Source organism: Sphingomonas zeae (assembly GCF_014197135.1).
In the GTDB taxonomy this organism is placed as follows: domain Bacteria; phylum Pseudomonadota; class Alphaproteobacteria; order Sphingomonadales; family Sphingomonadaceae; genus Sphingomonas; species Sphingomonas zeae.
In genome coordinates this window covers 168507-223027 of sequence record NZ_JACIFA010000007.1, presented here as the reverse complement: position 1 = coordinate 223027, position 54521 = coordinate 168507, and the positions used below count along the sequence as shown (strand labels likewise).

The 54521-nt window shown below is 67.2% G+C and carries 58 protein-coding genes and 1 tRNA gene (2 of these 59 cut by a window edge); 27 read left to right on the top strand and 32 right to left on the bottom strand.

Going from position 1 to position 54521, the window contains the following annotated elements; translation table 11 throughout:
- Both GGR45_RS12340 and GGR45_RS12335 read left to right on the top strand, forming a co-directional pair.
- A protein-coding gene (locus GGR45_RS12340; RefSeq protein ID WP_246358196.1) for a glycosyl hydrolase 2 galactose-binding domain-containing protein crosses the window boundary here: on the top strand, positions 1-349 show its final stretch. Its footprint begins 3098 nt before the window's first position; the window shows 349 of its 3447 coding nt (coding positions 3099-3447); the start codon falls outside the window, past its left edge; it ends in the stop codon at positions 347-349.
- The gene (locus GGR45_RS12335; RefSeq protein ID WP_285138844.1) at positions 346-1104 is read left to right on the top strand and encodes an SGNH/GDSL hydrolase family protein; all 759 of its coding nucleotides are present in this window, start codon (positions 346-348) and stop codon (positions 1102-1104) included. The genes GGR45_RS12340 and GGR45_RS12335 overlap by 4 nt, the downstream gene beginning before the upstream one ends.
- Here the strand turns inward: GGR45_RS12335 and GGR45_RS12330 are convergent.
- Positions 1083-1499, bottom strand: coding sequence for a PaaI family thioesterase (locus GGR45_RS12330; protein WP_246358195.1), 417 nt, complete (start codon positions 1497-1499; stop codon positions 1083-1085). The two genes, GGR45_RS12335 and GGR45_RS12330, sit on opposite strands and share 22 nt — an antisense overlap.
- On the bottom strand, positions 1496-1906 hold the full coding sequence (locus GGR45_RS12325; RefSeq protein WP_246358194.1) for a PaaI family thioesterase: 411 nt from the start codon (positions 1904-1906) through the stop codon (positions 1496-1498). Before GGR45_RS12325 ends, GGR45_RS12330 begins: the two co-directional genes overlap by 4 nt.
- Positions 1907-1966: 60 nt before the next feature.
- Between GGR45_RS12325 and GGR45_RS12320 the strand changes: the two genes are divergently transcribed.
- The gene (locus GGR45_RS12320) at positions 1967-2749 is read left to right on the top strand and encodes a crotonase/enoyl-CoA hydratase family protein (RefSeq protein ID WP_175311838.1); all 783 of its coding nucleotides are present in this window, start codon (positions 1967-1969) and stop codon (positions 2747-2749) included.
- A 214-nt stretch (positions 2750-2963) separates the two neighbouring features.
- Here GGR45_RS12320 and GGR45_RS12315 read toward each other — a convergent pair whose 3' ends face one another.
- Positions 2964-3419, bottom strand: a complete 456-nt coding sequence (locus GGR45_RS12315; RefSeq protein WP_056436311.1) for a peptidylprolyl isomerase — start codon at positions 3417-3419, stop codon at positions 2964-2966.
- Between the two features lie 117 nt (positions 3420-3536).
- On the opposite strand from GGR45_RS12315, the gene mgtE reads away from it, so the two are divergent.
- Positions 3537-4964 (top strand): magnesium transporter, encoded by a 1428-nt coding sequence (gene mgtE, locus GGR45_RS12310; protein WP_175312026.1) that lies wholly within the window; start codon positions 3537-3539, stop codon positions 4962-4964.
- Positions 4965-5089: 125 nt separating this feature from the next.
- On the opposite strand, the gene GGR45_RS12305 is transcribed toward mgtE, so the two are convergent.
- The gene (locus tag GGR45_RS12305; RefSeq protein ID WP_175311839.1) at positions 5090-5914 is read right to left on the bottom strand and encodes an inositol monophosphatase family protein; all 825 of its coding nucleotides are present in this window, start codon (positions 5912-5914) and stop codon (positions 5090-5092) included.
- 95 nt (positions 5915-6009) lie between these two features.
- On the opposite strand from GGR45_RS12305, the gene GGR45_RS12300 reads away from it, so the two are divergent.
- Entirely contained in the window at positions 6010-6546 is a 537-nt protein-coding gene (locus GGR45_RS12300) for a peroxiredoxin (protein ID WP_175311840.1), read from the top strand.
- A gap of 66 nt (positions 6547-6612) precedes the next feature.
- Positions 6613-7656, top strand: a complete 1044-nt coding sequence (locus GGR45_RS12295; RefSeq protein WP_175311841.1) for a GGDEF domain-containing protein — start codon at positions 6613-6615, stop codon at positions 7654-7656.
- A 359-nt stretch (positions 7657-8015) separates the two neighbouring features.
- Here the strand turns inward: GGR45_RS12295 and GGR45_RS12290 are convergent, their stop codons facing one another.
- On the bottom strand, positions 8016-8636 hold the full coding sequence (locus GGR45_RS12290; RefSeq protein WP_175311842.1) for a YbhB/YbcL family Raf kinase inhibitor-like protein: 621 nt from the start codon (positions 8634-8636) through the stop codon (positions 8016-8018).
- 11 nt (positions 8637-8647) lie between these two features.
- Positions 8648-9667: a DUF1176 domain-containing protein gene (locus tag GGR45_RS12285; RefSeq protein WP_175311843.1), complete on the bottom strand. Its 1020-nt coding sequence runs from the start codon at positions 9665-9667 to the stop codon at positions 8648-8650.
- Positions 9668-9778: 111 nt separating this feature from the next.
- Here GGR45_RS12285 and GGR45_RS12280 point away from each other — a divergent pair, with 111 nt between their 5' ends.
- Positions 9779-10648, top strand: a complete 870-nt coding sequence (locus tag GGR45_RS12280; RefSeq protein ID WP_175311844.1) for a 3-hydroxybutyryl-CoA dehydrogenase — start codon at positions 9779-9781, stop codon at positions 10646-10648.
- A 138-nt stretch (positions 10649-10786) separates the two neighbouring features.
- On the opposite strand, the gene GGR45_RS12275 is transcribed toward GGR45_RS12280, so the two are convergent.
- From GGR45_RS12275 to GGR45_RS12260, 4 genes are all read right to left on the bottom strand, one after another.
- A complete protein-coding gene (locus GGR45_RS12275; protein ID WP_175311845.1) occupies positions 10787-12100 on the bottom strand; it encodes a carbohydrate porin in 1314 nt (437 codons plus the stop codon).
- Positions 12101-12115: 15 nt separating this feature from the next.
- On the bottom strand, positions 12116-12262 hold the full coding sequence (locus GGR45_RS12270) for a hypothetical protein (protein WP_175311846.1): 147 nt from the start codon (positions 12260-12262) through the stop codon (positions 12116-12118).
- A gap of 385 nt (positions 12263-12647) precedes the next feature.
- Positions 12648-13907, bottom strand: coding sequence for a NupC/NupG family nucleoside CNT transporter (locus GGR45_RS12265; protein ID WP_175311847.1), 1260 nt, complete (start codon positions 13905-13907; stop codon positions 12648-12650).
- Between the two features lie 147 nt (positions 13908-14054).
- The gene (locus tag GGR45_RS12260; protein ID WP_175311848.1) at positions 14055-16172 is read right to left on the bottom strand and encodes an AsmA family protein; all 2118 of its coding nucleotides are present in this window, start codon (positions 16170-16172) and stop codon (positions 14055-14057) included.
- Positions 16173-16338: 166 nt separating this feature from the next.
- Between GGR45_RS12260 and rpmI the strand changes: the two genes are divergently transcribed.
- From rpmI to GGR45_RS12240, 4 genes are all read left to right on the top strand, one after another.
- Positions 16339-16542: a 50S ribosomal protein L35 gene (rpmI, locus tag GGR45_RS12255; RefSeq protein ID WP_007406658.1), complete on the top strand. Its 204-nt coding sequence runs from the start codon at positions 16339-16341 to the stop codon at positions 16540-16542.
- Between the two features lie 21 nt (positions 16543-16563).
- A complete protein-coding gene (gene rplT / locus GGR45_RS12250) occupies positions 16564-16929 on the top strand; it encodes a 50S ribosomal protein L20 (RefSeq protein ID WP_175311849.1) in 366 nt (121 codons plus the stop codon).
- 170 nt (positions 16930-17099) lie between these two features.
- On the top strand, positions 17100-17927 hold the full coding sequence (locus tag GGR45_RS12245) for a hypothetical protein (RefSeq protein ID WP_175311850.1): 828 nt from the start codon (positions 17100-17102) through the stop codon (positions 17925-17927).
- A gap of 116 nt (positions 17928-18043) precedes the next feature.
- The gene (locus tag GGR45_RS12240) at positions 18044-18448 is read left to right on the top strand and encodes a DUF1489 family protein (protein WP_175311851.1); all 405 of its coding nucleotides are present in this window, start codon (positions 18044-18046) and stop codon (positions 18446-18448) included.
- A 92-nt stretch (positions 18449-18540) separates the two neighbouring features.
- Here GGR45_RS12240 and GGR45_RS12235 read toward each other — a convergent pair whose 3' ends face one another.
- Positions 18541-19140 carry an ankyrin repeat domain-containing protein gene (locus tag GGR45_RS12235; protein ID WP_175311852.1) on the bottom strand — a complete coding sequence of 200 codons (600 nt, stop codon included), beginning with the start codon at positions 19138-19140 and terminating at the stop codon, positions 18541-18543.
- A 69-nt stretch (positions 19141-19209) separates the two neighbouring features.
- On the opposite strand from GGR45_RS12235, the gene GGR45_RS12230 reads away from it, so the two are divergent.
- From GGR45_RS12230 to GGR45_RS12220, 3 genes are read left to right on the top strand one after another with little or no spacing between them, the layout of a single operon-like run.
- Complete coding sequence (locus tag GGR45_RS12230; protein WP_175311853.1) at positions 19210-19800, top strand: SCO family protein; 591 nt, start codon at positions 19210-19212, stop codon at positions 19798-19800.
- Complete coding sequence (locus GGR45_RS12225; RefSeq protein WP_042488223.1) at positions 19800-20228, top strand: YcgN family cysteine cluster protein; 429 nt, start codon at positions 19800-19802, stop codon at positions 20226-20228. Before GGR45_RS12230 ends, GGR45_RS12225 begins: the two co-directional genes overlap by 1 nt.
- Positions 20225-20893, top strand: coding sequence for a M48 family metallopeptidase (locus GGR45_RS12220; RefSeq protein WP_175311854.1), 669 nt, complete (start codon positions 20225-20227; stop codon positions 20891-20893). The genes GGR45_RS12225 and GGR45_RS12220 overlap by 4 nt, the downstream gene beginning before the upstream one ends.
- On the opposite strand, the gene GGR45_RS12215 is transcribed toward GGR45_RS12220, so the two are convergent.
- On the bottom strand, positions 20869-23073 hold the full coding sequence (locus tag GGR45_RS12215) for a transglycosylase domain-containing protein (protein ID WP_246358193.1): 2205 nt from the start codon (positions 23071-23073) through the stop codon (positions 20869-20871). The genes GGR45_RS12220 and GGR45_RS12215 overlap by 25 nt on opposite strands.
- Positions 23074-23270: 197 nt before the next feature.
- Between GGR45_RS12215 and GGR45_RS12210 the strand changes: the two genes are divergently transcribed.
- Positions 23271-23861 (top strand): PilZ domain-containing protein, encoded by a 591-nt coding sequence (locus GGR45_RS12210; protein ID WP_183988985.1) that lies wholly within the window; start codon positions 23271-23273, stop codon positions 23859-23861.
- A 61-nt stretch (positions 23862-23922) separates the two neighbouring features.
- Here GGR45_RS12210 and GGR45_RS12205 read toward each other — a convergent pair.
- Positions 23923-24009, bottom strand: a tRNA-Leu gene (locus GGR45_RS12205).
- Between the two features lie 151 nt (positions 24010-24160).
- On the opposite strand from GGR45_RS12205, the gene GGR45_RS12200 reads away from it, so the two are divergent.
- Positions 24161-25516, top strand: coding sequence for an MATE family efflux transporter (locus GGR45_RS12200; protein WP_175311856.1), 1356 nt, complete (start codon positions 24161-24163; stop codon positions 25514-25516).
- A 53-nt stretch (positions 25517-25569) separates the two neighbouring features.
- On the opposite strand, the gene GGR45_RS12195 is transcribed toward GGR45_RS12200, so the two are convergent.
- On the bottom strand, positions 25570-26298 hold the full coding sequence (locus GGR45_RS12195) for a zinc-ribbon domain-containing protein (RefSeq protein ID WP_175311857.1): 729 nt from the start codon (positions 26296-26298) through the stop codon (positions 25570-25572).
- Positions 26299-26459: 161 nt separating this feature from the next.
- On the opposite strand from GGR45_RS12195, the gene ftsE reads away from it, so the two are divergent.
- The 4 genes from ftsE to GGR45_RS12175 are packed head-to-tail and all read left to right on the top strand — an operon-like array spanning position 26460 to position 29329.
- Positions 26460-27188: a cell division ATP-binding protein FtsE gene (ftsE, locus tag GGR45_RS12190; protein ID WP_175311858.1), complete on the top strand. Its 729-nt coding sequence runs from the start codon at positions 26460-26462 to the stop codon at positions 27186-27188.
- Positions 27185-28084, top strand: coding sequence for a cell division protein FtsX (locus GGR45_RS12185; RefSeq protein WP_175311859.1), 900 nt, complete (start codon positions 27185-27187; stop codon positions 28082-28084). The genes ftsE and GGR45_RS12185 overlap by 4 nt, the downstream gene beginning before the upstream one ends.
- A 1-nt stretch (position 28085) precedes the next feature.
- Complete coding sequence (locus tag GGR45_RS12180) at positions 28086-28619, top strand: YdcF family protein (protein ID WP_175311860.1); 534 nt, start codon at positions 28086-28088, stop codon at positions 28617-28619.
- Positions 28616-29329 carry a lysophospholipid acyltransferase family protein gene (locus GGR45_RS12175; protein ID WP_175311861.1) on the top strand — a complete coding sequence of 238 codons (714 nt, stop codon included), beginning with the start codon at positions 28616-28618 and terminating at the stop codon, positions 29327-29329. The genes GGR45_RS12180 and GGR45_RS12175 overlap by 4 nt, the downstream gene beginning before the upstream one ends.
- Positions 29330-29405: 76 nt before the next feature.
- Here GGR45_RS12175 and GGR45_RS12170 read toward each other — a convergent pair whose 3' ends face one another.
- Together GGR45_RS12170 and hisC are read right to left on the bottom strand one after the other, a co-directional pair.
- Positions 29406-30317: a prephenate/arogenate dehydrogenase family protein gene (locus GGR45_RS12170; protein ID WP_175311862.1), complete on the bottom strand. Its 912-nt coding sequence runs from the start codon at positions 30315-30317 to the stop codon at positions 29406-29408.
- Positions 30317-31423: a histidinol-phosphate transaminase gene (gene hisC, locus GGR45_RS12165; protein ID WP_175311863.1), complete on the bottom strand. Its 1107-nt coding sequence runs from the start codon at positions 31421-31423 to the stop codon at positions 30317-30319. The genes GGR45_RS12170 and hisC overlap by 1 nt, the downstream gene beginning before the upstream one ends.
- A 64-nt stretch (positions 31424-31487) precedes the next feature.
- Between hisC and metX the strand changes: the two genes are divergently transcribed.
- The 3 genes from metX to GGR45_RS12150 all read left to right on the top strand — a co-directional run bounded on the left by metX (position 31488) and on the right by GGR45_RS12150 (position 33698).
- The gene (metX, locus tag GGR45_RS12160) at positions 31488-32648 is read left to right on the top strand and encodes a homoserine O-acetyltransferase MetX (protein ID WP_175311864.1); all 1161 of its coding nucleotides are present in this window, start codon (positions 31488-31490) and stop codon (positions 32646-32648) included.
- Entirely contained in the window at positions 32645-33238 is a 594-nt protein-coding gene (gene metW / locus GGR45_RS12155) for a methionine biosynthesis protein MetW (RefSeq protein ID WP_175311865.1), read from the top strand. The genes metX and metW overlap by 4 nt, the downstream gene beginning before the upstream one ends.
- Before the next feature lie 67 nt (positions 33239-33305).
- The gene (locus GGR45_RS12150) at positions 33306-33698 is read left to right on the top strand and encodes a response regulator (RefSeq protein WP_175311866.1); all 393 of its coding nucleotides are present in this window, start codon (positions 33306-33308) and stop codon (positions 33696-33698) included.
- 39 nt (positions 33699-33737) lie between these two features.
- Here the strand turns inward: GGR45_RS12150 and GGR45_RS12145 are convergent, their stop codons facing one another.
- The 6 genes from GGR45_RS12145 to GGR45_RS12120 all read right to left on the bottom strand — a co-directional run bounded on the left by GGR45_RS12145 (position 33738) and on the right by GGR45_RS12120 (position 39838).
- Positions 33738-35291, bottom strand: a complete 1554-nt coding sequence (locus GGR45_RS12145) for a sensor histidine kinase (RefSeq protein ID WP_175312028.1) — start codon at positions 35289-35291, stop codon at positions 33738-33740.
- 77 nt (positions 35292-35368) lie between these two features.
- The gene (ssb, locus tag GGR45_RS12140) at positions 35369-35941 is read right to left on the bottom strand and encodes a single-stranded DNA-binding protein (RefSeq protein ID WP_175311867.1); all 573 of its coding nucleotides are present in this window, start codon (positions 35939-35941) and stop codon (positions 35369-35371) included.
- A gap of 20 nt (positions 35942-35961) precedes the next feature.
- The gene (gene feoB, locus GGR45_RS12135; protein ID WP_175311868.1) at positions 35962-37821 is read right to left on the bottom strand and encodes a ferrous iron transporter B; all 1860 of its coding nucleotides are present in this window, start codon (positions 37819-37821) and stop codon (positions 35962-35964) included.
- A 16-nt stretch (positions 37822-37837) separates the two neighbouring features.
- The gene (locus tag GGR45_RS12130) at positions 37838-38089 is read right to left on the bottom strand and encodes a FeoA family protein (protein WP_175311869.1); all 252 of its coding nucleotides are present in this window, start codon (positions 38087-38089) and stop codon (positions 37838-37840) included.
- Between the two features lie 98 nt (positions 38090-38187).
- A complete protein-coding gene (locus tag GGR45_RS12125; RefSeq protein ID WP_415640700.1) occupies positions 38188-38847 on the bottom strand; it encodes a COQ9 family protein in 660 nt (219 codons plus the stop codon).
- A gap of 19 nt (positions 38848-38866) precedes the next feature.
- Positions 38867-39838, bottom strand: a complete 972-nt coding sequence (locus GGR45_RS12120; protein WP_175311871.1) for a DMT family transporter — start codon at positions 39836-39838, stop codon at positions 38867-38869.
- Between the two features lie 64 nt (positions 39839-39902).
- Between GGR45_RS12120 and GGR45_RS12115 the strand changes: the two genes are divergently transcribed.
- Positions 39903-40997, top strand: coding sequence for an alkene reductase (locus GGR45_RS12115; RefSeq protein ID WP_175311872.1), 1095 nt, complete (start codon positions 39903-39905; stop codon positions 40995-40997).
- A 268-nt stretch (positions 40998-41265) separates the two neighbouring features.
- Here the strand turns inward: GGR45_RS12115 and GGR45_RS12110 are convergent, their stop codons facing one another.
- The 9 genes from GGR45_RS12110 to GGR45_RS12070 all read right to left on the bottom strand — a co-directional run bounded on the left by GGR45_RS12110 (position 41266) and on the right by GGR45_RS12070 (position 48706).
- Complete coding sequence (locus tag GGR45_RS12110) at positions 41266-41688, bottom strand: SurA N-terminal domain-containing protein (RefSeq protein WP_175311873.1); 423 nt, start codon at positions 41686-41688, stop codon at positions 41266-41268.
- Positions 41685-42233 (bottom strand): GNAT family N-acetyltransferase, encoded by a 549-nt coding sequence (locus GGR45_RS12105; protein ID WP_175311874.1) that lies wholly within the window; start codon positions 42231-42233, stop codon positions 41685-41687. Before GGR45_RS12105 ends, GGR45_RS12110 begins: the two co-directional genes overlap by 4 nt.
- The gene (gene ribH / locus GGR45_RS12100) at positions 42230-42649 is read right to left on the bottom strand and encodes a 6,7-dimethyl-8-ribityllumazine synthase (RefSeq protein WP_175311875.1); all 420 of its coding nucleotides are present in this window, start codon (positions 42647-42649) and stop codon (positions 42230-42232) included. Before ribH ends, GGR45_RS12105 begins: the two co-directional genes overlap by 4 nt.
- Entirely contained in the window at positions 42649-43800 is a 1152-nt protein-coding gene (gene ribB, locus GGR45_RS12095; RefSeq protein ID WP_175311876.1) for a 3,4-dihydroxy-2-butanone-4-phosphate synthase, read from the bottom strand. The genes ribH and ribB overlap by 1 nt, the downstream gene beginning before the upstream one ends.
- A complete protein-coding gene (locus GGR45_RS12090) occupies positions 43790-44392 on the bottom strand; it encodes a riboflavin synthase (RefSeq protein WP_175311877.1) in 603 nt (200 codons plus the stop codon). The genes ribB and GGR45_RS12090 overlap by 11 nt, the downstream gene beginning before the upstream one ends.
- Position 44393: 1 nt before the next feature.
- On the bottom strand, positions 44394-45335 hold the full coding sequence (gene ribD / locus GGR45_RS12085; protein ID WP_175312029.1) for a bifunctional diaminohydroxyphosphoribosylaminopyrimidine deaminase/5-amino-6-(5-phosphoribosylamino)uracil reductase RibD: 942 nt from the start codon (positions 45333-45335) through the stop codon (positions 44394-44396).
- A 14-nt stretch (positions 45336-45349) separates the two neighbouring features.
- Positions 45350-45697: a hypothetical protein gene (locus GGR45_RS12080; protein WP_175311878.1), complete on the bottom strand. Its 348-nt coding sequence runs from the start codon at positions 45695-45697 to the stop codon at positions 45350-45352.
- A gap of 342 nt (positions 45698-46039) precedes the next feature.
- A complete protein-coding gene (locus GGR45_RS12075) occupies positions 46040-46912 on the bottom strand; it encodes a phasin family protein (RefSeq protein WP_415640697.1) in 873 nt (290 codons plus the stop codon).
- Positions 46913-46990: 78 nt separating this feature from the next.
- The gene (locus GGR45_RS12070) at positions 46991-48706 is read right to left on the bottom strand and encodes a PHA/PHB synthase family protein (protein ID WP_175311880.1); all 1716 of its coding nucleotides are present in this window, start codon (positions 48704-48706) and stop codon (positions 46991-46993) included.
- A 120-nt stretch (positions 48707-48826) separates the two neighbouring features.
- Here GGR45_RS12070 and GGR45_RS12065 point away from each other — a divergent pair, with 120 nt between their 5' ends.
- Positions 48827-50038, top strand: a complete 1212-nt coding sequence (locus tag GGR45_RS12065) for an LL-diaminopimelate aminotransferase (RefSeq protein ID WP_175311881.1) — start codon at positions 48827-48829, stop codon at positions 50036-50038.
- Positions 50039-50128: 90 nt separating this feature from the next.
- On the opposite strand, the gene GGR45_RS12060 is transcribed toward GGR45_RS12065, so the two are convergent.
- Positions 50129-51271, bottom strand: coding sequence for a GGDEF domain-containing protein (locus GGR45_RS12060; RefSeq protein WP_175311882.1), 1143 nt, complete (start codon positions 51269-51271; stop codon positions 50129-50131).
- A 267-nt stretch (positions 51272-51538) separates the two neighbouring features.
- Between GGR45_RS12060 and pheS the strand changes: the two genes are divergently transcribed.
- Positions 51539-52615 carry a phenylalanine--tRNA ligase subunit alpha gene (gene pheS / locus GGR45_RS12055; RefSeq protein ID WP_175312030.1) on the top strand — a complete coding sequence of 359 codons (1077 nt, stop codon included), beginning with the start codon at positions 51539-51541 and terminating at the stop codon, positions 52613-52615.
- Positions 52612-54521: the 5' portion of a phenylalanine--tRNA ligase subunit beta gene (gene pheT, locus GGR45_RS12050; protein WP_175311883.1), read on the top strand. 454 nt of this gene lie beyond the right edge of the window; only the first 1910 of its 2364 coding nucleotides appear in the window; it begins with the start codon at positions 52612-52614; the stop codon falls past the right edge of the window. Before pheS ends, pheT begins: the two co-directional genes overlap by 4 nt.

Genomic DNA, 54521 nt, shown 5'->3' with positions numbered 1-54521 from the left:
CAACAGCTATTGGGAAGCGCCGGACGATGCGGGCTATCGCGCGCTGACCGGCATGGCGGCGGCCCCCGTCACCGCGACCGCGACGACGCAAGCGCAGGGTGACGAGACGATCGCCAGCGTCACCCTGACCAATGGTGGATCGGTGCCCGCGATCGAAACCAAGCTGACCGTGATGAACGCCGATGGCACGCAGGTGCTGCCCGCCTATTTCAGCGACAATTACGTCACCCTGATGCCCGGAGAGACCCGCGTGATCGAGATTCGCTATCCCACGGCCAAGGCGGACAAGCCGATGGTCGCCTTGCGCGGCTGGAACGTCACCGCGACCGCCACGGACCTGCGCCCGTGAGCCGGGTCGTCCTCACCGCGCTGATGGCGCTGACCCTTGCCGCGCCCGCCGTTGCGCAAACCGCGCCGAAGGAAACCGATTCTCAGCGCTGGACCCGCGAATGGGAGGAGCGGTTGCACAACGACTTCGCTTATCTGGCGCGCTATCGCGACGACAATGCCAGGCTCGCCGCGCCTGTGCCGGGGCAGCCGCGCGTGGTCTTCATGGGCGATTCGATCACCGAGGGCTGGGTCGGCAAGATGCCGCAATTCTTTACCCCCGGCCGGATCGGGCGCGGGATCAGCGGGCAGACGACGGCGCAGATGCTGCTGCGCTTTCGGCAGGACGTGATCGACCTGCATCCGGCGGTGGTGCAGATCATGGCGGGCACCAACGACATTGCCGGCAATACCGGCCCCACGACCGATGCGCAGGTCGAAGGCAATATCATGTCGATGGTCGAGCTGGCGCAGGCCAATGGCATCCGCGTGATCCTGGCCTCAATCCCGCCCGCCGATCATTTCGAATGGAAGCCGGGGCTGAAACCCGCTCCCCGCATCGCCGCGATGAATGCATGGTTGAAGGGCTATGCCGGGAAGGTCGGCGCGACCTATGCCGATTACTGGTCGGTCCTGCATGTCGGCGACGCGCTGAACCCCGCCTTTGGCACCGACGGGGTGCATCCCAACGCGGCGGGCTATGCGGCGATGGCGCCGGTCGCCGATGCCGCGATCAAGCAGGCCCAGGCCAAGCCTCAGCCGCGCAGGATGCGGTAGTTCAGCCGGGCGGTCGCGATCGGTTGATCGCGATCCTCCTGCCAGGCGACCGCCTCGACATTGGCGGTCCGCTGGCCGAGGCGCAGGATGACGCCGACCGCGCGCGTCGGATGCTGGTCGCGCCCGGTGCGAAGATAATTGGTGGTGATCGTCACCGGCTTGATCCGGGCCGTGCCTTCGCCCGCCAGCCGGTGGGTGAGCGCGGCGATCCCCGCGACCTCGAGCAGCCCGGCGATCGCGCCACCCTGAAGCAGCCCCGGCCAGCCCATCACATGCTCCCCGAACGGCATGACGAGTTGCGGAGCGTCCTCGACCCAGTCGATCGAACAGCCGAGCCATTCGGCATAAGGCGGCAGTTCCATCGCCTGCCCGATCGCGGTGCGCGGCGCGCTCATGCGGCCATTCCGATGAAGGTCCCCGCGACATGCGCGACCGGATCGTCGGGGTCGCCGTCATGTGCGATCCCCCGGACAAAGGCGATGCTGCGCGTCAGCCGGTAACATTCGCCGCGCCCGATCACCGTCCGCTCGGGCACGGCGGGACGCAGATAATCGACCCGCAGGTCCAGCGTCACATGCGCCTCGAAAGCCCCGCGCTTCAGCCAGACCGCCACGCTGGTCGCCATGTCCATCATCGCGACGATCGGCCCGGAGGCGATCACCCCGCTCACCGGATCGCCGATCAGCCGCGCATCATAGGGCAGCGCCAGCTCGGCCCAATCCTCGCCATGCGCGCGATACGCGATGCCCAGCTGCTGACCATGCCCGCCACCCAGGCCGCCCATCGCGACGAAGCGTTCCATATCGAACCCCATAAGCTGATGGTCTACACGAGGTGGCGAGAAGCGCAAAAGGAGAGCGACATGCAGGACCGGGTGACCATGACGGTGACGGACGGCGTCGCCGATGTCCGGCTGGCGCGCGGGGAGAAGCTGAACGCCATCGACGGCAAGATGTTCGATGCGCTGGCGGAGGCGATCGACAGCTTGGCGGCGCGGTCAGACGTGCGCGCCGTGGTGCTGTCGGGGGAGGGCGACGGGTTCTGTTCGGGCCTCGACATGGCGGCGATGGCGGGGGGCGATCTGGCGGGGCTGGACCTGACAGCGCGCAGCCATGGGCCGGCCAATCGGGTCCAGCAGGTGGCCTGGGGCTGGCGGACGCTGCCGGTGCCGGTGATCGCCGCCGTCCATGGCGTAGTGTTTGGCGGCGCGACCCAGATCATGGCGGGCGCGGACATAAGGCTGGCGCAACCCGCCACCCGCTTCGCGATTCGCGAGGTGCATTGGGGCATCGTGCCCGATATGGGCGGCTTTGCGCTTTGGCGCGGGGTGCGAGAGGATGTGTTGCGCGAATGGGTCTATACCGCGCGCGAGTTCGATGCGGCCGAGGCGCAGGCGGCGGGGTTCGTCACCCGACTGGTCGAGGACCCGCGCGCCGAGGCGCTGATGCTCGCCGCCAGGATCGCCGAGCGCAGCCCCGATGCGGTGCGCAGCGCCAAGCGGCTGTTCGGGGCGATGGGAAGTGCGCCCGAGGTCGTTCTGGCGATGGAGAGCGCCGAGCAGGTGACGCTGATGCAGGGGGCTAACTTCCGCGAGGCGGTGCAGGCGAACATGGCGCGGCGGCGGCCGGTGTTTCGCGACGTCTGAGGGGAGCCGTTCCCTCTCCCCAAACAATAGCCCCTCCCGCAGGCGGGAGGGGTTGGGGAGGGCAGGGAGTCTCACAGAGTGTATCGCTCTTGGGGCGTTGCCCTCCCCCATCCCCTCCCGCCTGCGGGAGGGGCGTGCTGCGTGGGAAAGGTAGAGCCCAACAAAAAGGGGGAGCCTCTCGCGAGACTCCCCCCTTCCATCCGGCGTTCGGAAATTACTCGGCGGTCGCCTTCAAAATCTTGCCCGGATTGCGGGGCGGCTCGCCCTTGGGCAGCGCGTCGACATGTTCCATGCCGCTCTCGACCTGGCCCCAGACCGTGTACTGGCGGTCGAGGAAGCGCGCATCGTCGAAGCAGATGAAGAACTGCGAATTGGCCGAGTTCGGATCGTTGGTCCGTGCCATCGAGCAGGTGCCGCGCACATGCGGCTCGGCGTTGAACTCCTGCTTCAAGTTCGGCTTGTCCGAACCCGACATGCCGGTGCCGGTGGGGTCGCCGCCCTGTGCCATGAAGCCCGGGATCACGCGGTGGAACACGACGCCGTCGTAAAAGCCTTCATTGGCGAGGCCACCGATGCGCGCGACATGCTCGGGCGCCAGGTCGGGGCGCAGCGTGATGACGACATCGCCGCTCTCGAGCGTCAGGGTCAGCTTGGAAAAAGTCTCGGCCATAAGGGGTCTTCCTTGGTTGATGCCCCGCAGGTAGGGATTCATGCGCCCGCTGGCAAATGGCTCTGCCGCGCGATAGAGGCATGACGGCACGTTCATGATCGATCGAGGGAGGCCGAGATCAGCGACACCGAACTCCCCGAGCTCGAAGCCGAGACCCAATTTTCGGAAAACCTGGCGCCCGAGACCCAGCTGGACGAGGATGACCGGCTGAAGCCCGAATATGTGCGCAGCGTGCTCGACGCGCTTGCGGCGGGGGACGACGAAGGTGCGCGCGCGCTGGTCGAGCCGCTTCACCCCGCCGACATCGCCGACCTGTTCGAGCTGGTCGGCGACGAAGAGCGCGTGGCCCTGGCGCGCGCGGTCGCGGACCTGCTGAACGGCGACGTCTTCGCCGAGATGAACGACTATGTGCGCGAGCAGCTGATCCAGGCGCTCGAACCGCATGAAGTCGCCGATATCGCTTCCGAGCTCGACACCGACGACGCGGTCGCGATCATCGAGGACATGGACGAGGACGAGCAGCGCGCGGTGCTGCGCGCGCTCGACCCCGACGACCGCGCCGCGATCGAGGAGGCGCTGTCCTTCCCCGAGGAGTCCGCCGGACGCCTGATGCAGCGCGAGCTGATCGCGGTGCCCGAACATTGGACGGTGGCCGAGACGATCGAGTTCCTGCGCGACGACGAGGAACTGACCACCGACTTCTGGGAAATCTTCGTCGTCGATCCCGGCCACCGCCCGATCGGGACGTGCCAGCTTTCCTGGATTCTGCGCGCGCCGGGGCAGATCGTCATCGGCGACGTGATGAAGCGCGAACAGACGCTGATCCCGGTCGACATGGACCAGGAAGAGGTCGCGCTGCGCTTCCAGAAATATGCCTTGATCTCCGCCGCCGTTGTCGATGCCAGCGGGCGGCTGGTCGGCATGATCACCGTCGACGATATCGTCCACATCATCCAGCAGGAGGCGGGCGAGGACGTGCTGCGCCTGTCGGGTGCGGGCGAGGGCGACATCAACGAGCCGATCTTCGACAGCTATAAGAGCCGCGTGCGCTGGCTGCTCGCCAATCTCGTCACCGCAATGGTCGCCTCGTCGGTGATCGCGGCGTTCGAGGGGACGATCGCACGGATGGTGGCGCTCGCCACCCTGATGCCGATCGTCGCGGGCGTCGGCGGCAATGCGGGGACGCAGACGCTGGCGGTGACGGTCCGCGCGCTGGCGACCAACCAGCTGACCCAGTCGAACACCGCGCGCGCGATCATGCGTGAAATTCGCGTGGCGATGATGAACGGCATCACCGTCGCGGCGGTGATCGGGGTGGGGGTGAGCCTGGTCTTCGGCAATCCGGCGCTGGGGATGGTGATCGCGGCAGCGATGATGACGAACATCCTGGTCGCCGGACTGGCGGGGGTGCTGGTGCCGGTGACGCTGGACCGGTTCGATGCCGACCCGGCGGTGGCGTCGTCGGTGTTCGTGACGATGACGACCGATTCGATCGGATTCCTGGCGTTCCTGGGCTTGGCGACGGCGTCGGGCCTCACCGGATAAGCTATTCCTCCCCTGCAAGGGGAGGTGGCAGGGCGAGGCCCTGACGGAGGGGTGTCACGGTCGGAGAGGAAAGACCGTCATCGCCAGCGGTGACACCCCTCCCCTTGCAGGGGAGGAATTTCAGATCAGTGGTCGTGCCCATGGTCATGCCCGTGCGGCACGTTGCGCAGCGCCTCCAGCACCTCGTCGGTGCGGGCGGGATCGCCGATCGCCAGTACGTGGCCCGCGCTGTCGGCGGTCAGCGGATCGCCATTCCAGTCGCACATCCGGCCCCCCGCGCCCTCGACCACCGGGACCAGCGCGGCGAAGTCGTAGAGCTTCAGCCCCGATTCGCAGACGATGTCGATATGACCGCTCGCGAGCAGCCCGTAATTATAGCAGTCACCGCCATAGACCGGACCCTGACGCGGACTGTTGCCGCTGACCGCCGCCACCAGCGCCATGAAATGGGGCACGTCTTCGTCATCGAACAGATGCGGGCTGGTGGTCGCGATCGTCGCGCCGTCCAGGTCGCGGCAGGTCCGGGTGCGCGTCGGCTGTCCGTTGAACAGGGTCGGCCGCCCCGCGACGCCCAGCCAGCGCTCGCGCGCGATCGGCTGGTCGATGATGCCCAGCACCGGCCAGCCATTGTCGACGAGCGCGATCAGCGTGCCGAAGATCGGCCGCCCGACGGTGAAGCTGCGCGTGCCGTCGATCGGGTCGAGCACCCATTGGCGCCCGGTCACGCCGTCCTTGACGCCATATTCCTCGCCATGGATGCCGTCGCCCGAGCGTTCCGCCTCCAGGATACGCCGCATCGCCGCCTCCGCCTCGCGATCGGCAAGCGTCACGGGCGAGCGGTCCTCCTTGATCTCCAGCCCCATTTCGCGACGGAAATAGGGGCGGATGGCGGCTCCGGCCGCATCTGCAAGTTGAAGGGCCAGTCGAATATCGTCGGCGTGTACGGACATATTAACCCGGATAGGATAGGACTGCACGATCAGCAATGGACGCCATGATCGTGACAGGATAGGCGTTAACTATCTTGATGTAGGGAAATGTGGCGATGAGGGCAGTGTTGGGCGTTCTCCTGGCAATGGCGGCGGCGGTACCCGCTGTGGCGGCCTTGCGTCCCGGTGCGGCCGCCCCCGACTTTACCACGCGCGGCGCGGTGGCGGGCAAGGTCTTTACGCTGCATCTCAAGGAACAGCTGCGCCACGGCCCCGTCGTCCTCTATTTCTTCCCCGCCGCGTTCACCAGCGGATGCAGTGCCGAGGCGCGGGCCTTTGCCGAGAAGATCGACGCCTTTCGCGCTGCGGGTGCGCGGGTGATCGGCATGTCGGCCGACCCGGTCGACAAGCTTGCCGCCTTTTCCAAGGCCGAATGCGCGGGCAAGTTCCCCGTCGCCAGCGCGGGGCCTGCGATCGTCAAGGGCTATGACGTCGCGCTGGGTCGTCAGATCGAGGGGCGCGACATCACCTCTCGTACCAGCTATGTCATCGGCCGCGACGGCCGCATTGCCTTCGTCCATGACAACATGAACCCGGCCGAGCATGTCGCCACGACCCTGGCGGCGGTTCGCGACCTGCAAAGCCGTCGTTGATCGGCGCATGTCATGGGGCTTTACGGGGGATGGGGGGATATGGCGGAGGCGGAGCCGGCACGAGCCATGACGACGTCTGGTAGTTTGTACAAGCGTATCGGCCAGTTTCTGGAAGATCATCGGCTCTCGCCCGATCCCGCGCATTACGCCTTCGTCCATGCCATCCTGTCCGAGCCGGACGGCACTCTGGCGCGCGCGGTCGCCTTGCTGGTCGATGGCGGCGTGCGCCTGCATCAGGACGATATCGCCCGGCTGGGTGGCCCGACCATGGCATCGCCGCCCGCCCCGGAGCCGGTGTCCGAGCCCCAGGCCGTCCGCGAACCCGCCGAGCGGATCGCACTGCCGCAGGCGGAGGCGCGGTCCGATGAACTGGCCGAACAGACCGAGGATCAAGTCGCGGCGTTCATGACGGTGATTCGCACGGTCCAGGCGGATACTTCGGCCTTTGGCGCCGATCTGGCGCGCAACGTGGCGGAGATGAAGCGCGGCGGTGGGATCGACCTGCCGACGCTCGCGACACTGACCGGCGAGATGCTGGAGCGGATCAGTGCGACCGAGCGGCGGCTGGAGCAGGCCACGGCGGAAGCCGACACGCTGCGTGAAAAGCTGGCTGAGGCGCGGGCGACGGCGCGGCGCGATCCGCTGACCGGGCTGGCCAACCGCCTCGCCTTTTCCGAAGCGCTCGGCCAGTGTTTCCAGGCGTCGGAAAGCTGCCATCTGGCGCTGTGCGACGTCGATCGGTTCAAGCGGATCAACGACGATCTGGGCCATGCCACCGGCGACCGGGTGCTGCATTCGATCGGCAAGATCCTGGCCGAGGAATGCCAGGGGCATCTTGTCTGCCGTCACGGCGGCGAGGAATTCACGATCCTGATGACGGGATTGGCGGCGGACCAGGCCGCGGCGCTGGTCGAACGCGCTCGCGATGCGGTCCGCAACCGCCGTATGCGGGTGCGCGAGACGGGCGAGCCGGTGGGCGAGATCACCTTCTCCGCCGGGATCACCGCCCTGTGTCCCGAGGACACGCAGGAGACGCTGTTCGCGCGCGCCGATGCGCTGCTCTACCGCGCGAAAAAGGAAGGCCGCGACCGGGCCTATAGCGATAGCTGATTTTTCGCCACGGGATGGCGGGAAATCCCGCCCGTTGCTGGCGGGATTTCCCAAATTCTTCGGACGCCGTTCAAAAAGGCGCGGAAAACAGCCATTTCGAAAATTGGCACGGTCTCTGCAAAGTCCCTGGCATCGCCGCTCGGATGGTCCGACCGGCGGATCACTCAGGGAGTTTCACCATGTTCGCTTCGTTCCAGGCTCGCCAGATCCTCGTCTCGGTCGTCGGCGCCCTCGTCTTCGCCGGGCTTGCCATCACCACCGCCGCACCGATTTTTCCGATCGCCTGAGCGTGACCAAGTTCCACCACTCGGGCGGCCGGGTGCTCCTCTCCTGATACCCGGCTGCCCCTCTTCCCCCGGTCAGGCGACGGCGCCTGCGCCCACCGGCCCGACCGGCGCCACCTCTTCGCGCGAATAGGTGCCCGTCAATATTCCCGCGGCGAGCACATGCCCCGCCATCGCCGCGACCAGCGCTCCGCGACCTGGCGTCTGCCCGCCGATCTCGACCACCGCATCCAGCGCGAACAGCTGGAAGACATAACGATGCTCGCCATGCCCGCGCGGCGGATCGGGTGGCAGCCATCCCTCGCCCAGATAGGAGTTGCGCCCGACATCGCCGCCTTCGGGCGTGCCCGTGCCGTCGGCCATGATCGCACCCTCGGCCAGTTCGCCGCTGCCCGCCGGAAGACCCCAGACGATGGCGTGGACCAAAGGCTGCGGCGTTGGTGCATCTGCATCCTCGACGATCAGGGCCAGCATCGCCGTGCCCTCGGGCGGTTCGCCCCAAAAGAGCGGCGGCGATACCCCCGCGCCATCGGCGGTAAAGCGTTCGGGAAGCCGCGCCATGTCGCCAAAGGCCGGGCTGCTCAGCGGCATCGCGGCGGGCGGCGCCAGTTCGGGGCGGACCACCGCGATCGAATCGACCCCGGCGCGCCAGCCGCTCATTGCCTTGCCCAGCCAGGCGGGCAGATGTTCGAGCATCCTCTTCTCCTTTATCGCGGTGCGACGGGGACGACCCGCGCGCGCCAGACGGTCAGCGTGTCGATCGCACCGCGGCATTCGGTCATCTGCCCGGCGTAGAGCAGGCGGAAGCGGGTGCCGTCCCAGCCGAATTGCTGCGCATCGCCGCAATCGCCCAGCCCCCGGCCCTTGCCCCAGCTCGACAGTCGGCCGTCACGGGACCATTCGACATTGACCAGGATCTCGGGCTGGCCGGGATCGGGGGTCTCGCCGAAATGATAGGCGAAGTCGAAGGCGGCGGGGCTCAACCGGCCGTCGCGCCAGATCAACGGCTTTACCAGATAGTTATACGCCCCCGCGCCGCACGACATCAGCACCAGCGCGCTGCGCCGGTCGAGCCGGTGGGCGTCGGCACTGAACGGACTGCCATCGTCGATCACGCAGCCATAGCGTCGCCGGGCTTCGCTGATCGCGCTGGCGGGAATGGCGGGCGGGGGGCCGGAGGGCGGGGTGACGACCTGCACCACCGGAAGGGCGGGTGCCGTGCCACGATAGCGTTTCGTCCCGCGTGCGATCAGCGCCGAGGTGGTACCCGCACGCCCCTGTCGATCGTCGATATAACGAAAGGCCGCCGCCGCGCCCGCCAGCGCGACCGGGTGCGCGGTCGGAGTCAGCAGCACGGCGCGCTTGCCCCTGGCGATGGCGGCAACGAGCGCGCTGGCGGACGCGCCCTGCCATTCGCCCTCGCCGTCCCGGTCCAGCGGGGTCGAGGCGATGGTCCGGCCGTCGACCCGAACGCTCGCCGTCCTGGCCTTGCCGGTCATGTCGCGGATTCGCACCGTCACCCGGCCGCCGCCGTCCCGCGCCACGATCAGCCCGACATCCTGCAGCATCGAATCGCCCGGGGCCAGCGAGGCCGCCGCGCAGGCCCGGCCATTGTCGCAGGCCACGATCCAGTCGCGGAACAGCTTGAGCTTGCCCGGCCGGGGCGTGTCCGGCGTGGCGGCGGTCGCCGCGGTGGCGACGAGCGCGACGCTCACGGCGAGGCTCATGCGAATCATACCCGATCAACCCCTTTGCTGGCGATCCCGTTCCGAACCGGATAGGGCGCGTTGCAACAGGCTTTGTGGCAGAGATACGGGCCGGAAGACAGGAGAGTGTCGATGAAGTCAGTGGGTGTGATCGGAGCCGGCCAGATGGGTGCGGGCATCGCGCAGGTCGCGGCGGCGGCGGGCTATGCGGTGAAGCTGGCCGATGTCTCGGCCGAGCGGGCCGAGGCCGGCAAGGCGGGCATCGCCAAGGCGCTCGACCGGCTGGTGACGAAGGAAAAGACGACGCGCGAAGAGGCCGATGTGCTGCTCTCGCGGATCGAGCCGGTTGGTGACCTGTCCGCCATGGCGGATTGCGAATTGGTGATCGAGGCCGCGACCGAGCGTGAGGGCGTAAAGCGCGCGATCTTCGAGGAGGTCGGCAAGGTGATGTCCGACACCGCGATCCTGGCGACCAACACCTCGTCCATCCCGATCACCCGGCTGGCGCAGGCCGCGCCCGATGCGGCGCGCTTCGTCGGCGTGCATTTCTTCAACCCCGTGCCGGTCATGGGCCTGATCGAGCTGATCCGCGGCCTCGCGACCTCCGACGAAACGGTCGCCAGGGTCGAGAGCTTCGCGCAGGAGCTGGGCAAGCGCGTGGTCCATGCCAATGACGCGCCGGGCTTCATCGTCAACCGCGTGCTGATGCCGATGATCAACGAGGCGATCTTCGCGCTGGGCGAGGGCGTGGCGACGATCCCCGACATCGACGCGGCCTGCCAGCTGGGCCTCAACCACCCGATGGGGCCGCTGACGCTCGCCGATTTCATCGGGCTGGACACCTGCCTGGAGATCACCCGCGTCCTGTTCGAGGGGACTGGCGACCCCAAGTTCCGGCCTGCGCCGCTGCTGATCAAATATGTCGAGGCGGGCTGGTATGGCCGCAAGAGCAAGCGCGGCTTTTACGATTATACCGGCGCCGAGCCCGTACCGACGCGGTAACTCCCAAATCCTCCCCGGCACGGGGAGGGGGACCATGCGCAGCATGGTGGAGGGGGGACCGCCGATAGCGACAACCTGTATGGAAGCCCCCCTCCGTCAGGCCTTCGGCCTGCCACCTCCCCGCTAGCGGGGAGGATTTTAGAACGCCCCGTGGACGCGCAGCGCAAACACCTCGGCAGGCCCGCGATCGCGGTTGTATCCCGGGTTCTCCACATATTGCGCGTCCAGCGTCACCGCCAGCGCGCGGGACAGCGACACGTCATAATAGACTTCGGCGATCTCCTCCGCGCCTGCGTTGGGCAGCTTGCCGTCGCCGACCAGCACGCCCAGACCGCCCGCCGCCAGATAGCGGCGATGTTCGGCCGAAATCCCGTTGGCGATCAGCGCCAGACCGACCCGGTCCTGCGCCCGACCCCAGCCCTTGCCACCGAGCGATCCGCCGATCTGCGCCGTCCGGTCGATATCGGTGAAGTCATAAGGCTCGATCGATCCATCGCTGACCCCGATCCGGGCGAACAGGCCCAGCGTGTCGGTCAGCGCCTGGTCCATATTCATATAGCCGCCCATCCGCGTCATTCGCCGCCGGGTGAAGGACGGATCGACCGCGCTTCGGCTCGCGGCGGCATAGGCCAGCGCCTCGTCGAAGCGGCTGAAATTGCCGCGATTGCGGAACAGGCCGACGCGCACCGATCCGGGCCGCCCCGCGACCTGGTGGCGATGCTCGACCTCGGCATCGATCTGATACTGGCCGAAACCATGTTCCAGCCGTTCGCCGTTGGGCACGGTCGACAGGTTGAACAGTCCGGCACGCCACGTCCAGTCGCCGCGATAGAGTTCGGCGGCTAGCCCGGTGGTATAGCCCCAGGCATCGGCAGCGTAGTCGAAGCTGCCGGTATCGATCGCCGACCAGTTGAGGAAATCGCCGCGCGGATCATGGGCATAAGGGTTGGTGTCGAAGATATCACCGACGCCGAACTTGCCGATGGTCAGCACGATCCGGTCGACCGATCGCGATCCGCCCAGCTGGTTGGCGACTCCCGCTACCGACTCGCGCGCACCGCCCAGGCCGAAGGTCTGGCGGAAAAAGGCGCGTTGCAGCCGGAAATAGGGTTCGGCCTTGCCGACCTTATAGGCCTCGGCACTGGGGAAACCGGCGACGCCCAGCGTGTTGGACAGGCCGAAGCCCTGGTCGATCTCCGGATTCACCCACAGCTCGCCCCCGCTCCAGGGACGTACGCCGATAAAGGCGGTGACGTCGGTCGTCTCCTTCAGCTGGCGCGGGGTCAGGCTGTTGGTGCCGGTATAGGGCGAGGAAAAGCCGCCCACGCCCTGCGCGACCAGCGTCGCCTGGCCGTGGATCGCGAAATCCTGCGGCTGGGTGTCCTGCGCGAACGCGGTGCGCGCGACGAGGAACAGGCCGCACAGCGCAGCCCGCGAAACAATACGGATCATGATGCTATTCCCGGATCAGGCCGACGGGCGGGTGCGGCGCATCGCCTGGGGCCGGGTGGTCGACAGCAGGCGCAGCAGGCGCGCGCGTTCACGGGGGACGCTCGCCATCACGATGGCAAGGGACTGGGCGCGGACATGCGCGCGGAACAGGGTACGGGTCATGGCAGACCTCCTTCGGGTTCGTGTGGTCGAGCCCGGCGGAAGGTCGGCGAGGAACGGCTCTAGCGGGCCGTCATCGGCGACCCCGTCAGGCCCGTCAGACGGTCGGCAAGAACGTGGACGCCGAAGCGTCTACTGTCCTCGTCGCCGGACAAGGGACTAGATCGGGGCATTGTGTTCCTGTGTGTGGGTCGGCCACGGTTGCGGCCGACGGGGCGCCAATAGCGCGCTTGCGATGGGGATCAACCCCAAATTCCTCCCCGGACCGGGGAGGGGGACCAGCCGGAGGCTGGTGAAGGGGGCTCGCCGCAAAGGGCGACCTGTGTGGAAGCCCCCCTCCGTCAGCGCTATGCGCTGCCACCTCCCCGTGCCGGGGAGGATTGAAAATTCAAGCGATCAGCAGGCCTGCCAGCGCGGCCGACATCAGATTGGCCAGGCTCCCCGCGACCAGCGCGCGGATGCCCAGACGCGCGATGGTCGGGCGCTGGTTGGGCGCCAGGCTGCCGGTCACGGCCATCTGGATCGCGATCGACGAGAAATTGGCGAAGCCGCACAGCGCGAAGGTGACGACCGCGACGGTGCGCGGTGACAATTGCGCCGCCTGCTTGCCCAGATCGATATAGGCGACGAACTCGTTGAGCACGATCTTCTCGCCGAACAGGCCGCCTGCGATCCCCGCCTCGTTCCACGGCACGTTGAGCAGCGCCATGATCGGCTGGAAGACATAGCCCAGCAGCGCCTGGAAGCTGAGCCCCGGCACGCCGACCAGATTGCCCAGTCCGCCCAGCAACCCGTTGGCCAGCGCGACCAGCGCGACGAAGGCCAGCACCATTGCGCCGACCGCCACGGCCAGCTTCACGCCGGTCTGCGCGCCTTGGGCGGCCGCCATGATGATGTTGGCGGGCTTTTCCTCGTCATGCGTGGCCTCGGCCAGTGCGATCTTCTCGTCCTCGATCACGTCGCCCAGCGGCAACTGGCCCGCGGGCGGCTCGATCCGGTCGGGCATGATGATCTTGGCCATCAGGATGCCGCCGGGCGCCGCCATGAAGCTGGCCGCCAGCAGATATTCGATCGAAATCCCCATCGAGGCATAGGCGGCCAGGATGGTGCCCGCCACGCCCGCCATGCCGCTGGTCATCACGGTGAACAGCTGCGCCGGGGTCAGCCCCGCCAGATAGGGGCGGATGACCAGCGGCGATTCGGACTGGCCGACAAAGACGTTGGCCGCCGCACAGAGCGATTCGACCTTCGACACGCCGATGACCTTCTCGATCGCGCCGCCCAGCCAGCGCACGACCAGCTGCATGATCCCCAGATAATAGAGGATCGAGACGAGCGCGGCGAAGAAGATGATGACGGGCAGCGCCTGGATCGCGAAGTTGCGGCCCAGCGGATCGGACGCCAGCGCGCCGAACAGGAACTTGGTCCCCTCGTTCGCATAGCCGAGCAGGCCCGCCACGCCGCCGGACAGCCATTGCAGCACCCGCTTGCCCCAGGGGACATAGAGGACGAGGATCGCGATCCCCGCCTGGAGCGCGAAGGCGGCGCCGACGACGCGCAGGCGGATGGCCCGGCGATCGGTGGACAGGGCGACCGCGATGCCCAGAATGACAAGGATACCCGCGATACCGATGGCGAAACGATTCATGCGCGCTGCTTAACTGGGCCGCTTGGGGCGGGTGGTGGAAACGACGCGGCCCCCCGGCTGCGCGGGAGCCGATCATAAGCAAGGTGCGGCACGACCGCCATAGTTTTGATCGAGAGGGAATTTCGATCCTCCCCGGCACGGGGAGGATCAGAAAATGCCAAGAAACTTCTTCCGCTGCGCCTTGGCCTCGCCCGGATTGCCCTTTCCATCTTCCGCCTTGGCGGTGGTGCCGCGCCCGACATCGTCGCGCTTGTCGCCCTTGGTGGTGCGCTGGGCATTTGCCCGTGCGCCCGACAGGACGGGACCGCACGCCGCCGCCTTTGCGTCACCGACATCGACGAACGCCAGCACCCCGGCCAGCGGCGTCGCGACCACCGCCAGCCCCAGCCCGGTGCCCGCGCGCGCCAGCAGGTCGCCGCTGATCGGATCGATCTTTGGATGCGCGAAATTGCCGGTGATCCCGACCGGCGACTGGCCGGAGAACAGGCTGAAGGTCTTGGCATCGGCGCGGATCGCCAGGTCGAGCGCCTCGTTGCGGAAGCTGAAGCCGCCACGTCCGGTGATGACGTTCTTGGTCGTGTCGATCAGGATCGGGTCCGCCGCCGCCACGCCGCCGCGTACGGTGAAGGCGATCAGGCCGCAGTTGATGCGAACCGGCTCCTTCAATTCCTTTTCGAACATCTTCTGGACGAAGGTGCCGATATCGAGCTCGGCCAGCTGCGCATTGCCCGTCCAGAGTGATCCGGCGGGTAGGATGAACGCCATCCGCCCGTTCGCGCTGGCCAGCGAATCATGGATGGTGTCGCCGCGCCCGGTCAGCTGGACGCGGCCCTTGACCGTGCCGGTCGTCCCCGCCTCCGCGACGCCCCATCCTGCCAGCAACCGGCCGAGCGGGGTGGGCGACAGGCGAATGTCGTAACGGACCAGGCTGGGCCGCTCGCGCGTGTCGAATATCAGGTCGGACGACACGTCCCCGCGCGCCATGGCGAAGCGCAGCGGCGACAGGGTCAATTTGCCGCGATCCAGCGCCAGCGTCAGGTCGACGTTCGAGATCGGCACCCTCCGCGACCGCACGGTACGGATCGTCCATTTCAGATCGGCATCGAACCGCTGCATCGTCGCGATCGGCAGCGCGGCGTCGGGCAGCACCCGCTGCGACCCTGCACCCGTCGCGGCGGCGGCGGCCTCCGCGCCCTTGGTCGCGACGATATCGGGATTATAGCCGATGAAGGGGGCTGCATCGATGATGTCGAGCTTTTCGGTCGCCAGCGTCGAATCGAGGTGCAGCCGCTCGCCATGCGTGACGGTCAGCTTGCCCGCCAGATCGCTGTCGCCGAACGTCCCCTTCATCTTGGTGAAGCGATAGACGTCGCCGTCCTTCACCAGCTGCGCATGAAGGTCATAGGTGCGGGTACGCGGGATGACGACGCCGATCACCTCGAGCAGGGTGGACAGGTCCTTGCCCCGCGCGCGGGTACGCAACGGCACATTCTCGACATCGGCGATCGAGGGCAGGGTGCCCGTCACATCGACGATATTGCCCGCCGCGCGCATCCGGGCGACCAGCTCGTTCTTCCCGCGATTGGCGGTGGCGTCGGGCGAGAGAAGCTGTGCGGTGAGCGTGAAGGGCGTCTCGCGGATCACCCCCTTGCCGCGCACGCCGACCGCACGGCCGATGCGCGCGTCCTGCGATTGGAAATCGGCCAGCGCCAGGTCCGCCGTCACCCGCATCCGGGGATCGCGATAGCGCACCGTCGTGCCCTTCACCACGGCCACGTCGATGCGCGGAAACTCGAGCCGCTTGCCGCCCTTCTTGTCGCTGAAGGTCCATGTGTTGGTGCGGTGGTCGGGCGTCCATTCCAGGTCGACCGCGCCGTTGGTCAGTTCCAGCCAGGTGAAGCGCCGCTTGCCGAACAACAGCGACAGCGGCGCGATTCGCGAATCGACTCGGTCGGCGGTGAACAGATTGGGCCGCGTCGCCCAGCCGGGGTTGGAAACCGCGATCTTCTCGGCGACGAACTTGATCCGCCACGGCGCGAAATAGAGCTGGAAGTCGCCGCCGACCGTCACCGTCCGGTGGGTCAGCTTGCCGACGATCGATTCGAAGGGGTGGCGCAGGAACCGCCCCTTGGTGACGAAGAGCACCAGCCAGATCGCGGCGATGACGGTGAGCAGGCCGATAGCGATGCGGATCGCCCAGCGGCGCCACCCAGGCCGGGCAGCGGAAGGAATCGCGGGATTGTCGGCCGCAGGCGCCTGATCCATGGAAACCCCAAGCGCCCGAGCGAAGCGGCGGTTCCATGGGGTTGATCGGTTGCATTCCGGCGCGGCTTCGTCTAAGCGGCCCGCTTCCCGAGCGAGGTGTCACGAACGGCCCGGCCATCAGGGCTGCCGCGGCCGTTTCTGCCTTAGCTCTAGCGAAAGGAAAAAAATGCCCAAGCTCAAGACCAAGAGCGGCGTCAAGAAGCGCTTCAAGCTCACCGCGACCGGCAAGCTCAAGCACGGCGTCGCCGGCAAGCGCCACCGCCTGATCAGCCATAACGGCAAGTATATCCGCCAGAACCGCGGCACCTCGGTCCTGTCCGATGCCGACACCAAGACCGTGAAGGCCTGGGCGCCTTACGGCCTGAACTGATTTCTGGAAGGGTAGAAAGATATGGCACGCGTCAAGCGGGGCACGACCACCAAGGCGAAGCATAAGCGGATTTTGGAACAGGCGAAGGGCTATTATGGCCGTCGCAAGAACACCATCCGCATCGCTCGCCAGGCCGTCGAAAAGGCCGGTCAATATGCGTATCGCGACCGCAAGGTTAAGAAGCGGACCTTCCGTGGTCTGTGGATCCAGCGCATCAACGCCGGTGTCCGGGCCGAGGGCCTGACCTATTCGCAGTTCATGCACGGCCTGAAGCTGGCGGGCGTCGAACTGGACCGGAAGGTCCTGGCCGACATCGCCATGCACGAGGGCGAGGCCTTCAAGGCGATCGTCGCCCAGGCGAAGGCCGCTCTGCCGCAGGCCGCTTGAACAGCGACTGACGGTTAAGCGCCGGAAATCAGGAAAGGCGTCGGTGGGGTTCCACCGGCGCCTTTTTCTTTGGTCCTGCATCGGCGCTGGCCGATCCAGTGCACATCGATACTGCCTCATTGCTGCCAAGATGGCGCGCGATCCTTGCCCAGCGATGGAAGGATAGCGCGATGCGGATGGTGTTCGGCTCGATGTTGCTCGCCCTGAGTCCTGCCGCTTCGCTGGCAGCCTCAACCTCATCCCCACCGCGACCGGTTCTGGCCGATCCCTGCGCCCCGTCGACCGATTTCCGGCCGCCTTTGACCAAAGTCTATCACCTCAAGGGCGGCGGCACGCTGGTCTTCGTGGCGGTCCGGCATGGTGATGACCCGGCGACCCGCGCGCTGCTTCAGGATGCTTTTGCGCGCGACAAACCAACCGACGCACTGGTCGAGGGCTTTGCCGCGAGCCGGAGCATGGATCCCCGCTATCAGGAGCGAATGGTGGGTTATGCCCAAAGACGGACGGCATCCGGCCATCCCGACGAACTGGCGACGACGATCAAGCTGGCATCCGATGCCGGGGCGAGCTTCGGGGGGTGGGACATGAGCGCGGCGGAGGATTATGCCGCAAGCGTCGCGCAGGGGTTCACCTTGGACGATGTCATCGGTGCCCATCTGATCCGGCGCCACGTGAATCCGTTCGCGGGGGCAGATGGCGGTGCGCTCGATTCGGAGTTGCGCGACGCGCGCACGGTCCATGGCATAGAGGGTTTCGATTATGCCGCTTGGTATCGACGCCACTATGGCGACTCGTTCGATGACGCAAACGGCACCCCCTGCGGGACTGGTATCGGCGCCAGCATCGTGGCGTTCGAGACGGCCGAACGCAACCGACGGCTCATCGCGGTTCTGCAGGCACATGTCGGACCGGGTAAGACGGTCTTGATCGAAGCCGGAGCCAATCACTGGCTGGCGTTACGTCCATGGCTCCAATCCATCTCCGATCGCGTGACGTAAGAGCGGATGGCATGATCGTTCCCGCCTTCAAGCGTATGAACGAGAAATTGTCTTGGTCCGGCGACTTTCGCACTCCCTAGCCATCCTGCCTAGCCGCCCCCACATATCTCTGCGACATGGCGCTTCATCTGACCAAGGTCGCGTTCGGGGCGGCCAGTATCGATCATCTGGCCGAACGACTGAAGTTACGGGCGCAGGAAGGGCCGGTGTTCCTCACCACGCGCTATCTGCCCAAACGGCATGAGGAAGTGGCAGGGCAGGGTTCGCTGTTCTGGATCCTCAAGCATCAACTGATCGCGCGCTCGCCGATCCTGTCCTTCGGCGAGGCCGAGGGTGGGCGCTGCGCGATCCATATCGATCCCGCGCTGGTGCTGGTCCAGGCGCTGCCCCGGCGCGCGCATCAGGGATGGCGCTATCTGGAGGCGGCGGATGCGCCGCCCGATCTGGGCGGGTCGGCGTCGGGGATCGATGGGATGCCACCGGTGCTGGTGGGTAAGCTGGTGGAGCTGGGACTGATTTAAGGGGATAGGCATTCCTCGCCTTCGGCGAGGCCCCTCCACCATCGCATTCGCGATGGCCCCCCCAAGCACGGCTTGGGGAGGAGTTGTGCAGGTCAGAATTTCGGACCGGCCACGGCCGCGCGGGTCTTTTTCGGCGTGTCGGCGAACAGCTTGGCGATCGCGGTATTGCGGGCGTCCTGCGACGCGTAATCGCGAGCCGAGAGCCCGGCGACACTGTCCGCCATGTCGGGGTCCGCCCCGGCCGCCAGCAACTCGCGGACCATGCCGATGTCATGGCGCTGCACCGCGCGGATCAGCGGGGTTTCGCCCGAGGCATTGGCGATGTTCGGGTTCGCCTTGGCGGCCGCCAGGATGCGGATCATGTCGGGTTGCCCGCCCGACACCGCGAGCAGCATCGGCGTGTTGCCCCGCCCGTCCCGCAGGTTGGGATCGGCGCCCTTCTGAAGCAGGAAGCGCAGATATGTCTCGTCGCCACGCTTGATGACGATGTGCAATGCGCCCTCGCCGCTCGTCACGTCGCGGGTGTTGATGATGCTGGCGCCCGGCCGGTCCAGCATGTTGGTCACGTCGTTGCCCTTCGCCTCGCGCACCGCCTGAAGGAATTTGTAGCTTTCCGACTGCATCATCTGGGCCGTGACCGGCGTGGCGAAGGCGCCGAGCAGCGCGGCGGCGACCAAGGGGCGAAGGGACATGAAACGAGATCCTGAGCAATGGAGCATGGCTTGCGCCGAGCGATTTATCACAGCAAGGCTGTCGGCGTCATGACCCGATTGTTCCTGTCTGCTCTGGCCCCGCTGGCACTCTCTCTGGCCGGTTGCGGCCCCTCCCAGCCCGAGGCGCAGGCCCCGTTGGCGGGTGCGAAAATCGGCGGGCCGTTCCAGCTGACCGACGCGAAAGGCAAGACCGTCACCGACCGCGAGTTTGCCGGGCGCTACCGCGTCATGTATTTCGGCTATAGCTTCTGCCCCGATGTCTGCCCCACTGATATGCAGGCGATCGCGGCGGGCCTGAAGCTGCTCGACAAGAGCGCGCCCGCCAAGGCGAAGAAGATTGCCCCCATCTTCATCACTGTCGACCCCGAACGCGACACGCCCGCCGTGGTCGGCCGCTTCGCCGCCGCCTTCGACCCGCGCATCGTCGGGCTGACCGGCACGCCTGCCCAGGTCGAGGCGGTGAAAAAGGCCTATGCCGTGTGGTCGGCCAAGGGCGATCCGTCGCCCGGTGGCGGCTATCTCGTCAACCACAGCCGGCAGGTCTATCTGATGGACCCGTCGAACAAGCCGCTGGCGCTGGTCCCGACCGATGAGGGGCCGGAGGCGGTGGCCAAGACGCTCGACCAGTGGGTGCGTTGATGGAGCGTTTCTGGGAAAAGCCGATCGAAAGCCTCGACCGCGCGCAGTGGGAGGCGCTGTGCGACGGCTGCGGCAAATGCTGCATCCACAAGCTGGAGGATGAGGAGACGGGCGAGCTGGTGCCGACCAACGTCGCCTGCCGCCTGCTCGACCGGCGCAGCGGGCAATGCTCCAACTATCGCCACCGCCGCGCCTTTGTCAGCGAATGCGTGCGGCTGACCATGGGCAATGTCCGGTCGATCGACTGGCTGCCCACCACCTGCGCCTATCGCCTGCGCGCGGCGAACGAGCCGTTGCCCGACTGGCATTACCTGATCTGCGGTGATCGTGAGGCGGTGCACCGCGCCGGGCAGTCGGTGCGCGGCTGGACGATCAGCGAGGATGATGCGGGCGATTTCGAGAACCATATCGTGGACCGGGAATTGTGATCGACGAAGTCGTGCGGCACCCCACGGCCAAGACCATCCGCCTGAGCGTCGATCCCGCGACCGGCACCGCGCGGCTGGTCGTGCCCAGGCGGGCGGGGCTGAAAAAGGCGCTCGCCTGGGCCAAGGACAAGAAGGACTGGATCGCCGCCCAGCGTGCGCGCCTGCCGCATCCCCGCCCCTTCGTGCCGGGGGCGTCGATCCCGTTCGGCGACACCGTGCTGACGCTGGAATGGGAAGAAGGTCGCGCCCGCGTCATCCAGCGTGACGGCGACCGTCTGATCGCCTCCGGCCCGGTCGAGACGTTGGGACGCCGGGTCGAGGCGTGGCTGAAGCGACAGGCGCTGGAAACGCTGGCGCGCGAAACGGCGGAAGTCGCGCGGGCGGCAGGGGTCACCGTATCCAAGGTCAGCGTCGCCGATCCCAAGGCGCGCTGGGGAAGCTGCGCCTCGACCGGCGCGATCCGCTATAGCTGGCGGCTGATCCTGGCGCCGGACTATGTCCGCCGCGCGACCGTGGCGCACGAAGTCGCGCACCGCGTCCATATGAACCACGCCCCCGCCTTCCACGCGCTCGTCGGCGAGCTGTTGGGCGCGGACCCAGGCCCCGCCACCGCCTGGTTGCGGCAGCATGGCGCGGGGCTTCACTGGTTCGGTCGGTCGTCCTGACGCTCGCGGGGTAAGCCGCGTTGGCCGTTGGCGGGGGTGCGCGGATCGCGTGACGCTCCGCCCGCGCCGCGGCCGGTCACCCGGTCGATCCACGCCTGATCCAGCCGCTGCGGCGGCACAGGGGCCTGAGCAGGCTGTTGCTGCTGGGGCGGGGCGCCCGGCTGCGGCTGCTGGATCGGCACGGGGGCGCCCGGCTCGCGGTGAGTCGGAATCTCGACCGCCTCGCTGCCATCCTCGGCCGCGCCCGCGCTGGGCGGGGGCAGCGGGTTGCCATCGGCATCGACCGCCGCAACGCCATTGTCGGGCTGGCCGAAATAGCTCTCCTCATCGGGCTCCAGCTGCCATTCGGGCAGCGTGACCTGGGTGTCGAACTGCTCGATCGGGCGGTTGGCGACCGCGACGCGCATGTAATCGGCAAAGGCCCTGGCGGGCGCGGTGCCGCCGTGCAGCCCGGCAACCGGCTTGCCATTGTCGCGGCCCATCCAGACGCCCGTGGTAATCCCGCTGGAGAAGCCCAGGAACCAGCCATCCTTGGAACTGGTCGTCGTCCCCGTCTTGCCCGCGACCGGCCGCCCGATCTGGGCGGCACGACCGGTGCCGGTATTGACCGCGGTCTGCAGCAGGTCGGTCATTTCGGCCGCGACATAGGGCGCGACCAGCACATGGCTGCGGTCCACCTCATGCGTGTAGATGGTCTGGCCGTTCGCCACGACCTTGGTGATGCCATAGGGCGTCACCTTCACCCCCTTGTTGGAGATGCTGGCAAAGGCGGCGACCATGTCGATCACATGGACCTCCGACGTGCCGAGCACCATCGAGGGATGGGTGTTGACCGGGGTGGTGATGCCGAAGCGGCGCGCCATGTCGGCGACCGTCTGGAACCCGACCTCCTGGCCCAGCTTCGCCGCCACCGTGTTCAGCGAATAGGCGAAGGCGGTGCGAAGCGAGACGCTGCCCGAATTGCGGCGCGAATCGTTGCGCGGGCTCCAGCCGTCGATGGTGACGGGCTCATCGACCACCTGGTCCTCGGGCTTGTGGCCCGCCTCCAGCGCGGCGAGATAGACGAACAGCTTGAACGCCGATCCCGGCTGGCGAACCGCCGTCGTCGCGCGGTTGTAATTGGTGGACACGTAATCGAGGCCGCCGACCATCGCGCGCACCCCGCCGTCGCGGTCCAGGCTGACCAGCGCGCCTTGCGTCCCCGGCGGCGCGTCCTTGCGAATCGCGGCATCGGCGGCGCGCTGCATATTGAGGTCGAGCGTCGTCCATACGTCGAGCGGCGCGCTCTGCTCGTCGATCAGCGTGTCGAGCTGAGGCAGCGCCCAGTCGGTGAAATAGCGGACCGAATTCTGCTTGGGCTCGGGGGCGAGCTTGAGCGCCTGCGGGTCGGCATTGGCGGCCTGATCGGGCGTGATGAAGCCGTTGCGCTCCATCTGCCGGATGACCACGCCCGCGCGGCCGACGGCGGCCTCGGCATCGGCGGTCGGCGAATAGTTGGACGGCGCCTTGACCAGCCCGGCGATCACGGCGGCTTCCGACAGGCTCAGATGCTCGGCGCCGTGCCCGAAGAACTTGCGGGCCGCCGCGTCGATGCCATAGGCGCCGCCGCCATAATAGACCTTGTTCAGATACAGTTCGAGGATCTGGTTCTTCGAGAATTTCAGCTCCATCGCCAGCGCCAGGATCGCCTCGCGGAACTTACGGCCGAACTTCTTCTGGTTGTTCAGGAAGATGGTGCGGGTGATCTGCTGGGTGATGGTCGAGCCGCCCTGTTTCCAGCGACCCTTTTCCAGGCGGACCGCGACCGAGCGGGCGATGCCGATCGGGTCGACGCCGGGATGCTGGCGAAACCGGCGATCCTCGACCGCGATCGTCGCGTCACGCATGACGATCGGAATTCGATCATAGGACAGCCATTCGCCATAGCTCGGCCCGAGCGAGACGATCACCGTGCCGTCGGCGGCATGGACGCGGATCATCTGGCCGTTGGGCGAGGATTTCAGCTCCTCGAAGCTCGGCAGCTGCGACTTGGCCACGAAGACCGCGATGACCAGCGCACCGACCGCCAGCACGGCCAGCCCGATCAGGACCTGCAGGGTTACGACGATCCGGCGCCGCCAGGGAGAGCGGGGCTTGGAGGAGCGGGGCCGGGACGACCGGGAAGACGACGCGCGAGGCATGGGACGGCTCGCGAATTACAGGGCTTTGGAGATGACCACAAGCGGCCGATGCCGCGCCGCGGATTGCGCTGCGCTGAACCACGGCGTCGCGGCAGGGCGGATGTTATTAGTTTTTTATATGGGATCGGTTATTACAGAAGCCGAATGCCGAATTGGGGATATCGCCTAAGGTGTCGAAATGGGCGGAAGGGGCAGGGATGGAAGAGGTCGAACAGCAGCAGAGCACGTCGGCGGAGCGCCGCGCGGGCAAGCGGCATTCGGCCGTCCTTCTGCTCGGCAAAGTCTGCGGCGATGTGCCTGGCGTATGCCTGGTCCATAATATCTCCGCCTCCGGCCTGATGGCCCGGTTCGTCCAGGTTCCGGCGGTTGGGGATCCGGTGTGCATCGAGGTGCGCGGGCTGCCGCCCGTATCGGGCGTGGTCCGCTGGGTGAACGGTCGCAAGGCGGGCGTGCAGTTCGATTCGCCCCAGCCCTATGAGCGCATCTTCCTGCATGAAAATGAGGATGGCTCGGTTCCGCGTCCTCCCCGTTTTCCCGTCACGCTGTCCGCCGATGTCCGGCTGGGAACGCATAAATTCACCTCGGCGATGCTCGACGTGTCGGCCGGTGGCGCCAAGCTGGTCGCCGAAGGACCGATCCAGCCGGGTCTGGCGGGACATATCATCGTTCGTCCGATCGGGACGGTGGTCTCGGGGACGGTCTGCTGGGTCAAGGACGGCCATTTCGGCTTTCGCTTCGTCTCGCCGCTGGCGATGGACACGCTCGCCGCGATCGTCGGCTTTCGATAAGCGCAAGGTCCCGCCGGGCGGGATGATGCCCAGGACCGTTTGATGGGTTTTTCGAAAAATCTGGTGCGGTCGAGAAGACTCGAACTTCCACGGCCTTTCGGCCACAACGACCTCAACGTTGCGCGTCTACCAATTCCGCCACGACCGCACTCGATAGTCACCACCGGCAAGCCGGAGGGCTGGTAGGCGGGTGCCCCTAGCAAAGCGATACGGGCAGCGCAATGCCTTTCGTCGGTGATGGGAATTTGTTGGATCGACCGACGGTTCTTTCTGCGCGTCCCAGGCATTAGGGACAGGGCATGACGCTTTCTCTCCGCCCCGACCGTGCCGAGGCGCGCCGCCTGTTGAGCCTGGCATGGCCCGTGATGTTGACCAGTCTCAACTGGACGATCCTGCACGTCACCGATGTGATCGTGGTCGGCCGGGTCGGCGAGCATGAGGTCGCGGCGCTCTCTGCCAGCCGTTCGCTGACCTATATCGCGATCGTCACCGGGCTGGCGTGGCTGTCGGGCGTGCTGGTCCGCGCCTCGCGCGCGGACGGGGCGGGCGATCTGCCCGCGACGGGCCAGGCGCTGCGCGACGGGATGGTGTTGGGGCTGATACTCGGCGTGGCGGCGATGCTGATCCTGGGGCTGGGCGGCGCGGCCCTGCTCGCCGGAATCGGGGTCGCGCCATCACTGGTCGAGCCAGGCGCGCGTGTCGTGGCGGTGATGGCGCTGGGCTATCCGTTCCAGATGGTCCTGATCGCCGCCAGCTTCTTCCTGGAAGGGATCAGCCGTCCGCGCCGGGTGACGGTGGTCAACCTCTCGATCCTGCCGATCAATGCCCTGCTTGCCTGGGCGCTGGCGGGGGGCGAGATGGGATTTCCTGCGTTGGGGGCTGTCGGTGCGGCGCTGGCGACGGTAATCGCCTCCGCCCTGGGCGCGGTGGCGATGGTGGCCAGCGCGATGCGCCTGCCGCGCGGGGGGCAGCGGGGCGTGCGGCGGATGGACCGCGCCGCTTGGGTGCCGACGCTGGCTGGCGCGGCCGGACTGGCGCGATTCGGCCTGGTACCCGCCATCGCCTCGGGACTGGAGCTGGCCGGATTCGCCATCCTGATCGCGCTATCGACCCGGCTGGGAGATGCGACCGCGCATGGGTTCCAGATCGTCTTTTCGGTCCACAACGTCACCTTCGCGCTGGCGATCGGGCTGGGATCGGCGGCGGGGGTGCGTGCGGGCAATGCTGTGGGAGAGGGAATGGCGTCGGCGGCGGTGTCGCGTACGGTGCTGGCGGTCGCAATGGTCGCATTGACCATGGGCGCGTGCAGCCTGGCGCTGTGGACCCTTCCTCAGGCGGTCGTCGCCCTGTTCCCCGCCTTGCCCGAGGCGCGCGCGGCGGCGGTCGCCATGCTGATGATCTGGGCGCCGTTCATCCTGTTCGACGGGGTGCAGGTGGCCCTGGTCTATGCGCTACGCTCGCTGGGCGATCAGGTAGCGGCGGGGATCAACAGCATCATCGCCTATTTCCTCGTCACCGGCGGTGTCGGCTGGTGGCTGGTCGCGACCGGGTGGGGCGCACCTGCGCTGGCCTGGGCCTCGGGCATGGGGATGCTGGTGGCCGCGATTCTGCACGGCGCGCGATTCGTGGTCATCGCGCGGCGGTTGCGGGCGTAATATGGGCTTGGCTTCGCTCAGGCTGAGCGGAGCCAAGCCTGCGCCCCAAAGCGTCAGTTCGCGCTACCCTCTCCCGCAAAGCTCAGGTCCAGTCGCTTGGAGCTGGGCGGCACGTCGAGCTTGGCGGAATTGAAGTCCATCGACGCGCCCGGCCCCAGCGTTCGCTGTTGCGGCGCGATGGCCCAGGAGAAGACCACGCGACCCTGCGCGTCCTTCAGCTCGGCGCGAAGGTCGGGCACTCGCTGCGCGGTGGCGGAGGGGTTGATGATCTGGCCCGAAATGGCGAACAGCTCCGACCCGTTTTCCAGCTCGCGCCGCTCGATCGGGTTGGAGCGCAGCTCAAGCGCCGATTCCGTGCTGCCCAGCCCGAACCATCCGCCGATGCCCGGCATTCCGGTCCACAGGATCGCGCCGGTCGCGACCAGCATCAACAGCCCCGCGAGCACCGCGCCGATGGTCCAGCGGCGCACCGGATTGCGCCGCGCGCGGAAAGGCGGCCGGTGCGCGAAGGCGTCGAAGCCCGCATCCTCCTGGGCCAGGATCGGTGGTGCGGGCGGCGGTACGATGACGGGTGGCGCGGGCGGCGGCTCGGCCAGGGCCTCGCTGTCCTCCGTCGCGGACGCGACCGGGGGCAGCGGCAGTTCGGGTTCGGGCTCAAGCTCCGGCGGCGCCTGGAACCAGCTGTGCCGGCAATTGGCGCAGCGCACGGTCCGCCCCTCCGGCCCGATCGCGCTGTCGGGCACCAGATAGCGGGTGCGGCACTCAGGGCATTCGAGGATCATGCGGTGGGGCACTTCAGGACAGGACGGTTCGACGGACGGACAGGGCCATCCCTATCAGTCAGGCCCCTTTGATGATCCAGTAAGCACGCCGCCCCTAGGCGTGGCAAGCGTGAAGCGCGGAACTTGAAGCGCGGGCCGGGCCATGCCAAGGCCATGAAGGCATGGCGAACATCGTCCAGTTCGAGAATGTCGGCCTGCGCTACGGCGTCGGGGAAGAGACCTTGTGCGACGTCAGCTTCACGTTGCGGTCGGGGCAATTTTATTTCCTGACCGGGGCCAGCGGCGCGGGCAAGACCTCGTTGCTCCGCCTGCTCTACCTGTCGCAGCGGCCCAGCCGGGGCATCATCCGGCTGTTCGGCGAGGATGCGGTGATCCTGCCGCGCGGTCGCCTGCCGGGTTTCCGGCGGCGGATCGGGGTGGTGTTCCAGGATTTCCGGCTGATCCCGCATCTGTCGGCCGCCGACAATATCGCGCTGCCGCTGCGGGTGGCGGGCATGGCCGAATCGGAGATTGCGCGCGCGGTGCGCGAGATGCTGAACTGGATCGGCCTTGCCGAGCGGGCAGGCGCACGGCCCGCCACCCTGTCCGGCGGCGAGCAGCAACGGGTGGCGATCGCGCGGGCCGTCATCGCGCGGCCCGAGCTGCTGGTCGCCGACGAACCGACGGGCAATGTCGACCCGGCGATGGCGGAGCGGCTGCTGCATCTGTTCCAGTCGCTCCACCGGCTGGGCACCACGGTCGTCATGGCGACGCATGACTGGCACCTGATCGAACGGGTGCCGGGCGCGCATCACCTGCATCTCGAGCACGGGCGGCTGGTCGATCCCGATCCGCCCATGCCGCCCCCTGCAGAGGCGCGCGCCTCGACGATCGTTCGGAGCGGGCTGTGACGCGCGGCGCCAAGGTCCGCGAGACGGGCGCGGAGGCACGCGCGCTGGACGATGGCGGTGGCGCTCATGTCATGAGCTGGGTGATCGCGATCATGCTGTTCCTGACCCTGTTGGCCGGGGCGGCGGGCCTCGCGACCGCGCGCGCGGCGGGCGCGCTCGACCGGCAGATGGCAGGGCGGCTGACCGTCCAGATCGTCGAGGGCGAGGCGCAGCGCCGTGACGCCGCCGCCGCGCAGGTACTGGCGGTGTTGCGGACCCAGTCCGATGTCGCCCGCGCGACGCCGGTCGCACAGGCCGATCTGGCGCGGATGCTGCAACCCTGGCTGGGCGATGATGCAGAGGCGGCGGGCCTGCCGGTGCCGGCGTTGATCGATGTCGACCTGACCAGCGACGACAGCGCCGCCATCGCCCGCGTGCGCAGCGCGGTGACGCGGGCCAGCCCGGCCGCGCGGGTCGACGCGCACGCCACCTGGCTGGGGCCGGTGGGGCGGTTGCTCGACACGGCGGCCTGGCTTGCGGGTGCGATCATCCTGTTGATGCTGGCGGCGACCACGGCGGTGGTCATGCTGGCGGCCCGCGCGGGGCTGGAGGCGCATCGCGGCACGATCGAGGTCATCCACATGCTCGGCGCGACCGACCGGCAGGTCGCGCGCCTGTTCCAGCGGCGGATCGCGCTCGACGCCGGGATTGGCGCGGTGGCGGGTGGCGTGCTGGCCGGGGGCGCCATCCTGCTGATCGCGGGACAGGTCGGGGCGCTCGATTCGGAATTGTTGGGCGGGATGCGGCTGGGGCCGGTGGATATGGGCGCGCTGGTCGCGCTGCCCTTCGGCTTTGTCCTGCTTGCTGTGGTCGCGGCGCGCCTGGCGGTGCTGCGCCAGATGCGGCGGATGCTCTAGGATGCTGCGCTTGTTGGGATTGGCGGCACTCGCCTGGTGCCTGGGGTTCGCGGCCTTCATGCTGACCCTGCCGCACCCGCTGGATAACAATACGACCGATGCGATCGTGGTGCCGACCGGCGGGCCGGGGCGGATCGATCGCGGCATCGCGCTTTTGAAAGCGCATCAGGCCAAGCGGATGCTCGTCACCGGTGTCGCACCCGGCGTGCGGCCGATCGATCTGGCCCGCACCTATCGCACATCGCCCGCGCTGTTCGCCTGCTGCATCGACTTGGGCGGCGAGGCGGTCGACACCCGTTCCAATGCCGAGGAGACGGCGGCCTGGGTGCGCGAACATGGCTATCGCACGGTGCGGCTCGTCACGTCCGACTGGCATCTGCCGCGCGCGCGCATGGAACTGACCGCCGCTTTGGGCAAAGAGGTGCTGGTACTGGGCGACGGCGTGCCGTCCGAGCCGCGCATCGGTACGTTGGTCAATGAATATAACAAGCTGATCCTGCGCAGGGTCGCGCTTTGGACGGGGATTGGTGCGTGATTCTTCTTCGCAACATCATCTTTGTGCTGGTCTTCTATCCGGTATCGGCGGTGATGGCGCTCTTGTCACCGGTGATCGCGTTGGGCGGGCGACAGGCGGTCATTCACTGGGCGACGTGCTGGACGCGGTTCCACCGGCTCTGCACGCGCTGGCTGCTCGGCATCCGGGTGGTGGTGGAGGGGACGCGGCCGACCACGCCCGCGCTCTACCCCGCCAAGCATCAGGCGATGTTCGAGACGATGGAGCTGCAACGGATACTGGGTGCGCCCGCCATGGTGCTGAAGCGCGAACTCGCCAACATCCCGCTCTGGGGCTGGGCGGTGCGCAAATATGGCGCGATCGTGGTGGACCGCAATGCGTCGGCCAAGGCGATGCGCGGCATGATGCGCGACGCGCAGGTCGCGGTGAACGAGGGGCGGGCGATCATGATCTTCCCCGAAGGCACGCGGGTAAAGCCCGGCGAGACGCCGCCGCTCAAGCCTGGCTTTGCGGGGCTCTACCGGATGCTGAACCTGCCGGTGGTGCCGGTAGCGACCGATTCGGGGCTGGTCTGGCCGCGCAAGGGCCTGAAGCGGCCGGGGGTGGTGACGTTGCGCTTCGGCGAGATGATCCCGCCCGGCCTGCCGCGGGCGGAAGCGGAGGCGAAGGTGCACGCAGCGATGAATGCACTGGAATCCTCCCCGGCACGGGGAGGGGGACCGCGCCCCTAGGCCGTGGTGGAGGGGTGTGCCGCGAGACACGTCCTTTTGCCGCCCTTCCCCTCTGCCACGGTTTCGCGGCGGACGTTTATTCGTCGTGACTCCGCCCGAAATCCTCGCGCGCATCGTCCTGGCCCTGGTCGATGATCGAGCGGCGGATGGCACGCGTGCGGCTGAACAGGTCGAACAGCTCGTCGCCCTTGCCCCAGCGGATCGCGCGTTGCAGCTGGCTGAGGTCTTCCGAGAAGCGCTGGAGCATTTCCAGCACCGCCTCGCGATTGGTCAGGAACACGTCGCGCCACATGGTCGGGTCCGACGCGGCGATGCGGGTGAAGTCGCGAAAGCCACCGGCGGAATATTTGATGACCTCGGACTGAGTCACTTCCTCCAGATCGCTGGCGGTACCGACGATCGTATAGGCGATCAGGTGCGGCAAATGGCTGGTGATGGCGAGCACCCGGTCGTGATGATCGGGGGCCATCAATTCGACATCGGCGCCCAGCCGCCGCCAGAATTCGGCCACCCGCTCGACGCTGAGCGCGTCGGCGCCTTCGGGGGGCGTGACGATGCACCAGCGTTTCTGGAACAGCGTGGCGAAGCCCGCCTCGGGTCCGCTGCGTTCTGTGCCCGCGACCGGGTGGGCGGGAATGATCGTCGCGCCGGGCAGCGCCTCGGTCAGCGCGGCCAGCACCGATCCCTTGCAGCTACCCACGTCGGAGACAATCGCCTCCTCGGGCAGGTCGTCGGCGAACTCGGCGGCGACCGCGCCCATGGCGCCAACCGGCACGCACAGGATCACCAGATCGGCATCGATCACGCTGGCGCCCGCCGTATCCGCGACATCGTCGGCCAGATCGAGCGCGCGCACCGTCTCGCGGACCTGCGGGTCTGCGTCATAGGCGGTGATCCGCGCGGTCGGCATCGCCTTGCGCGTCGCCCGCGCGACCGACGAGCCGATCAGGCCCAGCCCGATGATGGTGATCCGCGCGAAGGGGAGCATCAGTTCGCCGACACCATCTGGCGCAGCGCCGCGACGACGCCCTTCACCTCGTCTTCCGTGCCGATGGTGATCCGCAGGCCATGGCCCAGCCCCTGGCCGGGCAGCCAGCGGACGATATACCCGGCGTCCATCAGCCCGTGATAAGCGCGCTCGGCGGTGAGGTCGCCCTGGAACAGGACGAGCGAGAAATTCGCCTTGGACGGCACGCAGCGCAGCCCCGCATTGCCGAGGCTTGCGATCTGCGCCTCGAACCAGGCCAGCCACTTCGCATTGTGGGCGCGCGACGCCTCGACGAAGCTGCGGTCGCGGATCGCCTCGATCGCGGCGTTCTGCCCTGCGATGGTCACATTGAACGGGGCGCGGATGCGGTGCAGCGCGTCGATGATAGGGGCGGCGGCATAGCCCCAGCCGATCCGCTCGGCCGCCAGGCCATGGATCTTGGAGAAAGTGCGCGAGACCAGCACATTGGCAGCCTTTCCGGCCAGCGCCAGCCCGCCATCATCCTCCCCCGCGTCCAGATATTCGGCATAGGCCTGGTCCAGGACCAGCAGGACATGAGGCGGAAGGCCGGCATGGAGCCGCGCGATCTCGCCCGCCCCCGCATAGGTGCCGGTCGGGTTGTTGGGATTGGCGACGAAGACGACCTTGGTCTTCGGCGTCACCGCCGCCAGGATCGCGTCGACATCGGTGGCATAGTCGTGATCGGCGACCACCACGGGCTCCGCGCCGACGCGCCGGGTCGCGATCTCATAGACCGCAAAGCCGTAGCGGACATGGATGATCTCATCCCCCGGCCCCGCGAAGGCCCCCGCCGCCAGATGCAGGATCTCGTCCGAACCGGTGCCATAGATGATCCGCGCCGGGTCCAGCCCGTGCACCTCGCCGATCGCCTCGCGCAGCGCGGTCGCCCCCGCATCGGGATAGCGTTCCAGATTAGCAGCAGCGGCGGCAAAGGCGGCGCGCGCCTTTTCGCTGGTGCCCAGCGGATTCTCGTTGGACGACAATTTGGCGACCTTGCGCCCGTCATCGGTCGTCGCGCGGCCGGGAACATAAGGCGCGATGGCCTTGACCCAGGATATGGGTTCGGGGGCGGTAAGCTCGGTCATGGCATCCGCCATAGCGGCCATGCCCTTGCGTTGCCAAGCATCGCGGCCTAGCGGGTATTGCTCCATGGCCGCTTCCGTTTCCGCTCTATCTCATGGCGACGACCAGCGTTTCGGTCTGTCGCGGCATGTCGTGCTGCCGGGTCCACTCCGGCTCGACGGCGGCGGCCTCTTGTCCCCCGTCGAGATCGGGTACGAGACCTATGGCACGCTGAACGCCGATGGCTCGAACGCCATCCTGATCTGTCATGCGCTGACCGGCGACCAGCATGTCGCCAGCCCCCATCCCCGCACCGGCAAGCCCGGCTGGTGGACCCGCCTGGTGGGCGAGGGCAAGCCGATCGATCCCGCGCGGCATTTCGTCATCTGCTCGAACGTGATCGGCAGCTGCATGGGATCGTCGGGGCCGGCGACCATCGACCCCTCAACCGCCGAACCCTGGGCGATGCGCTTCCCGGTCATCACCATCCGCGACATGGTGCGTGCGCAGGCCATGTTGCTCGACCATCTGGGCGTCGGCCAGTTGAAGGCGGTGGTTGGCGGATCGATGGGGGGGATGCAGGCGCTGAGCTGGGCCGCCACCTTCCCCGAACGGGTGCGCGCCTGCGTCATGGTCGCCTCGACGGCGCGGCACTCGGCGCAGAATATCGCCTTTCACGAGGTCGGGCGACAGGCGATCATGGCCGACCCGAAATGGCGCGGCGGCGCTTATTATGAGTCGAACGATCCCCCCGCCGCAGGGCTGGCGGTGGCGCGGATGGCGGCGCACATCACCTATCTGTCGGAGGCCGGGCTTACCGAGAAGTTCGGACGGCGGCTGCAAGCACGGCCCGACCGGCCGGACGGTGCCAAGAGCTTCGGCTTCGACGCCGATTTCCAGGTCGAGAGCTATTTGCGCCATCAGGGGTTGAGCTTCGTCGATCGGTTCGACGCCAACTCCTATCTCTATATCACCCGCGCGCTCGATTATTTCGATCTGGCCGAGGAGCATGGTGGGCTGCTCGCCAATGCGTTCCGAAGGACGGCCACGCGCTTCTGCATCGTCAGCTTCGATACCGATTGGCTCTACCCCACTTCCGAGTCGCGCGCCGTGGTCCAGGCGCTGAACGCGGCGGGTGCGGCGGCGAGCTTCGTCGAGCTGTCCAGCCCCTATGGCCATGACGCCTTCCTGCTGGAAGCGCCCGAGATGAACCGTGTGATCGACGGCTTCCTGCGGGCCGAGCCATGAGCGAGGCGCTGCGCCCCGATCTGGCGATCATCGCGCGGCATGTCGCGCGCGGGTCCCGCGTGCTGGATGTCGGCTGCGGCGACGGACAGTTGATGGCGGCGCTGCGCGAGGAAGCGGGCGTGGATGCGCGCGGGCTGGAGATCGATGCGGCCAATGTCGCCTCGGCGGTCGCGCGCGGGTTGGCGGTGGTGCAGGGCGATGCCGATGTCGATCTGGCGGGCTATCCGGACAAGGGGTTCGACTATGCGATCCTCAGCCAGACGCTCCAGACGGCCCGCGCACCCGACCAGGTTCTCGACCATCTGCTGCGCATCGGGCACCGCGCCTTCGTGTCCTTCCCCAATTTCGCGCATTGGCGGGTGCGGCTGTCGTTGCTGTGGGGTGGGCGGATGCCGGTGACGGGGCTGCTGCCCGAACAATGGTATGACACGCCCAATATCCACCATGTGACGATCGACGACTTCCGGGCCTTTGTTCGCCAGCGGCGGATCACCGTGGAGGGCAGCTGGTTCCTATCGCGTGGCCGCCCGACCAGCGCGGCGGCGGCGAATTTCCGCGCGGAGCACGCGGTATTTTTATTACGTCGCTAAAACGGCGACATTTGTGGAACTTTATCTGGATCAAGATTGTTGAGCCCGAAAGTGACGGGAATTTGACATGAGCCAAACTGCCCTGATCGTGGAAGACGAAATCTTCGTTGCCCTCGATCTGGAGCGCATTCTGACCGATGCCGGCTACCATGTAGCGGGAATCGCGGCGGATAGCCGCACCGCCATCGAATGCGCGCCGGGCTGCACCTTTGCCTTTGTCGACGTCAATTTGCGCGACGGTGCGACGGGTCCGGAGATTGCACGCCGGATCGCCGAGGATCATGGCGTGAAGATCGTATTCGTGACCGCCAACCCGGCGCAGATCGGTACCGGGGTCGAGGCGCTCGGCTATATCCGCAAGCCGTTCAGCGAACGCGCGATCCTGGCTGCGGCCGCGCTGGCGACCGGAGCGGCGCAGGCCGAACCGGAAGACGTCATCCCTTTGAACATCGCGATGTGACCGTCCGCCGGCGTAGCTGCGCCGGTACCGCCGACGGGCTCAGCGATAGGGACCCGCGCCCGGCGCGCGGCTGAACGCCGCCAAAGGGACCTCGATTGTCACGACCAGGCCGTCCCGCTGCCAATCGCGCCGGACCGCACCCCCCAATTGGCGCACTGCCGACAGCTCGACCAGTTGCGAGCCGAATCCGGTGCGATCGGGCAAGGCGTTGAGCTCAGGCCCACCCGATTCCTGCCAGTGGAGCGTTACCATATCCCCGTCGCGCCGGACGGTCAGCGCAACTTGTCCGGTCAGGACCGACAGCGCGCCATATTTGGCGGCATTGGTCGCCAGTTCGTGAAACAGCAGGGCCAGCGGCGTCGCCGATCGGTCGTCGACGGGCACATCATGGCCGGTGACAACGATGCGCGGCCTATCCTCGTCCCCGCGATAGGGCTCGAACAGATCGCCGAGCAGGCCGTGAAGCGAATCCTGCCGTGCCTTGGGCTTTGACTGCGGACTGTGCGGGCGAACGAAATCATGCGCTCGGCCAAGGGCGGTGATCCGGTCGCGCAGATCGCTGGCGACTCCCGCAAATCCGGGGTGGCTGCGCGCGGCGAACGCGATCAGGCCAGAGATCACCGCGAAGATGTTCTTGATCCGGTGGCTCAACTCCTGGCTGACGATCTCGCGCTCTTCCAGCGTCAGTTTCTGCTCATGGATGTCGGTGCAGGTGCCGAACCAGCGGGTGATGTTCCCTTCGGCGTCACGGATCGGCATCGCGCGGCCCAGCACCCAGCGATAGGTGCCGTCGCGGTGTCGCAGCCGATATTCGATCTGATAGGGATCGCCGGTGGTCAGGCTGTGCCGCCAGAGCGCCCAGGCCCGATCCTGGTCGTCGGCGTGGAACATCCCGTTCCAGCCTTCGCCATCGGTCGAACCGTCGGGCATCCCGGTGAATTCGTACCAGCGGGCGTTGTAATAGTCGTGAAAGCCGTCGGGCAGTGTCGACCACACCATTTGCGGCATGGCATCGGCCAGGATGCGGAACCGCCGTTCGCTGTCGGCGACGCGCGCCTCGGATGCCTCGACCGCGCGTTCATGCTCCAGCCGGGCGCGGCGATCCTGCAATCGGCCCATGACGGCGGTGGCCAGGACCTCCAGCCCGCGCTGCTGAAACGCAGTCAGCCCCTGGGGCCGAGGTTCGGGCGAGATGACGCAGATCGCCCCCAGTGGCACGCCTTCGCGCGAGAGCAGCCGCGCCCCGGCATAGAAGCGGATATGCGGCGGCCCCTTCACCAGAGAATAGTCGGCAAAGCGCACATCGCTGCGCGCGTCGGGGACCACCATCGTCTCGGCGCGCCCGACCATCACATGCGCGCAGAAGGACGTGTCGCGCGGCGTATGCGCCACATCGACGCCGACGGTCGCGAGAAATTGCTGGGTTTCCTCCTCGACCACGCTGACCAGGGCGATCGGGGTGCCGCATAGCTCGGCGGCGAAGGCGGCCAGATCGTCGAGTTCACCGCTGTCACGATAGCCGGCCAGATCATAGGCGCGGATAATGGCGGCGCGATCGTCCTCGGTCGTGGAAGCGGGGGCGGGGGCCGCCATACTCATGCCATGACTGGCCGTCGCATGGTCTTCCAGCGTCTTGTCCATCTTCGCCCCTCGGGGAAAAAGCCCCCCGATCAGAAGGGGACGTCGTCATCCAGATCATCGGCGAAGCCGCCGCCCTGTCCGAACCCGCCACGGTTGCCGCCGTTCCCGCCCGCGCTTGCGCCGCCCGAATTGCCACCGCGCGACGAACCGCCGCCATAGCCGCTCGACCCACCGCCAAAGTCGCCGCCGCCGAAATCGTCGCCGCCGCCAAAGTCGCTGCCGCCGCGACCGCCGCCGCCCTGGCCGCCACCGGGACCGTCGAGCATGGTCAACACCGAATTGAAGCCCTGCAGCGTCACCTCGGTCGAGTAACGGTCGTTACCCTGCTGGTCCTGCCATTTGCGGGTGGTCAGCGCGCCCTCGATGTAAACCTTGGAGCCTTTCCGCAGGAAGCGCTCGGCGACATTGGCCAGACCTTCGTTGAAGATCTTGACCGTGTGCCACTCGGTCTTTTCCTTACGCTCGCCGCTGTTGCGGTCCTTCCACGATTCGGACGTGGCGATGCGCAGTTCGACCACCTTGCCGCCATTCTGGAAGGAGCGGCTCTCGGGATCGCGTCCCAGATTGCCGACGAGAATCACCTTGTTGACGCTGCCCGCCATGTATCAGTCCTGTATCTTGCCTAGAGGCCGGCGAATACGGCCAGCCAGTATGTGATGCCCGCCATGACATAGGCGGTCACGAAGAGATACCCTACCATGAAGGCTGGCCACTTCCAGCCATTGGTTTCCCTACGTGTCACCGCGATCGTGGAAATGCATTGCGGCGCGAAGACGAACCACATCAGGAAGGCTAGCGCGGTGGGCAGCGACCAGTTGCGCTTCAGCTTGTCGGTCATCGCCTTCTGGCCGCCCTCATGCTCGGTATCGTCGATGGCATAGACGGTGCCGATCGCCGCGACCGCGACTTCACGCGCGGCCATGGCGGGGACGAGGGCGAGCGCGATGTCGCGGTTGAAGCCGATCGGGCGGACCACGACCTCGATCCCGCTCGCGATCCGGCCCGCGATCGAATAATTGACCGGCGAGATGCCTGAGCCTTCCGGCGGCTTGGGGAAGGACAGCAGCGCCCAGAGGATCACGGTGGTCAGCGCGATGGTGGTCCCGGCGCGCTTCAGGAAGATCAGCGCGCGGCTCCACAGCCCCAGCAGTACGTCGCGGATATGCGGCCACTGATATTTGGGCATCTCCATCATGAAGCCCGACGACGCGCCCTTGGTAACGGTACGGCGGAGCAGCAGCGCGGCGACGAACGCGCCTACGATGCCCATCAGATACAGGCCGAGCAGCACCAGCCCCTGCAATCCGACAAAGGGCAGCACCTGGCGGTCCGGGATAAACGCGCCGATGATGATGGTGTAGACGGGCAACCGCGCCGAGCAGGTCATCAGCGGCGCGATCAGGATCGTGGTCAGCCTGTCCTTCTCGTCATCGATCGTGCGCGTCGCCATGATGCCCGGTACCGCGCAGGCGAAGGACGACAGCAGCGGGATGAAGGCGCGCCCGGACAACCCCACCTGCGCCATCAGCCGGTCCATCAGGAAGGCGGCGCGCACCATATAGCCGGTCGCCTCCAGTATCAGGATGAACAGGAACAGGATCAGGATCTGCGGCAGGAAGACGATGACCGCGCCGACGCCGGCGATCAGGCCATCGGTGATGAGGCTGCGAAACCAGCCCTCGGGCAAGGTGGCGCCGACCTGCGCCTCCAGCCAGACGAAACCCTGCTCGATCCAGCTTATGGGGGCCTCGGACCAGGCGAAGACCGCCTGGAACATGATGAAGAGCAGCCCGACCAGCAGGATCGGCCCGGCAATGGGGTGCAGCGCGACCGAGTCGAGCATGTGCGTCCAGCGGCGGGTCGGCGTCTCGGCCACGGTCGCGGTCGATGCGATCTGGCGCGCGCGGCGTTGCAGCGTGACGATGTCGTCGATGCGGTCGGCGGCGGACACGGGCTGCCCGCGTCCTTCCGTGACCAGCCGGTCGATCTCGGCCTTCAGCGTGTCGAGCCCGCGACGGCGCACCGCGACGGTGGGGATGACGGTCACCCCCAGCTCGCGCGCCAGGATGTCGGCGTCGAGCGTGAGGCCATCGCGCTCGGCCAGATCGACCATGTTGAGCGCGACGACCACCGGCAGGCCCAGCGCGATCAGCTGGAGCGTGAAGCGCAGATGATTGTCGAGATTGGCAGCGTCGACGACGACGACCAGCACGTCGGGGCGCCGCTCGCCCGCCTGCGATCCCATCACGACGTTGCGCGTGACCTGTTCATCCAGGCTGCCGGGATCGAGGCTATAGGCGCCGGGTAGGTCGACCAGCTCAACCGGGCGACCATCGTCCAGTACGAGTCGGCCCGAATGGCGCTCAACGGTGACGCCGGGATAATTGCCGACCTTCTGCCGCGCGCCGGTGAGGGCGTTGAACAGGGCGCTTTTGCCGGCATTGGGATTGCCGACGAGCGCAACCAGCGGTGCGGCGTTCATTATAGCTGGCGGGGCCTCAAACGCCCGGTGCGACGCGGATCGAGGCCGCGACCCGGCGACGCAGCGCCACGGTCATCCGGCCGATCCGGCAGGCGATCGGCCCGCCACCCAGCGTCGCACGGTGAAGCACCTCGACCCCGACCCCTTCATCGAACCCCAGTTCGCGCAGACGCCGCGCCTCGGGAAGCGCCAGCTGGGTCCAGTCGATCGCGGCCACGGTCGCCGGTTGCCGCCGGGGAAGGGTTTCGAGACTGCTCAGCATCACCATGCGGTCTACATAACGCCGGTGCGATTGATTATCAATTACCCGTTGATGAAATGGATGTCGGGTTTGGTTGGGGGTAGGAGCGTGGGAAGGCCAGGGACTCAAACCGCCGGATAGCGCAACCGCCCCACGAACCGCGACAGGCTGGGCATGTTCTCGCCCCGCTTGACCACCCCGGCCTTCCACTTTTCGAACCGCATGATGCCTTCGATCCGGCGCGCCAGAAAGGCACGGGTGTCGGCGTATTCCTCGCTCTCGTCGTTCAGGAACACCGCGATGGTCGAGGCATAGACCGCGAACAGCGTCGCGCGCTTGGTATAATGGTTGTAATCGGTCGCGGTATCGCCCGCCTGCGCCCAGATCGCATCGACCGTACGCCAGCCGAGTCGCGCTCCGCTCGCGGCGTTTTGCGGCATGGCGAGGATCGCCAGGGCGCGGCGCAGCGCCTCGCGATTGGGAGCGGCGGCGGCCAGCCGCGCCTCGACCAGCGCGGTGATCCGCTGGCGAATCTTCATCGCGGCCGCCTGGTCGGCGGGCACCGCCTCGACCATCGCCTGATCGATCCGGGCGAACCAGGCGTCGATCATCGCGACCGGTCCGTCCTTGAACGCGAGGCGCGCGATGTCGCGGTCGACGCCCGCCGCATCCGCCGCCATGTCGCGCGCTTGCTCGCCCCAGCCATCGAACGCGGCGTTGGACGCGATGCCGTCCGCCAGAGCCGCGCGCACTTCGTCGAGAGTCAGGTCCTGAACATCGGTCATGGCAGCCTCGGTCATATGCTCACTCGTTGTCCCTGTCGTGCGGCGTGGCAACCGTCCTGGTCGATCCGCGCCGCACCATCACCAGTGCGATGGCGACCATCGCGACGCCGACCAGATCGGGCAGCGCCAGCGTCTCGCCATAGACGATCCACCCGATCGCCGTCGCCACCATCGGCTGGACCAGCAGCGCAAGGCCGACGACGAGCGGGCTCAGCAGCCCCAGCGCATAGATCATCAACCCCTGGCCGACAATCTGGCTTCCCAGCGCGAGCAGGATCAGCGCGCTCCAATGGTCGGGCCACACCCGCTCGCCCAGCAACGCGGCAAAGACGAACAGCGGCACGACGCTGGCCATGGTCGACCAGGCCAGCGCCGGGATCGGCGGCATGGCGACGCGCACCCGCGACATCAGGATGAAATAGACCGCGTAGAGCAGCCCGGCGAGTATGCAGAGCAGATCGCCGACCAGATGGCGCGGATCGACCTGATAGCTGCGCCCCATCAACAGCCCGGCCCCGATCGCCGCCAGGATCAGCGCGATGCCCTGGCTCCGCGAAGGCCAGGCCCGCGCGACCAGAAAGCCGTAGAGTGGAAAGATGAAGGTCGCCGAATTGCCGAACAGCGTGGCGTTGGCCATCGTCGTCTGGCGAATGCCGATATGCCATGTGCCCAGATCGCCGGCAAAGGCGACCCCGCCGATCAGCAGCAGCGCCCAGAGCCCCGCCTGCCCCCTGCCCGGCATACGCGGCCGCGCAGGCCCGACGAGCATGACGAGCGCCAGCACGGGCGCGGCCAGCGTGATCCGCCAAAAGGCCGCCGCGACCGGCCCGGTATCCGCCATGCGAACCAGAAGCGGTCCGAAGGCCAGTGCGACATTGGCGAGGATGACGGCGGCGAAGGCGAGCGGCGGCGTGGGGTTGGTTCCGCCCCGGTCCGAAAGACGATCGCTTTCAGGCCGTTCAGTTTTTCTTGGGGGGCGGGACACGGGCATGGGCTCCCATAACGCCCTATCTGCGTTGCGTCAGGCCGAAAGGCCGCAAAAGGATTGCATTTTGATGCCAACGTTGTTCGATCCCATCGACTTGGGCGCAATTCGTGCCCCCAACCGTATCCTCATGGCCCCGCTGACCCGCGGCCGCGCGACACGCGAGGCGGTGCCGACGCCGATCATGGCGCAATATTACGCGCAGCGCGCCAGCGCGGGCCTCATCATTTCGGAGGCCACGGGAATCAGCCGCGAAGGGCTGGGCTGGCCCTATGCGCCGGGACTGTGGACCGACGAGCAGGTCGAGCATTGGAAGCCGGTGACCGACGCCGTGCATAAGGCGGGCGGCCGGATCGTCGCCCAGCTTTGGCATATGGGTCGCCAGGTGCACAGTTCGGTCACGGGAATGCAGCCGGTGTCGTCCTCGGCCACCCGGACCGAGGGGCAGGCGCACACCTTCGAGGGCAAGAAGGATTTCGAGACGGCCCGCCCGCTCGAATTGTCGGAAATCCCGCGTCTGCTCGATGATTATGAACTCGCCACCCGCAATGCGCTGGCGGCCGGGTTCGACGGTGTGCAAATCCATGCCGCCAACGGCTATTTGATCGACGAATTCCTGCGCGACAACGCCAATTTCCGCGAGGATGAATATGGCGGCTCGCCGGAGAACCGCATCCGCCTGCTCCGCGAGATCACCGAGCGGGTGATCGCGGTCGCGGGCAAGGAGCGGGTCGCCGTCCGCCTGTCGCCCAATGGCGACAGCCAGGGCGTCGACGACAGTGATCCGGCCTCGGTTTTCGTCCCCGCCGCGAAGATGCTGTCGGAGCTGGGTATCGCGTTCCTCGAACTGCGCGAGATTGGTCCGGACGGAAGCTATGGCAGCACCAACGTGCCCAAATTGTCGCCGCAAATCCGTGAGGTGTTCCAGGGACCGCTGATCCTGAACAGCGATTTCGACAATCGGGAAAAGGCGCAGGCCGCGCTTGATTCGGGTGTCGCGGACGGGATCGCGTTCGGCCGGACCTTCCTGGCGAACCCGGACCTGCCCGAACGCCTCCGCACCGGTGCGCCGCTCAACCAGAGCGACATGAAGACCTGGTACAGCCAGGGGCCGGAGGGGTATATCGACTATCCCACGCTCGACGAAGCCGCGCGGGCGGCGTGAGGAGAAAGGGGCGGGGGGTTCTCCCCGCCCTTACCACCCCGGCGAAGGCCGGGGTCCAGTTACGATGCGCTGACGAAGGCACGGGCCGCGTTGCGCAACAGGCTTGGTGGCACCTGGACCCCGGCCTCCGCCGGGGTGGCATTCTTGGGGAGCGCATTCCTTCCCCCCAACTTCCGTTCAGCCTGAGCGAAGTTGAAGGCCACGGGAAACCCTCGCGTCCATCGCGGAACGTGCGCTTCGACTTCGTTCAGCGTGAACGGAGGTAGGGCTATCCGACCCTATCCAACCCGTCGATGAAGCCCGTCACCTGCTCCCGCACCGTTTCGCGGACCTTCGGATTGAGCAGCAGCATCGGCGCGCCCCAAACGATCGGGATCGCAAAGGCCAGCAGCGCCCAGACGATCACCACTGCGACCAATCCGGCACCCGCATAGCGCAGCCTCTGCATCGCGCCCGCGTCCAGCGTCACCGTACGCGGTCCCTTGGCGTCATAAAAACCGTCGGTGGTCCACGAGCCGCCGCCATCGAATCGGAGTTTTTCGGGGAGTTTGAGCCGAGACGTCTTGCCGTCCGTCGGTCGCGGCGCCTCGATCCGGCGCGCAGGCGCCATCTTGCCCGCCTGCGTATCGATCACCTCCAGCCGCCGACCCCGTTCGACGACGCGAAAGCGGCTGGGCGGTATCTCGGTCATGACGGGCGATCTCCTCGCCGCGCGCGCCACTGGTCGGCGCTCTGGCCCCAGGCATCGACGCGGAAACTCTCCAGTGGCGCGGGCAGGCTGACCGGCCCCTCGTTCACCGCGCCCAGCCGCTGCGCCAGCCGGATCGAGCCCGCATTTTCCGGGTCGATGGTATGGATGATATGATGCCAGCCCAGCACATCGACCGCATAGTCCATCGCTGCGCACGCCGCCTCATGGGCATAGCCGCGTCCGGCGAATTCGCGCGCCACGCCCCAGCCGATCTCGCGGCCCGGCCAGCCCTCGGGCTGCCAGGGGCCGATGCGACCGACCCAGCGGCCGGTGTCGCGCTCGATGACCGAAAACATGGCGAAACCGCGCACGCTCCACGCACCGACCATGGTGCAGAGCGATCGCCACGCTGCCCCGCGCGCCTGAACGCCGCCGAGGAAGCGCATCGTATCCTCTTCGGCATGGAAGGCCGCCCATGCCTCGAAATCCTCCGCCGAGGGAAGCCGCAAGGTCAACCGCTCGGTCTGGAGGACGGGGTGTGTCACCCGAACCGGCCTTTGAGCGCCAGCATGGCAAGCGCCGCCTTGGCCGCTTCGCCGCCCTTGTTCTTCTCGTCGGGCTTGGCGCGGGTCAGCGCCTGCGCCTCGTTCTCGGTGGTGATGATGCCGTTGCCGATGGGCAGGCCGTCCATGGTCAGCGCCATCAGCCCGCGCGCGCTCTCGTTCGAGACGATCTCGAAATGATAGGTCTCGCCGCGGATGACCACGCCGATCGCGACGAAGGCGTCGTAGCGGCCGGTATCCGCCGCCATCGCGACCGCGCCCGGGATTTCCAGCGCACCCGGGACGGTGATCGTCTCATGGCTGTGGCCCGCTTCCTCGATCGCGGTACGCGCGCCCGCCAGCAGCAGGTCGTTCAGATGCTCGTAGAAGCGCGCCTCGACGATCAACACATGCGCCATCAGGCGTCTCCCTCAAAATTCTCGATGCGACGTTCGCCGACGATCGACAGGCCATAGCCGTCGAGCCCGATCAGCGTGTGATGGGTGTTGGTCAGCAGCACCATGTCCTGCACGCCCAGTTCGGCCAGGATCATCGCGCCGACGCCGTAATCGCGCAGTTCCTCCATATCGATCTGCACTTCCTCGCCCGCCTTCAGCCGCACGGCGGTGGTGAAGGCGTCGGTGCGCGGGCGGTTGATGACGACGATCACGCCCGAGCCTTCCTCGGCGATCATCCGCATCGACTTGGCGAGAAGCGCGCCGCGTGCGCCCGCCTCGCCGAAGACATCGGCGAAGGGCGACAGCGCGTGCATCCGCACCAGCACGGGCTGCGCGGTGTCGAGCTTGCCCTTGACCAGCGCGACCTGCTCGGTGCCCGTCGCCTTGTTGCGATAGGCACGCGCGGTCCAGGTGCCGCCCCATTCGCTCTCGAACGTGGCTTCGGACTGCAACTCGACCAGATGGTCGTAGCGGCGGCGATAGGCGATCAGGTCGCGGATCGTGCCGATCTTCAGGTTATGGAGCTGCGCAAAGGAGACGAGGTCATCCATCCGCGCCATGGTCCCATCTTCGTTCATGATCTCGCAGATCACGCCCGAGGGGTTCAGGCCCGCCAGCCGCGCGACATCCACCGCCGCCTCGGTGTGGCCGGCGCGCACCAGCACGCCGCCGTCGCGCGCGACCAGCGGGAAGACATGGCCCGGCGTGACCAGCGAGTCGGCGCCGTGGCCCGAATCGATCGCCACCGCGATGGTCCGTGCGCGGTCGGCCGCCGAGATGCCGGTGGTCACGCCTTCCTTCGCCTCGATCGAGATGGTGAAGGCGGTTTCGTGCCGGGTGCCGTTCTTGGGGCTCATCAGCGGCAGGCCGAGCGTGTCGACCCGTTCGCGCGTCATCGCCAGGCAGATCAGCCCGCGCCCGTGCCGCGCCATGAAGTTGACCTTCTCCGGCGTTGCCATCTGCGCGGGGATGACCAGATCGCCTTCATTTTCGCGATCCTCATCATCGACCAGGATGAACATGCGGCCGTTGCGCGCCTCGTCGATGATCTCTTCGGGGCTGGACAGGAAACCGCGCCGCAGACCGGAAAGCGCGTCGGGATCAGCGGCCACGATAATGCTCCATGCGCTGTAGATAACGGGCGAGCACGTCGATCTCGATATTGACGCGCTGGCCTTGGGTGATGCCACCCAGCGTGGTGACGGCGGCGGTGTGGGGAATGATGTTCAGGCCGATGACGGTGCCATCCGGCCCGTCCTCGACGCTGTTGACTGTCAATGAGACGCCATCGACCGTCACCGAACCCTTGGTCGCCATGAAAGGGGCGAGGTCGGCGGGAACGGTCACGAAGACGCGGTGCGATCCGCCTTCCTCGGTGACCGACACGACATGGCCGACGCCGTCGACATGGCCGGTGACGATATGCCCGCCCAGCTCGTCGCCCAGCTTCATCGCGCGTTCCAGGTTCAGGGGGCGGCCCTGATGCCACTGGTCGGCGGTGCGCCCGATCGTCTCGGCCGAGACGTCGACGGCGAACCAGTCGGCGCCTTTCTCGACCACGGTCAGGCAGACGCCCGAACAGGCGATCGATGCGCCCAGGTCGATGCTGGCCGTATCATAGGCGGTGGCGATGACGACTCGCGTGTCGCCGCGTGTTTCCACGGCGGTGACGGAGCCGATGTCGGTGACGATCCCGGTAAACATATCAGCCGCGCTCGTAGACCTCCAACCGGTCGCTGCCAAGCATCCGCGAGTCGGTCAGTCGCCAGCGGCCATGCGCATCGGAAAGGCGGGCGAGGCCAATGTCGCTAAGGGCTGCACGCCCATCGCCGATCAGGATCGGCGCGCGGTAAAGCAGCAGCCGATCGACCAGACCGGCCGCGAGGAAAGCGGAGGCGGTCTTCGCCCCGCCCTCGACCATCAGCCGGTCGACACCTGCCAGATCGCCGATGGCGGCGGGGGAGGCGATCGTTTCCCAGCCCGGCTCCGGCGTGCGGGACAGCAGGATGCGTCGGGGCGAGCGGCTTTCCAGCCCCGGCAGGCGGACATCGAGCCGGGGGGCATCCGCCTCCAGCGTGCCGCGCCCGATCAGGATCGCCTCATGGCGGCTGCGCTCCAAATGGGTATGCGCGCGCGCCTGAGGGCCGGTGATCCAGCGACTTTCGCCATCAGGCCGCGCGATCCGGCCGTCGAGCGAGGTGGCGAGCTTTAGCGTGACGAAAGGGCGGCTCTTGGCCCGGCGGGTCAGGAAGCCCGCGATCATCGCCCGCGCCTCCGCTTCGCGAACGCCGGTCGTCACCGCAATCCCGGCGGCGCGGGCGCGAGCGAAACCTTCGCCGTTCGTGCGCGGATCGGGATCGCCCATCGCGGCGACGATGCGTGCGACTCGGGCGGCGATCAGCAGGTCGGTGCAGGCCGGACCGCGGGTCGAGACATGCGCGCAGGGCTCCAGCGTGACATAGGCGGTCGCGCCCTTTGCCGCCTCGCCCGCTTGCGCTAGTGCCATCGCCTCGGCATGGGGACGGCCACCGGGTTGCGTCCAGCCGCGTCCGACCACCCGGCCATCCCGGACGATCAGGCAGCCGACATTGGGATTGGGCGCGGTTCGCCCGACGCCGCGATCCGCCAGCGCCAGCGCCGCCCCCATCCAGCGATGGTCGGTCAGAAGCCCCACTTGGTCAGCGCGTCGTCGACCTTCTTGAACTCGGCCCGCCGCTGATCCTGGGCGGCCTTCTCCTCGGCCAGCCGTTCCTTCTTCTTCACATAGTCGATCTTCTGCTGCGCGCGGATCTGCACATCGGTGCGGTCGGCGGGCCATTGTTCGACATAGATGATGTTGGGCTTGTACGGCACAGGCACATAATCGTCGCGCGCAAAGGCATAGATGAAGAAGCCGGTGATCCCGACCGCGATCATCAGGAACACCAGCTCGTAGGGCTGGCGCTGCGACAGAAAGAATCGCAGATCGCGGATCGCGCGGACGGGGGAAAAGCGGCCGAAGAACGACATGGGGGGAAGATAGGGGGTGTGGGCTTGGGGCGCTAGTGGGCTGTTGGTCTCGGTGAGACCCTTTCCCTCCCCCATTCCAGTTTCAGGTAAACGATACCCCGCATCGTTTAGGTCATGCCGGGGGCATGACCGACCTGAAACTCGCCTGCGGGAGGGGAGCGGCAAGAACAGAGGGTTCGATCAATCCGTGAACGCGGTTCTTGGCACGCCCCTCCCGCAAGCGGGAGGGGATGGGGGAGGGCAGGCTCTAGGCGATGCGTTTCCGAAGAACGCTCCTCAACACGAAAAGGGCGGCCGCATCGCGACCGCCCCTTCATGTCCGCAAAGGAAACCGTCAGCGAATTACGCGACGGTCTTCATCTTCTCGGCGGCGACCGCGACGCGGTTGCTCAGCGGCTGGGCGATCTCGCCGGCCAGCTTCATCATGTGCTCGGTCGAACGCGAGGTCTGCGCGACCATCGAGTCGAACGCCGAGCGGGCGAAGCCCGACTGGAGCTTCATGAACTCGGTCGGCGACTTGACCGACGACAGGGTCTGCATGACCTGGGTCGCGTGCTCGAACGAGCGCTTGGCATAGTCCGCCGCGCCCTGTCCCAGCGTTTCGGCGCCCTTGGCGGCGATCTTCGACGATTCGACGACCGCTTCGAGGTTGTCCTTGTTGAAGGCGACCATGTCTTCGAACAGCTTGGCGCTCTTTTCCATGGTAGCCTGGGTGCGGGCCTGGGCGTCGCCGAAAAAGGCCTGGGTCTTGGCGGTGGCGTTCTCGATGGTGCTCGTGGCGTCCATGATCGTGTCCTTGGGCTTTGAGTCCGCCGAAACCGCGGCGGTCGGGGAAGAAATGTCGGGCTTCGCCGTCTCGGCGACCATCGGCGCGGGCTTGGCCGTCTCGACCGGCTTCGCCTCCAGCACAGGGGCCGCAACCACCGGCTCGGCCGGAGCCTTGGGCGCCGGAGCGGGCTTCGCGGTCTTGGTGGTGACCGGAACCGCCACCGCAGCGATCGGTGTCTCGGTGGTGCTGGCCGCCGCGGTCAGCGGCAGGCCAGGGCTTGCCGGCGCAGCGGGCGCGGCCGCGCTAATCGCGGGCGGCGTGGCCGCTGGCTTGGGATCGGAGGGGAGACCGGGCAACGTCTTCGCCGCGATCGGTTTGGCATTGCGACGAGGCTTGGCCGCCGGCTTGGCGGCAGGAACGGTCGGCTTGTTCGTGTCCAACAGCACTCTCCCGATTTGTTGCGCTGCACAATAGCGATTCGCGCGAACAAAATCAAGCCCGTTGTGCAGTGCAGCAAATCGCCGTCAGCGCTGTCTGACGTAGCGTCCGGGCGCTTCGTCGAGTGCAGGAAGCGCGCCTTCGCCCGGCACCCGCGCGCCCGTCACCGCGACGGTCGCAGAGTCGCGCTGATGCAGCCATGCGGCCCAGTCGGGCCACCAGCTTCCCCTGGTCTCCGTGGCGCCCGCGACGAACTCCGCCAGCGTTTTTGCGGGCTGGTCATTGGTCCAATATTGATATTTGCCCGCCGCCGGCGGGTTCACCACGCCCGCGATATGGCCCGACCCGGCCAGCGCGAAACGCAGAGGCCCGGTAAAGGCGTCGGTGATCTTCCACACGCTTTCAGGCGGGGCGATATGATCCTCGCGCCCGGCCTGGACATAGGCCGGGGTCGCGACCTTGGTCAGGTCGAGCGCCACGCCGCCGACGCTCATCGCGCCGGGCGTCATCAACCGATTGTCGCGGTACAGGTCGGTCAGATAGGCGAGATGCCATTTGGCCGGCAGGTTGGTGACGTCGCCATTCCAGTGAAGCAGGTCGAACGGCACATAATCCCGCCCCAGCAGATAGTTGTTGGTGACGTAATTCCAGATCAGGTCGCGCCCGCGCAGCAGGTTGAAGGTCGCCGCCAGATAGCGCCCGTCGAGAAATCCCTCGGGCGAGAGCGTGCCGATCATCTTCAACTGCTCGTCGTCGACGAAGTGGAGCAGCTCGCCCGCCTGCGCGAAATCGACCTGCGCGGTGAAGAAGGTGGCGCTGGCGACCTTATCCGCCTCTTGCTTGGCGGAAAGATAGGCGAGCGTCGCCGCCAGCGTCGTGCCTGCCACGCAATAGCCGACGCTATGCACTGCCTCGACATCCAGCAACTCGCGCACCGTGTCGATCGCGTCGACTTGCGCGGTGACATAATCGTCCCAGATCACATCCTTCATCGTGGCGTCGGCGGACTTCCACGATACCAGGAAGACGCTGAACCCCTGATCGACCAGCCATTTGATGAGGCTTTTCTCGGGCGCGAGGTCGAGGATGTAGAAACGGTTGATCCAGGGCGGAAAGATCAGGATCGGCACCGCCGCCACCTGCTCGGTGGTGGGCGTGTACTGGATCAGTTCGTAGAGCGGCGTGCGCTTCACCACCTTGCCCGGCGTGGCGGCCAGGTTGCGACCCACTTCGAACGCGGTCGAATCGCTGTGGGTCAGCTGCCCACGCCCGATATCGGCGAGCATGTTCTGCAGACCCTTGAGCAGATTCTCACCGCGCGTCTCGACGATCTTGTCGAGCACTTCCGGGTTGGTCGCGGGGAAGTTGGTCGGGCTCATCGCATCGACAAAGGCGCGCGCGGCGAAGCGGATCTGTTCCTTCTGCTTGGGGTCGACCCCCTCCAGCGCGTCGACGCCGCGCAGCATATGGTCGGAGATCATCTGATAGCTTTGCCGGATCCAGTCGAAGAGCGGAGACTGCCACTGTTCGGCCTTGAACCGGCGGTCGGGCTTGGGCGGCTGGCTCGGTTCGGCGGCGGGGTCGACGAAGCGCTGCCACAGCGCCATCGAATCGGACCAGAAGTCGCGCACCCGACCCATGGTGGCGGGGTCGTTGAAGCCCGGCACCACCGGCATGCCCTCGGGCGGCGGGGTCAGTGCGGCTTCCATCATCATCTGCTGCGCCCGGCCCATCACCCAGGTCCAGTGTTGCAACTCTTCCAGCGTGGGAAGGGTGGGGGCTGTCGCGGGGGCGGCCGTCATCGCATCCTCTCGTTCGTCTAACCCGGTCTTAGCGTCAGGATATTGCGCCGTCATGTCGGGTCGCGTTGTTCAACGAAAGGCGCTAAGCATCGGGTCCCACTTGTTTCGACCGAGGGACCCATGTCCGAAGAGTTCTACCGCATCAAGCGCCTGCCGCCCTATGTCATCGCCGAAGTCAACGCGATGCGGGCGGCGGCGCGCGCGGGCGGCGAGGACATCATCGATCTGGGCATGGGCAATCCCGACCTGCCGCCGCCGGACCATGTGCTCGACAAGCTGGTCGAGGTGGCCAAGAAGCCCGACGCGCACGGCTATTCCCAGTCCAAGGGCATTCCGGGGCTCCGCCGTGCCCAGGCGAATTATTATGGCCGCCGCTTCGGCGTCGACCTGGACCCGGAAACCGAGGTGGTTGTCACCATGGGGTCGAAGGAAGGGCTGGCGTCGCTGGCAACCGCGATCACCGCGCCGGGCGATGTGATCCTGGCGCCCAACCCCTCCTATCCGATCCACACTTTCGGTTTCATCATCGCCGGCGCGACGATCCGCGCGGTCCCGACGACGCCCGACGAGGCCTATTTCGAGAGCCTGGAGCGGGCGATGCATTTCACCGTGCCGCGCCCCTCGGTGCTGGTCGTGAATTACCCGTCCAACCCGACCGCCGAGACGGTCGACCTGGCCTTTTACGAACGGCTGGTCGCCTTTGCGAAGAAACATGAGCTGTGGGTGCTCAGCGACCTCGCTTATTCCGAGCTTTATTATGACGGCAACCCGACGCCCTCGATCCTGCAGGTCAAGGGCGGCAAGGACGTCGCGGTCGAGTTTACCTCGCTGTCCAAGACCTATTCGATGGCGGGCTGGCGGATCGGTTTCGCGGTCGGCAACAGGAAGCTGATCGCCGCCATGACGCGGGTGAAGTCCTATCTCGATTACGGGGCCTTCACCCCGATCCAGGCGGCGGCCTGCGCCGCGCTCAACGGGCCGCAGGATATCGTCGAGCGGAACCGCCAGCTCTATCACAAGCGCCGCGACGTGCTGGTCGAGAGCTTCGGCCGGGCGGGTTGGGATATTCCCTCGCCCAAGGCCTCGATGTTCGCCTGGGCACCGCTGCCCCCGGCGCTGGCGCATCTGGGCAGCCTGGAATTTTCCAAGCAGCTGCTGACGGAAGCCAAGGTCGCGGTGGCGCCGGGTGTCGGCTATGGCGAGAATGGTGAGGGCTTCGTTCGTATCGCCATGGTCGAGAACGAACAGCGGCTCCGTCAGGCGGCGCGCAACATCAAGCGCTATCTTCAGTCGATGGGCGTCAACACGCCGGGATCGGCCAAGGCGGTGTGAGGACCGGGATGCGGTGGACCCCGTCCATCGCATCCGGAGACCGGGACAGAGGATGCGACCTATCACGGTGTCGCTTCCCGGCAGGCTCCGTCACGCCGCCCGCGTGGTCTTTTCCCGGGACTGACGCTGGCGCTTGACCACGTACATCGCGCCGTCCGCCTGGGCGATCAGCGCATCGAGCGACCCCGCGACCGGCCCTTGCGCCATGCCGATGCTGAGCGCGGGATAGCATGGCCCGTCGACCAGCGCCGCAACCGCGCGGTCGAACCGATCCGACAGGGCCGTGGCGATCGCCCGCGCCGCCCTCTCGTCGCAATCGGGCAGCACGCACAGAAATTCGTCGCCGCCGATCCGGACCAGCGTTCCCTGCTCGCCGATCTCGCGCTGCGCCAGGTCGGCGAGCAGCCGCAATACGGTATCGCCGGCGCCGTGACCCTGGTCGTCGTTCAACGACTTGAACCGGTCGATATCGATCAGCAGCAGCGTGACCGGACCCTGGAGGCCCGGCTCCAACCCTTTCAATCCGAAACGGTTGAGCGCGCCTGTCAGGCAGTCGCGGCTGACCTGTTCGGACAGGGCGCGCTGGACGCGCTCGGCATCGATCAGCAGCAGCGCCAGATGGCTGAGCGAGCCGAGGATGATCGCGATGCCGACGCTCCAGTCGGCGACGATCTGGGCCGTGGCCTCCCAGACCGGATCCCCCCACGCCACCAGCAGCAGCGTGGCGCGAGTCAGGAATACCGGTGTAGAGGCGGCAAACAACAGGCCCATGACCCAGGCGGTTCGGATATTCTCCGTCCGAGCGATATGGATCAGCATCCATGCGGCGGTGAAGCTGAACAGCGTCCGCGTGCCGCCCAACATCATGACCAATAACCGCATGTCCTGATCGCCGAACAGGATGAACGGCACGGTCAGTGTGACCGTCCCCGCCAGCAAGACCAGGATCAGGGTCGGTGGGCGTCGCCGCGCGAAGATCGACACCGCATGGATGCACAGGCACAGGCCGACCAGCAGCACCACATCGGTGATCCGCTCCGCGGCGGAAAGCCGGGTACCGTCAAAACAGAGCCCGGCGCCATTGGTCACGCCGATGACGATCTTGCCCGTGCCCCACCAATAGGGCCAGCGGCCGGGCTCACGGCTGGCGATACCCGGGAAGAAATGCAGCAGTCCCGACAGGGTGCTGCCCAATGCGGCCACCACCTGTAGGCTGGCGATATCAAGTGTCATGGTTGCAGCCCCGCATTGCCGGCGGTCCCCCCGGACCGGTGCGAATCGCCTTGATATATTATAAGTTACGGGGTTGTATCAATCTGATCGCAAATGGACCCAGGGTCCTTGAACCGCGTCCATGGCCGTCCCCTTTGCGTCTCTAGGATTGATCCGGGGCGTCCCTAGCCGCTACGGCGGGCTTCAGACGCGCAACAGGCCGGGCTCCTCCTTGTCAGGGGCGCGAAGCGGCCGACGGAGTGAAGAGTGAGCAACGAAACAGACCATATGCGCGAGCATCTGCTCGCCGCCATCGCCGCGGCGCCCGCGCTGGATGCGCTGGAGACGGTGCGCGTCGATGCGCTGGGCAAGCAGGGCCGCATCACCCAGCTGCTGAAGACGCTGGGCAAGATGAGCCCCGAGGAACGCCAGGTCGAAGGACCGCGCATCCATTCCCTGCGCGAGGCGGTGACCGAGGCGCTGGCGGCGCGCAAGGCGGCGCTGGAGCAGGCGGCGCTCGACGCCAGGCTGTCGTCGGAACGACTGGACATGACCCTGCCGGTCGACACCACCGGCTTCGGTACCGTCCACCCCGTCAGCCAGGTGATGGACGAGCTGGCCGAGATCTTCGCCGACCTTGGTTTCGCCGTCGCCACCGGTCCGGAGGTCGAGACCGACTGGCATAACTTCACCGCGCTCAACATTCCGGAGACGCACCCGGCGCGCGCGATGCACGACACCTTCTATCTGGCGGGCGTCGAGCCGGGCGGCGACGAGCGTACCGTGCGCCGCGTGCTGCGCACCCACACCTCACCGGTGCAGATCCGCACCATGCTCGACCAGAAGCCGCCGATCCGCATCATCGCGCCGGGCCGCACCTATCGCTCCGACTCGGACGCGACCCACACGCCGATGTTCCATCAGGTCGAGGGGCTGGTGATCGACAAGGGGATCACGCTCGGCCATCTGAAATGGACGCTGGAGACATTCCTGAAGGCGTTCTTCGAGCGCGACGACATCGTGCTGCGCCTGCGCCCCAGCTATTTCCCCTTCACCGAACCCTCGGCCGAGGTCGATGTCGGCTACACGATCGAGAAGGGCAAGCGCGTCATCGGGGGGTCTGGCGGCGGCTGGATGGAGGTGCTGGGCTCCGGCATGGTCCACCCCAAGGTCATCGAGGCATGCGGGCTTGATCCGAACGAGTGGCAGGGTTTCGCCTTCGGCTGCGGCATCGATCGCCTCGCCATGCTGAAATACGGGATGGACGATCTGCGCGCCTTTTTCGACGGCGATATCCGCTGGTTGAAGCATTACGGGTTCGCGAGCCTCGACGTACCCACGCTGTCGGGAGGAGTCGGCGCATGAAGTTCACCCTGGGCTGGCTGAAGAGCCATCTGGACACCGATGCCGATCTCGACACCATCGTCGAGGGGCTGACCCGTATCGGCCTGGAGGTCGAGGGCGTGCACAATCCGGGCGAGGCGCTGGCGCCTTTCCGCGTCGCGCGCATCCTGTCGGCGGAGCGGCATCCACAGGCGGACAAGCTGCAGGTCCTGTCGGTCGACGCGGGCGATGGCCCGATGCAGGTCGTATGCGGCGCACCCAATGCCCGCGCGGGGCTGGTCGGCGTGTTCGGTGCGCCGGGGGCCTATGTCCCCGGCCTCGACGTGACGCTGAAGGTCGCGGCGATCCGCGGCGTCGAGTCGAACGGCATGATGTGCTCGGCGCGCGAGTTGCAGATCGGCGAGGGCCATGACGGCATCATCGAACTGCCCGAGGATGCGATCATCGGCACGTCCTTCCCGGACTATGCTGGGCTGAACGATCCGGTCATCGACGTGTCGATCACGCCCAACCGCCAGGACTGTATGGGCGTCCATGGCATCGCGCGCGATCTCGCCGCCGCCGGTCTCGGCACGCTGATCGCACCGACCGTGCCTGAGGTGGCGGGCGAGGGTGCCGGTCCCGATATCCGTATCGAGGACGCGGAAGGCTGCCCCGCCTTCTACGCGCAAGCCGTCTCCGGCCTGACCAATGGCGAGGCCCCCGAATGGATGCGCCAGCGCCTCACCGCGATCGGGCAGAAGCCGATCTCGGCCTTGGTCGACATCACCAATTACATGACGGTCGATCTCGGCCGCCCGCTGCATGTGTATGACAAGGCCAAGCTGACCGGCGGTCTGGTCGCGCGAAAGGCGCGCGAGGGCGAGACGGTCGAGGCGCTGAACGGCAAGACCTATACCCTGTCGGAAGGTATGACCGTCATCGCCGACGATGCGGGCGTGCACGATATCGGCGGCATCATGGGCGGCGAGCATTCGGGCGTATCGGAGACGACCACCGACGTCATCATCGAATGCGCCTATTTCACCCCCGAGGCGATCGCGCGCACCGGCCAAAAGCTGGCGCTGACCAGCGACGCGCGTCAGCGGTTTGAGCGTGGCGTGGACCCGGCGTTCCTCGACGACGGGCTCGCCATCGCGACCTTCCTGGTCCAGCATATCTGCGGCGGCAAGGCGAGCAGCGTGACACGCGTGGGCCAGCCGCCGGTGACGGCCAAGACGATCGGTTATGATCCGAATCTGGCGGAGACGCTGGGCGGCCTCGCCGTTGCACCTGACCGGCAAAAGACGATCCTCGAATCGCTCGGCTTCACCGTGACCGCCGATTGGCAGGTCACGGCGCCGAGCTGGCGTCGCGACGTGGACGGCCCCGCCGATCTGGTCGAAGAAGTGATCCGCATCGAGGGGATCGACCATGTTCCCCCGGTCGCGCTCCCCCGCGCCCCCGGCGTCGCGCGTCCGACCGCCACCCCGCAGCAGAAGCTGGAGCGACGCGCCCGCCGCGCCGCCGCCGCGCGTGGCCTGGACGAGGCGGTGACGTGGAGCTTCATCAGCGAGGCGCAGGCTGCGCCCTTCGGTGGTGGGGCCTTCACGCTCGCCAATCCGATCAGCGAGGATCTGAAGGTCATGCGGCCTTCGCTGCTCCCCGGCCTGCTCGCCGCGACCGAGCGCAACATCAAGCGGGGCGCCACGTCGGTCCGCCTGTTCGAGATCGGCCGTCGCTATCTGCAAGACGCCGAGCGGCCGACGCTGGGCGTGGTCCTCGCGGGCGACAAACTCCAGCGCAACTGGCGCTCGGGCAAGGCGCAAGGCTACGACGCCTATGACGCCAAGGCCGAGGCGATTGCGCTCCTCGCGCAGGCCGGTGCGCCTGTCGATAACCTGCAGGTGATGGGCGAGGCGGGCGATGCCTGGCATCCCGGCCAGTC

What these genes read in the sequence shown, in the direction of transcription:
- GGR45_RS12330 (WP_246358195.1), bottom strand. Translation starts at nt 1,499, where the DNA reads ATGAGCGCGCCGCGCACCGCGATCGGGCAGGCGATGGAACTGCCGCCT.
- GGR45_RS12325 (WP_246358194.1), bottom strand. Translation starts at nt 1,906, where the DNA reads ATGGAACGCTTCGTCGCGATGGGCGGCCTGGGTGGCGGGCATGGTCAG.
- GGR45_RS12320 (WP_175311838.1), top strand. Translation starts at nt 1,967, where the DNA reads ATGCAGGACCGGGTGACCATGACGGTGACGGACGGCGTCGCCGATGTC.
- GGR45_RS12315 (WP_056436311.1), bottom strand. Translation starts at nt 3,419, where the DNA reads ATGGCCGAGACTTTTTCCAAGCTGACCCTGACGCTCGAGAGCGGCGAT.
- GGR45_RS12305 (WP_175311839.1), bottom strand. Translation starts at nt 5,914, where the DNA reads ATGTCCGTACACGCCGACGATATTCGACTGGCCCTTCAACTTGCAGAT.
- GGR45_RS12300 (WP_175311840.1), top strand. Translation starts at nt 6,010, where the DNA reads ATGAGGGCAGTGTTGGGCGTTCTCCTGGCAATGGCGGCGGCGGTACCC.
- GGR45_RS12295 (WP_175311841.1), top strand. Translation starts at nt 6,613, where the DNA reads ATGACGACGTCTGGTAGTTTGTACAAGCGTATCGGCCAGTTTCTGGAA.
- GGR45_RS12290 (WP_175311842.1), bottom strand. Translation starts at nt 8,636, where the DNA reads ATGCTCGAACATCTGCCCGCCTGGCTGGGCAAGGCAATGAGCGGCTGG.
- GGR45_RS12285 (WP_175311843.1), bottom strand. Translation starts at nt 9,667, where the DNA reads ATGAGCCTCGCCGTGAGCGTCGCGCTCGTCGCCACCGCGGCGACCGCC.
- GGR45_RS12280 (WP_175311844.1), top strand. Translation starts at nt 9,779, where the DNA reads ATGAAGTCAGTGGGTGTGATCGGAGCCGGCCAGATGGGTGCGGGCATC.
- GGR45_RS12275 (WP_175311845.1), bottom strand. Translation starts at nt 12,100, where the DNA reads ATGATCCGTATTGTTTCGCGGGCTGCGCTGTGCGGCCTGTTCCTCGTC.
- GGR45_RS12270 (WP_175311846.1), bottom strand. Translation starts at nt 12,262, where the DNA reads ATGACCCGTACCCTGTTCCGCGCGCATGTCCGCGCCCAGTCCCTTGCC.
- GGR45_RS12265 (WP_175311847.1), bottom strand. Translation starts at nt 13,907, where the DNA reads ATGAATCGTTTCGCCATCGGTATCGCGGGTATCCTTGTCATTCTGGGC.
- GGR45_RS12260 (WP_175311848.1), bottom strand. Translation starts at nt 16,172, where the DNA reads ATGGATCAGGCGCCTGCGGCCGACAATCCCGCGATTCCTTCCGCTGCC.
- rpmI (WP_007406658.1), top strand. Translation starts at nt 16,339, where the DNA reads ATGCCCAAGCTCAAGACCAAGAGCGGCGTCAAGAAGCGCTTCAAGCTC.
- rplT (WP_175311849.1), top strand. Translation starts at nt 16,564, where the DNA reads ATGGCACGCGTCAAGCGGGGCACGACCACCAAGGCGAAGCATAAGCGG.
- GGR45_RS12245 (WP_175311850.1), top strand. Translation starts at nt 17,100, where the DNA reads ATGCGGATGGTGTTCGGCTCGATGTTGCTCGCCCTGAGTCCTGCCGCT.
- GGR45_RS12240 (WP_175311851.1), top strand. Translation starts at nt 18,044, where the DNA reads ATGGCGCTTCATCTGACCAAGGTCGCGTTCGGGGCGGCCAGTATCGAT.
- GGR45_RS12235 (WP_175311852.1), bottom strand. Translation starts at nt 19,140, where the DNA reads ATGTCCCTTCGCCCCTTGGTCGCCGCCGCGCTGCTCGGCGCCTTCGCC.
- GGR45_RS12230 (WP_175311853.1), top strand. Translation starts at nt 19,210, where the DNA reads ATGACCCGATTGTTCCTGTCTGCTCTGGCCCCGCTGGCACTCTCTCTG.
- GGR45_RS12225 (WP_042488223.1), top strand. Translation starts at nt 19,800, where the DNA reads ATGGAGCGTTTCTGGGAAAAGCCGATCGAAAGCCTCGACCGCGCGCAG.
- GGR45_RS12215 (WP_246358193.1), bottom strand. Translation starts at nt 23,073, where the DNA reads ATGCCTCGCGCGTCGTCTTCCCGGTCGTCCCGGCCCCGCTCCTCCAAG.
- GGR45_RS12210 (WP_183988985.1), top strand. Translation starts at nt 23,271, where the DNA reads ATGGAAGAGGTCGAACAGCAGCAGAGCACGTCGGCGGAGCGCCGCGCG.
- GGR45_RS12200 (WP_175311856.1), top strand. Translation starts at nt 24,161, where the DNA reads ATGACGCTTTCTCTCCGCCCCGACCGTGCCGAGGCGCGCCGCCTGTTG.
- GGR45_RS12195 (WP_175311857.1), bottom strand. Translation starts at nt 26,298, where the DNA reads ATGATCCTCGAATGCCCTGAGTGCCGCACCCGCTATCTGGTGCCCGAC.
- ftsE (WP_175311858.1), top strand. Translation starts at nt 26,460, where the DNA reads ATGGCGAACATCGTCCAGTTCGAGAATGTCGGCCTGCGCTACGGCGTC.
- GGR45_RS12180 (WP_175311860.1), top strand. Translation starts at nt 28,086, where the DNA reads ATGCTGCGCTTGTTGGGATTGGCGGCACTCGCCTGGTGCCTGGGGTTC.
- GGR45_RS12170 (WP_175311862.1), bottom strand. Translation starts at nt 30,317, where the DNA reads ATGCTCCCCTTCGCGCGGATCACCATCATCGGGCTGGGCCTGATCGGC.
- hisC (WP_175311863.1), bottom strand. Translation starts at nt 31,423, where the DNA reads ATGACCGAGCTTACCGCCCCCGAACCCATATCCTGGGTCAAGGCCATC.
- metX (WP_175311864.1), top strand. Translation starts at nt 31,488, where the DNA reads ATGGCCGCTTCCGTTTCCGCTCTATCTCATGGCGACGACCAGCGTTTC.
- metW (WP_175311865.1), top strand. Translation starts at nt 32,645, where the DNA reads ATGAGCGAGGCGCTGCGCCCCGATCTGGCGATCATCGCGCGGCATGTC.
- GGR45_RS12150 (WP_175311866.1), top strand. Translation starts at nt 33,306, where the DNA reads ATGAGCCAAACTGCCCTGATCGTGGAAGACGAAATCTTCGTTGCCCTC.
- GGR45_RS12145 (WP_175312028.1), bottom strand. Translation starts at nt 35,291, where the DNA reads ATGGCGGCCCCCGCCCCCGCTTCCACGACCGAGGACGATCGCGCCGCC.
- ssb (WP_175311867.1), bottom strand. Translation starts at nt 35,941, where the DNA reads ATGGCGGGCAGCGTCAACAAGGTGATTCTCGTCGGCAATCTGGGACGC.
- feoB (WP_175311868.1), bottom strand. Translation starts at nt 37,821, where the DNA reads ATGAACGCCGCACCGCTGGTTGCGCTCGTCGGCAATCCCAATGCCGGC.
- GGR45_RS12130 (WP_175311869.1), bottom strand. Translation starts at nt 38,089, where the DNA reads ATGGTGATGCTGAGCAGTCTCGAAACCCTTCCCCGGCGGCAACCGGCG.
- GGR45_RS12125 (WP_415640700.1), bottom strand. Translation starts at nt 38,847, where the DNA reads ATGACCGATGTTCAGGACCTGACTCTCGACGAAGTGCGCGCGGCTCTG.
- GGR45_RS12120 (WP_175311871.1), bottom strand. Translation starts at nt 39,838, where the DNA reads ATGCCCGTGTCCCGCCCCCCAAGAAAAACTGAACGGCCTGAAAGCGAT.
- GGR45_RS12115 (WP_175311872.1), top strand. Translation starts at nt 39,903, where the DNA reads ATGCCAACGTTGTTCGATCCCATCGACTTGGGCGCAATTCGTGCCCCC.
- GGR45_RS12110 (WP_175311873.1), bottom strand. Translation starts at nt 41,688, where the DNA reads ATGACCGAGATACCGCCCAGCCGCTTTCGCGTCGTCGAACGGGGTCGG.
- ribH (WP_175311875.1), bottom strand. Translation starts at nt 42,649, where the DNA reads ATGGCGCATGTGTTGATCGTCGAGGCGCGCTTCTACGAGCATCTGAAC.
- GGR45_RS12090 (WP_175311877.1), bottom strand. Translation starts at nt 44,392, where the DNA reads ATGTTTACCGGGATCGTCACCGACATCGGCTCCGTCACCGCCGTGGAA.
- ribD (WP_175312029.1), bottom strand. Translation starts at nt 45,335, where the DNA reads ATGGGGGCGGCGCTGGCGCTGGCGGATCGCGGCGTCGGGCGAACCGCG.
- GGR45_RS12080 (WP_175311878.1), bottom strand. Translation starts at nt 45,697, where the DNA reads ATGTCGTTCTTCGGCCGCTTTTCCCCCGTCCGCGCGATCCGCGATCTG.
- GGR45_RS12070 (WP_175311880.1), bottom strand. Translation starts at nt 48,706, where the DNA reads ATGACGGCCGCCCCCGCGACAGCCCCCACCCTTCCCACGCTGGAAGAG.
- GGR45_RS12065 (WP_175311881.1), top strand. Translation starts at nt 48,827, where the DNA reads ATGTCCGAAGAGTTCTACCGCATCAAGCGCCTGCCGCCCTATGTCATC.
- GGR45_RS12060 (WP_175311882.1), bottom strand. Translation starts at nt 51,271, where the DNA reads ATGACACTTGATATCGCCAGCCTACAGGTGGTGGCCGCATTGGGCAGC.
- pheS (WP_175312030.1), top strand. Translation starts at nt 51,539, where the DNA reads ATGCGCGAGCATCTGCTCGCCGCCATCGCCGCGGCGCCCGCGCTGGAT.